General features: G+C 65.4%; 53 protein-coding genes, 1 pseudogene and 1 riboswitch (1 of these 55 cut by a window edge). Of the genes and pseudogenes, 35 read left to right on the top strand and 19 right to left on the bottom strand.

The annotated features are described in order from the left end of the window. Positions 1-202 precede the first annotated feature (202 nt). The 4 genes and pseudogenes from ABIB35_RS01790 to ABIB35_RS01805 form a co-directional block, all read right to left on the bottom strand. Positions 203-1,219, bottom strand: coding sequence for an alpha/beta hydrolase (locus ABIB35_RS01790; protein ID WP_354178393.1), 1,017 nt, complete (start codon positions 1,217-1,219; stop codon positions 203-205). A 58-nt stretch (positions 1,220-1,277) separates the two neighbouring features. Next, positions 1,278-3,010 (bottom strand): annotated as a pseudogene (locus ABIB35_RS01795) (L-lactate permease). Positions 3,011-3,213: 203 nt separating this feature from the next. Continuing rightward, the gene (locus ABIB35_RS01800; RefSeq protein ID WP_354178394.1) at positions 3,214-3,768 is read right to left on the bottom strand and encodes a GNAT family N-acetyltransferase; all 555 of its coding nucleotides are present in this window, start codon (positions 3,766-3,768) and stop codon (positions 3,214-3,216) included. 42 nt (positions 3,769-3,810) lie between these two features. Continuing rightward, positions 3,811-4,527 carry a YoaK family protein gene (locus ABIB35_RS01805; RefSeq protein ID WP_354178395.1) on the bottom strand — a complete coding sequence of 239 codons (717 nt, stop codon included), beginning with the start codon at positions 4,525-4,527 and terminating at the stop codon, positions 3,811-3,813. 122 nt (positions 4,528-4,649) lie between these two features. Here ABIB35_RS01805 and ABIB35_RS01810 point away from each other — a divergent pair, with 122 nt between their 5' ends. From ABIB35_RS01810 to ABIB35_RS01835, 6 genes are all read left to right on the top strand, one after another. After that, positions 4,650-6,317, top strand: a complete 1,668-nt coding sequence (locus ABIB35_RS01810; protein ID WP_354178396.1) for an ABC transporter substrate-binding protein — start codon at positions 4,650-4,652, stop codon at positions 6,315-6,317. Positions 6,318-6,319: 2 nt separating this feature from the next. Next, positions 6,320-7,273, top strand: coding sequence for an ABC transporter permease (locus tag ABIB35_RS01815; protein ID WP_354178397.1), 954 nt, complete (start codon positions 6,320-6,322; stop codon positions 7,271-7,273). Next, entirely contained in the window at positions 7,273-8,175 is a 903-nt protein-coding gene (locus ABIB35_RS01820; protein ID WP_354178399.1) for an ABC transporter permease, read from the top strand. Before ABIB35_RS01815 ends, ABIB35_RS01820 begins: the two co-directional genes overlap by 1 nt. Before the next feature lie 63 nt (positions 8,176-8,238). After that, positions 8,239-9,987: a gamma-glutamyltransferase family protein gene (locus ABIB35_RS01825; RefSeq protein ID WP_502915712.1), complete on the top strand. Its 1,749-nt coding sequence runs from the start codon at positions 8,239-8,241 to the stop codon at positions 9,985-9,987. After that, positions 9,971-11,626, top strand: a complete 1,656-nt coding sequence (locus ABIB35_RS01830) for a dipeptide ABC transporter ATP-binding protein (protein WP_354178403.1) — start codon at positions 9,971-9,973, stop codon at positions 11,624-11,626. Before ABIB35_RS01825 ends, ABIB35_RS01830 begins: the two co-directional genes overlap by 17 nt. Next, positions 11,616-12,371 carry a GntR family transcriptional regulator gene (locus ABIB35_RS01835; RefSeq protein WP_354178405.1) on the top strand — a complete coding sequence of 252 codons (756 nt, stop codon included), beginning with the start codon at positions 11,616-11,618 and terminating at the stop codon, positions 12,369-12,371. Before ABIB35_RS01830 ends, ABIB35_RS01835 begins: the two co-directional genes overlap by 11 nt. Positions 12,372-12,444: 73 nt before the next feature. Here the strand turns inward: ABIB35_RS01835 and ABIB35_RS01840 are convergent, their stop codons facing one another. Then, positions 12,445-13,164: a hypothetical protein gene (locus ABIB35_RS01840; RefSeq protein WP_354178406.1), complete on the bottom strand. Its 720-nt coding sequence runs from the start codon at positions 13,162-13,164 to the stop codon at positions 12,445-12,447. Continuing rightward, complete coding sequence (locus ABIB35_RS01845; protein WP_354178408.1) at positions 13,161-13,598, bottom strand: hypothetical protein; 438 nt, start codon at positions 13,596-13,598, stop codon at positions 13,161-13,163. The genes ABIB35_RS01840 and ABIB35_RS01845 overlap by 4 nt, the downstream gene beginning before the upstream one ends. A 218-nt stretch (positions 13,599-13,816) precedes the next feature. Between ABIB35_RS01845 and ABIB35_RS01850 the strand changes: the two genes are divergently transcribed. After that, a complete protein-coding gene (locus tag ABIB35_RS01850) occupies positions 13,817-14,779 on the top strand; it encodes an L-lactate dehydrogenase (protein WP_354178409.1) in 963 nt (320 codons plus the stop codon). Positions 14,780-14,827: 48 nt separating this feature from the next. On the opposite strand, the gene putP is transcribed toward ABIB35_RS01850, so the two are convergent. The 5 genes from putP to ABIB35_RS01875 all read right to left on the bottom strand — a co-directional run bounded on the left by putP (position 14,828) and on the right by ABIB35_RS01875 (position 21,391). Further along, positions 14,828-16,339, bottom strand: coding sequence for a sodium/proline symporter PutP (putP, locus tag ABIB35_RS01855; protein ID WP_354178411.1), 1,512 nt, complete (start codon positions 16,337-16,339; stop codon positions 14,828-14,830). A 120-nt stretch (positions 16,340-16,459) separates the two neighbouring features. Continuing rightward, the gene (locus tag ABIB35_RS01860) at positions 16,460-17,953 is read right to left on the bottom strand and encodes a gamma-aminobutyraldehyde dehydrogenase (protein ID WP_354178412.1); all 1,494 of its coding nucleotides are present in this window, start codon (positions 17,951-17,953) and stop codon (positions 16,460-16,462) included. A 44-nt stretch (positions 17,954-17,997) separates the two neighbouring features. Further along, a complete protein-coding gene (locus ABIB35_RS01865; RefSeq protein ID WP_354178414.1) occupies positions 17,998-18,381 on the bottom strand; it encodes a cupin domain-containing protein in 384 nt (127 codons plus the stop codon). Positions 18,382-18,506: 125 nt separating this feature from the next. Next, on the bottom strand, positions 18,507-19,880 hold the full coding sequence (locus ABIB35_RS01870) for an aspartate aminotransferase family protein (RefSeq protein ID WP_354178416.1): 1,374 nt from the start codon (positions 19,878-19,880) through the stop codon (positions 18,507-18,509). Between the two features lie 20 nt (positions 19,881-19,900). Beyond that, entirely contained in the window at positions 19,901-21,391 is a 1,491-nt protein-coding gene (locus ABIB35_RS01875; protein ID WP_354178418.1) for a CoA-acylating methylmalonate-semialdehyde dehydrogenase, read from the bottom strand. A 141-nt stretch (positions 21,392-21,532) separates the two neighbouring features. Here ABIB35_RS01875 and ABIB35_RS01880 point away from each other — a divergent pair, with 141 nt between their 5' ends. The 4 genes from ABIB35_RS01880 to ABIB35_RS01895 all read left to right on the top strand — a co-directional run bounded on the left by ABIB35_RS01880 (position 21,533) and on the right by ABIB35_RS01895 (position 26,204). Next, positions 21,533-23,158, top strand: a complete 1,626-nt coding sequence (locus ABIB35_RS01880) for a PucR family transcriptional regulator (RefSeq protein ID WP_354178420.1) — start codon at positions 21,533-21,535, stop codon at positions 23,156-23,158. A 192-nt stretch (positions 23,159-23,350) separates the two neighbouring features. Beyond that, a complete protein-coding gene (locus tag ABIB35_RS01885; RefSeq protein ID WP_354178422.1) occupies positions 23,351-24,259 on the top strand; it encodes an ABC transporter ATP-binding protein in 909 nt (302 codons plus the stop codon). Next, entirely contained in the window at positions 24,256-25,848 is a 1,593-nt protein-coding gene (locus tag ABIB35_RS01890) for an ABC transporter permease (RefSeq protein WP_354178423.1), read from the top strand. Before ABIB35_RS01885 ends, ABIB35_RS01890 begins: the two co-directional genes overlap by 4 nt. 47 nt (positions 25,849-25,895) lie before the next feature. Beyond that, positions 25,896-26,204 carry a cupin domain-containing protein gene (locus tag ABIB35_RS01895; RefSeq protein ID WP_354178424.1) on the top strand — a complete coding sequence of 103 codons (309 nt, stop codon included), beginning with the start codon at positions 25,896-25,898 and terminating at the stop codon, positions 26,202-26,204. On the opposite strand, the gene ABIB35_RS01900 is transcribed toward ABIB35_RS01895, so the two are convergent. The 5 genes from ABIB35_RS01900 to ABIB35_RS01920 form a co-directional block, all read right to left on the bottom strand. Further along, the gene (locus ABIB35_RS01900; RefSeq protein ID WP_354178426.1) at positions 26,201-26,434 is read right to left on the bottom strand and encodes a helix-turn-helix domain-containing protein; all 234 of its coding nucleotides are present in this window, start codon (positions 26,432-26,434) and stop codon (positions 26,201-26,203) included. The genes ABIB35_RS01895 and ABIB35_RS01900 overlap by 4 nt on opposite strands. Continuing rightward, positions 26,434-26,763, bottom strand: coding sequence for a hypothetical protein (locus ABIB35_RS01905; RefSeq protein WP_354178428.1), 330 nt, complete (start codon positions 26,761-26,763; stop codon positions 26,434-26,436). The genes ABIB35_RS01900 and ABIB35_RS01905 overlap by 1 nt, the downstream gene beginning before the upstream one ends. A 182-nt stretch (positions 26,764-26,945) precedes the next feature. Further along, positions 26,946-28,349 (bottom strand): NAD(P)/FAD-dependent oxidoreductase, encoded by a 1,404-nt coding sequence (locus ABIB35_RS01910; protein ID WP_354178430.1) that lies wholly within the window; start codon positions 28,347-28,349, stop codon positions 26,946-26,948. A gap of 1 nt (position 28,350) precedes the next feature. Further along, a complete protein-coding gene (locus tag ABIB35_RS01915; protein WP_354178432.1) occupies positions 28,351-29,754 on the bottom strand; it encodes an aspartate aminotransferase family protein in 1,404 nt (467 codons plus the stop codon). Further along, the gene (locus ABIB35_RS01920; RefSeq protein ID WP_354178434.1) at positions 29,751-30,218 is read right to left on the bottom strand and encodes an Lrp/AsnC family transcriptional regulator; all 468 of its coding nucleotides are present in this window, start codon (positions 30,216-30,218) and stop codon (positions 29,751-29,753) included. The genes ABIB35_RS01915 and ABIB35_RS01920 overlap by 4 nt, the downstream gene beginning before the upstream one ends. A gap of 239 nt (positions 30,219-30,457) precedes the next feature. Here ABIB35_RS01920 and ABIB35_RS01925 point away from each other — a divergent pair, with 239 nt between their 5' ends. The 4 genes from ABIB35_RS01925 to ABIB35_RS01940 are packed head-to-tail and all read left to right on the top strand — an operon-like array spanning position 30,458 to position 34,633. Beyond that, positions 30,458-31,672, top strand: a complete 1,215-nt coding sequence (locus ABIB35_RS01925; RefSeq protein ID WP_354178436.1) for an ABC transporter substrate-binding protein — start codon at positions 30,458-30,460, stop codon at positions 31,670-31,672. Continuing rightward, the gene (locus tag ABIB35_RS01930) at positions 31,672-32,880 is read left to right on the top strand and encodes an ABC transporter ATP-binding protein (RefSeq protein ID WP_354178437.1); all 1,209 of its coding nucleotides are present in this window, start codon (positions 31,672-31,674) and stop codon (positions 32,878-32,880) included. The genes ABIB35_RS01925 and ABIB35_RS01930 overlap by 1 nt, the downstream gene beginning before the upstream one ends. Then, a complete protein-coding gene (locus tag ABIB35_RS01935; protein ID WP_354178438.1) occupies positions 32,880-33,827 on the top strand; it encodes an ABC transporter permease in 948 nt (315 codons plus the stop codon). Before ABIB35_RS01930 ends, ABIB35_RS01935 begins: the two co-directional genes overlap by 1 nt. Before the next feature lie 8 nt (positions 33,828-33,835). Continuing rightward, a complete protein-coding gene (locus tag ABIB35_RS01940) occupies positions 33,836-34,633 on the top strand; it encodes an ABC transporter permease (protein ID WP_354178440.1) in 798 nt (265 codons plus the stop codon). A gap of 40 nt (positions 34,634-34,673) precedes the next feature. Here the strand turns inward: ABIB35_RS01940 and ABIB35_RS01945 are convergent, their stop codons facing one another. Then, positions 34,674-34,970, bottom strand: a complete 297-nt coding sequence (locus ABIB35_RS01945) for a DUF3253 domain-containing protein (protein ID WP_354178441.1) — start codon at positions 34,968-34,970, stop codon at positions 34,674-34,676. A 169-nt stretch (positions 34,971-35,139) separates the two neighbouring features. Here ABIB35_RS01945 and ABIB35_RS01950 point away from each other — a divergent pair, with 169 nt between their 5' ends. The 5 genes from ABIB35_RS01950 (at position 35,140) to ABIB35_RS01970 (ending at position 38,899) form a co-directional block, all read left to right on the top strand. After that, positions 35,140-35,628, top strand: a complete 489-nt coding sequence (locus ABIB35_RS01950) for an SRPBCC family protein (RefSeq protein ID WP_354178443.1) — start codon at positions 35,140-35,142, stop codon at positions 35,626-35,628. A gap of 117 nt (positions 35,629-35,745) precedes the next feature. Continuing rightward, positions 35,746-36,735, top strand: coding sequence for an LLM class flavin-dependent oxidoreductase (locus tag ABIB35_RS01955; RefSeq protein WP_354178445.1), 990 nt, complete (start codon positions 35,746-35,748; stop codon positions 36,733-36,735). 70 nt (positions 36,736-36,805) lie between these two features. Continuing rightward, positions 36,806-37,276 carry an acyl-CoA thioesterase gene (locus tag ABIB35_RS01960; RefSeq protein WP_354178447.1) on the top strand — a complete coding sequence of 157 codons (471 nt, stop codon included), beginning with the start codon at positions 36,806-36,808 and terminating at the stop codon, positions 37,274-37,276. 659 nt (positions 37,277-37,935) lie between these two features. Beyond that, positions 37,936-38,484 carry a DUF421 domain-containing protein gene (locus tag ABIB35_RS01965; protein WP_354178449.1) on the top strand — a complete coding sequence of 183 codons (549 nt, stop codon included), beginning with the start codon at positions 37,936-37,938 and terminating at the stop codon, positions 38,482-38,484. Between the two features lie 211 nt (positions 38,485-38,695). Beyond that, positions 38,696-38,899 carry a cold-shock protein gene (locus tag ABIB35_RS01970; protein WP_104055090.1) on the top strand — a complete coding sequence of 68 codons (204 nt, stop codon included), beginning with the start codon at positions 38,696-38,698 and terminating at the stop codon, positions 38,897-38,899. A 183-nt stretch (positions 38,900-39,082) separates the two neighbouring features. Here the strand turns inward: ABIB35_RS01970 and glsA are convergent, their stop codons facing one another. Continuing rightward, positions 39,083-40,957, bottom strand: a complete 1,875-nt coding sequence (gene glsA / locus ABIB35_RS01975) for a glutaminase A (RefSeq protein WP_354178451.1) — start codon at positions 40,955-40,957, stop codon at positions 39,083-39,085. Positions 40,958-41,169: 212 nt separating this feature from the next. On the opposite strand from glsA, the gene ABIB35_RS01980 reads away from it, so the two are divergent. The 7 genes from ABIB35_RS01980 (at position 41,170) to ABIB35_RS02010 (ending at position 47,732) form a co-directional block, all read left to right on the top strand. Next, a complete protein-coding gene (locus ABIB35_RS01980; RefSeq protein ID WP_104055094.1) occupies positions 41,170-41,373 on the top strand; it encodes a cold-shock protein in 204 nt (67 codons plus the stop codon). A 408-nt stretch (positions 41,374-41,781) separates the two neighbouring features. Continuing rightward, positions 41,782-43,320, top strand: coding sequence for an ABC transporter substrate-binding protein (locus ABIB35_RS01985; protein WP_354178452.1), 1,539 nt, complete (start codon positions 41,782-41,784; stop codon positions 43,318-43,320). A 6-nt stretch (positions 43,321-43,326) separates the two neighbouring features. After that, positions 43,327-44,274, top strand: coding sequence for an ABC transporter permease (locus ABIB35_RS01990; protein ID WP_354178454.1), 948 nt, complete (start codon positions 43,327-43,329; stop codon positions 44,272-44,274). After that, complete coding sequence (locus ABIB35_RS01995; protein ID WP_354178456.1) at positions 44,271-45,098, top strand: ABC transporter permease; 828 nt, start codon at positions 44,271-44,273, stop codon at positions 45,096-45,098. The genes ABIB35_RS01990 and ABIB35_RS01995 overlap by 4 nt, the downstream gene beginning before the upstream one ends. Beyond that, positions 45,098-46,918 (top strand): dipeptide ABC transporter ATP-binding protein, encoded by a 1,821-nt coding sequence (locus ABIB35_RS02000; RefSeq protein WP_354178458.1) that lies wholly within the window; start codon positions 45,098-45,100, stop codon positions 46,916-46,918. Before ABIB35_RS01995 ends, ABIB35_RS02000 begins: the two co-directional genes overlap by 1 nt. A 106-nt stretch (positions 46,919-47,024) precedes the next feature. Continuing rightward, a riboswitch (SAM riboswitch) is annotated at positions 47,025-47,148 on the top strand. Between the two features lie 30 nt (positions 47,149-47,178). Then, positions 47,179-47,319, top strand: a complete 141-nt coding sequence (locus ABIB35_RS02005) for a hypothetical protein (RefSeq protein ID WP_354178460.1) — start codon at positions 47,179-47,181, stop codon at positions 47,317-47,319. Next, complete coding sequence (locus tag ABIB35_RS02010; RefSeq protein WP_354178461.1) at positions 47,316-47,732, top strand: PIN domain-containing protein; 417 nt, start codon at positions 47,316-47,318, stop codon at positions 47,730-47,732. Before ABIB35_RS02005 ends, ABIB35_RS02010 begins: the two co-directional genes overlap by 4 nt. On the opposite strand, the gene ABIB35_RS02015 is transcribed toward ABIB35_RS02010, so the two are convergent. Beyond that, positions 47,729-48,484: a FadR/GntR family transcriptional regulator gene (locus ABIB35_RS02015; protein WP_354178463.1), complete on the bottom strand. Its 756-nt coding sequence runs from the start codon at positions 48,482-48,484 to the stop codon at positions 47,729-47,731. The genes ABIB35_RS02010 and ABIB35_RS02015 overlap by 4 nt on opposite strands. 181 nt (positions 48,485-48,665) lie before the next feature. On the opposite strand from ABIB35_RS02015, the gene ABIB35_RS02020 reads away from it, so the two are divergent. The 8 genes from ABIB35_RS02020 to ABIB35_RS02055 form a co-directional block, all read left to right on the top strand. Next, positions 48,666-49,595 carry a proline iminopeptidase-family hydrolase gene (locus tag ABIB35_RS02020; protein WP_354178465.1) on the top strand — a complete coding sequence of 310 codons (930 nt, stop codon included), beginning with the start codon at positions 48,666-48,668 and terminating at the stop codon, positions 49,593-49,595. After that, entirely contained in the window at positions 49,592-51,031 is a 1,440-nt protein-coding gene (locus ABIB35_RS02025) for an APC family permease (RefSeq protein WP_354178466.1), read from the top strand. Before ABIB35_RS02020 ends, ABIB35_RS02025 begins: the two co-directional genes overlap by 4 nt. 4 nt (positions 51,032-51,035) lie before the next feature. Next, positions 51,036-51,986: an acetamidase/formamidase family protein gene (locus tag ABIB35_RS02030; RefSeq protein ID WP_354178467.1), complete on the top strand. Its 951-nt coding sequence runs from the start codon at positions 51,036-51,038 to the stop codon at positions 51,984-51,986. A 129-nt stretch (positions 51,987-52,115) separates the two neighbouring features. Continuing rightward, positions 52,116-53,417, top strand: a complete 1,302-nt coding sequence (locus ABIB35_RS02035; RefSeq protein WP_354178469.1) for an Nramp family divalent metal transporter — start codon at positions 52,116-52,118, stop codon at positions 53,415-53,417. A gap of 183 nt (positions 53,418-53,600) precedes the next feature. Beyond that, the gene (locus ABIB35_RS02040) at positions 53,601-54,914 is read left to right on the top strand and encodes a serine/threonine-protein kinase (RefSeq protein ID WP_354178471.1); all 1,314 of its coding nucleotides are present in this window, start codon (positions 53,601-53,603) and stop codon (positions 54,912-54,914) included. Beyond that, entirely contained in the window at positions 54,911-55,219 is a 309-nt protein-coding gene (locus ABIB35_RS02045; RefSeq protein ID WP_354178473.1) for a hypothetical protein, read from the top strand. Before ABIB35_RS02040 ends, ABIB35_RS02045 begins: the two co-directional genes overlap by 4 nt. Before the next feature lie 84 nt (positions 55,220-55,303). Continuing rightward, on the top strand, positions 55,304-55,735 hold the full coding sequence (locus ABIB35_RS02050; protein ID WP_354178475.1) for a YchJ family protein: 432 nt from the start codon (positions 55,304-55,306) through the stop codon (positions 55,733-55,735). A 144-nt stretch (positions 55,736-55,879) separates the two neighbouring features. Beyond that, positions 55,880-56,275 carry the beginning of a zinc-dependent alcohol dehydrogenase family protein gene (locus ABIB35_RS02055; protein ID WP_354178476.1) on the top strand. 660 nt of this gene lie beyond the right edge of the window, so the window shows 396 of its 1,056 coding nt (coding positions 1-396); its start codon is at positions 55,880-55,882; the stop codon falls past the right edge of the window.

Consider the following 56,275-nt stretch of genomic DNA (forward strand, 5'->3'; position numbering starts at 1 on the left):
TACTGGTCCTTGAAGTCCTGGGTAAAGGGGTAGCCGCTGGGCATCGCATCGCTCCTGTAGTTTCAGAGCGTTGCACTGACCATATGACTCTGCCGCGCGCTTTCCGGCGTGAAGGCGACACTCGGCGGAGCTTTCCGGCGTGAAGGCGACACTCGGCGGGGGAAGCGGGAGAAGCGGAGGAAGCGGAGGAAGCGGATTTGGCTCAGGTGGTTTTCGGTGCTGCGTCAAGGGGACACACTGCCTGCAGGAAGGCCAGAGTTTCCGTCAGGGTCTGCCGCGCTTCTGAACGGTTCAAATGGAACTGATATTCATGCGGCAGGGGCGGGTAGTGGTTCTGCGGCCAGAACCGCGTGCGGACGTCCGTGTGCAGCTGTGTGAGCCGCACCGCCAGCGGAATGGACTGGGTGGCGGTCAGATTGTCTCCGTTGCCGCCGCTAATGAATGCCGGCGGAAAGTCGCCCGTGACGTCGCTGAGCACCGAGATGTCCCGGCCGGCCGCTGTACGGGACCACTTCCGTTTCCCGGAGTAGGCCCACAGCGCGGTTTTGAAACCCCAGCCAAGGATTCCCTGCAGCGAGGCCAGAGCCGCGACGTCGTAGATCCCGCAGTGCAGGATGACGCCGCGGAGATCGTGACGGCTCAGCGGAGACGGCAGGCCGGTCCGCCGGGCATACTCCGGGCTGGTGCTGAGCACCGCCAGCTGGGCCGCCAGCTGGGCGCCGGCGGAATCCCCGGCCAGGATGATCCGGCGGGGATCGGCGCCAAAGTCCGCGGACTCCTTCTGCAGGAAAGCCAGCGCGGCTGCCACATCCTGAAGGGCCTGCGGATAGACGGCCCGCGGGGAACGGGTGTAGCTCACGCCGGCGGCCGCATACCCGGAGGCGGCCAGGATGCGCAGGTAGGGTTCGACGTCGTACCGGCTGCCCGAAAGCCAGGCCCCTCCGTGGATCCACACCACCAGAGGTGCCGGAGCGGGCGCCTCCGTGGGCACAAAGAGATCCAGGCTTCCGGCCGGAAACTGCAGACCCCGGTGCTGGGCCACTCCGCCGGCAGGCACATGCAGCGCCATGACGGTGGCCAGCTGCCGGGCGCCGCGGTGGAACACGGCGCGGATCAGCAGCGCTGAAGGCCAGGGACTGAGGCGAGAACAGGCGGCAACGACGACGACGGCGGCAGCTGCGGCGGCTGCGGCTGCCGCGACGCGGGGGAGACGGTGCATGCACCCACCTAGATGCGGAGCTGTTGCTGATGGAGGGGCGGGACGGCGGAGGGAGGGGCTAGGGCAGCATCCACTCCAGCACCGGTGTGGACTGCAGGAACACGATGCAGCACAGGGCCAGCAGCAGTCCCACACTCCAGCCCAGCACCTTTCGGAAGAGCACTGACTCCTGCCCGCTCATGTTGACGGCGGCGGCTCCGATCGCCAGGTTCTGCGGGCTGATCAGCTTGCCCATCACACCGCCGCCGGTGTTCGCGGCGACCATCAGCTGCGGATCGATGCCGGCCTGAATGCCGGCGGTCTGCTGCAGTTTGGCGAAGAGGGCGTTGGCGGAAGTGTCGGAACCGGTCACGGCGGTGCCGATCCAGCCCAGCACGGGGGAGAGGAAGGCAAAGAACGCGCCGGTGCCGGCCAGCCAGGTGCCAATCGAGATGGTCTGACCGGAGAAATTCATGACATAGGCCAGGGCCAGCACTGCAAGGATGGTCAGTGCCGCAGACCGAAGCCGGACCGCCGTGCGGCCAATTTCCTTCACAGCGTTGCTGATGCTCAGCGGATACCGGCCGCCGTCGTTGAACCTGGAATAGACCACCGCCTCAATTAATCCGCTGATAAGCAGCAGAGTGCCCGGGCTGATCAGCCACTCGAAACTGTAAACCGTGGAAGACTGGTGCTGCCCGTTGGCGTCCAGCAGTCTCTCATGCAGCACCGGCCAGGGAATCTCGATGACGGTCTTCTCCAGCGCCTCGGGAATGTTAATGCCCCAGGTCCACAGGTTTACGATGCCGAAGATCACGATCACCAGCACGTACGGAAAGAGTGCCATCCAGGCCCGGCCCGGAGTGAGCCGGTCCGCTGAGGTGTCGCTGGCGGCCGTGCCCACGTCCGCGGAATCTCCGGAGGGGGTCCAGCCTGAGGCACGGGCCGCGGCCAGCTCGCTGGCCATCCGCGCGTCGGCCTCTTCTCCGTTGCGCGGATGCCAGATCCGCAGGAACCCCACGGCGGCCACCATAGCCATCAGGGAGGCGACGATGTCCGTGAGTTCATAGGAAAAGTAGTTGGAGCACAGGAACTGCACTATGGAGAAGACGACGCCGGTTACCAGCGCCACCGGCCAGCAGTCCCGCAGCCCTTTGCGCCCGTCCAGGATGAACAGCAGCACCAGCGGAATGAAGAACGCCAGCAGCGGGGTCTGACGTCCCACCACGGCAGCAATCTCTTCGCCCGGATAGTTGGTGAGGTTCGCCGCCGTCGTAATGGGAATGGCCAGCGCACCAAAAGCCACGGGGGCGGTGTTGGCCACCAGAACGGCGGCAGCGGCGCGGATGGGCGCTATGCCCAAAGCCAGCAGCATGGTGACGGTAATCGCCACAGGGGCGCCAAAACCAGCCAGCGCCTCCAGGAGCCCGCCGAAGCAGAAGGCCACGAGGATGGCCTGGACACGCAGATCGCCGCCGCCCACGGCGTCGAACACGCGGCGCAGGTCCTCGAACCGGCCGCTCAGGACGGTGACCTGATACAGCCAGACAGCCATGATGATGATCCAGACCACCGGAAACAAGCCGAACGCCGCGCCCTGGGTGCCGGAGAGCAGAGCGAGGCCGAGTGGCATTTTGAAGCCCAGGACGGCAATCACCAGTGCCGCCAGCAGGGCCCAGGCGCCGGCAACGTAGGCCTTGGTTTTGGCGAAGGCCAGCAGGAGGAAAAAACGAGTAGGGGAACCAGTGCCAGCAGTGCGGACCAGGTGAGGCTGTTGGCTACTGCGTCGGTGGCGGGGGTATAGCTGTCCATGGAAACCTCCGGGTCGCGCCGGACGGCGGCGCCAACGGAAAAACACGGCCAGGGCGGCGCCTCCGGTACGCAGGCTGAGCGAAAGACACAGTGAAGGCCCCATCCCAAGGCTAAGACTGCCCGGGTGCTTTGGCGCGGACTGCGGGGGAATCCCCCGCGGGGCGGCCCCCTGTCTTGGGTCGAGGCGAGACCGGGCGTCGAGGTTACTTGGGGTCGGTGTACCAGCCTCGGGCCAGATAGACGTCGAGGTACGCGCCGCGGTCCACATCAAGGTCCTCGCGGCGGGTCAGCCCTGCGGCGAGGGCAGTGTGCTGCGAACCGAGGTTGTCCAGGGTGGTATAGGCAACCACCGGCAAACCGGGAAGCAGCTTGTCTGCCAGCCGGACGGCCTCGCGGGCGCCCTCCTTGGCATAGCCGCGGCCCCAGGCCTCGGGCACATAGCGGTAGTAGAGGTTCAGGGCCGGCCGGGCATGCACCAGCCGGTGGGACAGCCCGGTGAACCCAATCAGGGTCTGGGGATCATCCTGGGTGGACACTGCCCATACGCCAAAGCCGTGGCGGTACCAGTGCAGCCCTATCTCATGAAAAATCCGCGCAGAGGAGGCACGGGTGACCGTACTCGGAGCGGGATGGTGCACATTGGTCCGGGGATCGGTGTGCAGATCCAGGGCGGCATTTTCATCGGCGCCAACGGGTCGCCGCAGTATCAGCCGGTCGGTATGGACCGGGCTCCAGTCGGCAGCATCCTGAGTGGGCATGGACCTACTTTAGGACATGGTTCCGGACCGGGACCACCGGCCCTACGACGCCGCAGGTTCCGTATCGGCGTCGGTACGGCGCTCGCGGTGGTGGCGCACATAGCCCAGCGCGGCCACGGCGATGGAAATGACGGCCGACAGCGCCAGGCCCAGCCACAGGTCGACCTTCAGGGCCGCCGCACCCGCAAGCGCGCCGAGCAGGATCAGCGCCACGGCCAATGCCCGCCGCTGCCAGTATTGGCTGCTGCCGCCGGCCAACTTTGAATCGGATGCCAGCCCGGTGATGGTGGAGGTGACCACCACTGTGGTGATTTCGGCAACCTTCAGCCGCTTCGCCGTTGCCGCCTGCACGCCCATGACCGCAGCCATGGTGGACGTTGTGAAGCTGCCCAGGTGTTCATTGCCCTGGACATCCGCCACCGCAACAAAAACTGCAAGTGCGCTGAGCCCGGCGGCAACGAGGGTCAGGGCAGTGGAGGTCCGCCAGGACCAGCCTTCCGGACCCTTGCGCAGCATTCGTCCCGCCAGGGCTGCGCCGAGCATGAAAAACACCAAAGCCAGCGCGGGCCGCAGGATCGGCAGGTCCGCACCGCCGGCAAAGGCCATGCCCAGAAGTACGACGTTTCCCGTCATGTTGCCGGTGAACACCCGGTCCAAACCCAGATAGCCGACGGCGTCCACCACCCCGGTGGAGAAGGTCAGCGCCAGCATCAGCCAGAGATGGACCCGCTCGGTGGGCACCGCATTCAAACGCTTCACGCTGGGCAACTCCTTGGAAAAATTTCTGCTTAATAAAGTGTGATCAAGGCAACTGTATACGAACTTATAGGTGTAGCTTCGATTGTATTCAAAAGCCGGACCCAAGAGATTCAAGGATCCCCATGGCATCTTTTCGTACCGTACATCGACCGCCGGGCCGGGGTCTGCCGGCAATGACGGCAGCTGCCGCCGGCTGTGCCGCACTGCTGCTGCTGACCTCCTGCGCCCCGATCCAGGCCCTCGAACCCGCTCCGGAGCGCCAGGATGTTCCTGCCGCGGAGCTGGACGGGAAAACGGTCATTGAAGGCGGGGACCTGGTCATGGCCCTCTCCGCTGAGCCCGACCGCCTGGACCCCACCACCTCGTCCTCGCTTTACACGCGCTATGTCATGCAGACCATGTGCCAGAAGCTCTATGACATTGACGCGGAAGGCCAGCTGGCGCCGCAGTTGGCAACCGAGCTTCCGGAAATCTCCGCCGACGGACTGACCGTGCGCATCCCGCTGCGCACGGATGCTGTCTTTGCAGACGGAAGCCCCTTCAACGCCGAGGCCGCGAAGACAACTTTGGAACGGCACCTCAGCCTGGAGGGCTCCACCCGAAAGGGCGAGCTGGGTCCGATCAGCAGCATTGATGCCGCGGATGAGTTCCTGCTGGAAATCAGCTACGAAACTCCCTTCGCACCGCTGACGGCGGCCCTGGCAGACCGTGCCGGGATGATGCTCTCACCCACCGCCCTGGAACAGGCCGGGAACGCCTTTGGCGACCATCCGGTCTGTGTGGGCCCCTTCAAGTTCAAGGAGCGGGTTCCCCAGACATCCATTTCGGTGGAACGGGACCCGCTGTATTACGACGCCGGCGCCGTCCATCTGGACACCATCACCTACCGCATCATGACGGACGCCAACATCCGCGCGGCCAACCTGCGCTCCGGCGATGTGCAGGTAGCGGACACCATTTCGCCCCAGGACGTGGATGCGCTGATCCAGGAGCAAGGCCTGGGCATCCTGCAGATCGGTTCGCTGGGCTACCAGGCAATGACGGTCAATCTCGGTAACGTGGACGGCACCGGAGAGCCGCCCGGGGACGTCGGCACGCCGCTGGCCCAGCAGGCGGACATCCGCCGGGCGCTGTCCATGTCCGTAGACCGCGAAGCCCTGGTGAACACGGTGTTCAACAGCTGGTACGAACCGGCCTGCTCGCCGGTGTCTCCGAGCAGTCCGTACACCTCAGCGCTGAGTGAAGACTGCGTGGACTTTGACCCGGAGGCGGCGCGCGCCCTGCTGGAATCCACCGGGGCACCGGTGCCGTTTCCCATCACCATGCAGGTCACCAATTCCCCGGACACGCTGCGCTATGCACAGGCGCTGCAGGCTGCCGTCTCCGAGGGGGGCTTTGACCTGACCATCCGCCCGGTGGAGTATTCCACCCTGCTGGATGTACAGACCCGCGGTGATTTTGAAGCCCTTCAGCTGGGCTGGTCGGGCCGGATCGATCCGCACGGCAACATGTCCAACTTCCTGAAGACCGGCGGCGGAAACAACTACTCCGGGTATTCCAATCCCGAGGTGGACCGGCTGCTCACCGAAGCCTCGCAGTCCACCGATCCGGACACCCGGGCCGCGCTTTACGGAAAAGTGGTGGAGCAGGTTCACATAGACAACCCCATCCTTTATCTGTACCGGGTGCGCAGCCTGACCGGGTACAGCAAAGATATTGCCGGTGTGGCGACGTATCCCGACGGCGTGGTCCGGCTTGGCACTGCGGCGTTCGTGGAAAAGGAAGGCTGAACATGCTCCGCTATCTTGGCACCCGCCTGTGGCAGTCCGCGCTCACACTTCTCCTGGCCTCCCTGGTGATCTTCTTCGGCGTCCGCCAGCTTCCCGGCGATCCGGCGCTGGCGATGGCCGGGGAAGAAGCCACCCCCGAGCAGGTGGAAGCCGTCCGGGAGCAGCTGGGACTCAACGAATCCGTGATCACCCAGTACCTGAAGTTCATCGGCAACATGTTCCGGGGCGACTTCGGCACCTCCACCCGGACCGGGACAGCCGTCACGGACCTGATTGCCACCACGCTGCCGGTCACCCTGTGGCTGTCCGCCTACGCCATTGCCGTGGCCGTGATTGTGGGCATCCTCTTTGGCGTCATCGCTGAACGCTTCCGCGGCCGGTGGCCGGAATGGGCGGCCAACGGGTTTGCCCTGATTGGCCTGTCCGTTCCGAACTTCTGGCTGGGCATCCTGGCCATCCTCTACCTGTCCGTGACGCTGGGCTGGTTTCCGGCTTCGGGCTACGTGGACGTTACCGAGGATCCGCTGCGCGGGATCTACTACCTGACGCTGCCGGCACTGATCCTGGGCACCGGACTGGCCGCCGTCATCATGCGCCAGACCAGGGCCTCCATGATCGAGACCATGAACACCGACTACGTCCGCACCGCCCGCGCCAAGGGCCTGGGGCGGGGCCGGGTCCTGATGCGTTATGGACTGCGCAACTCCCTGATTGTGGTGGTCACGATTGTGGGCCTGCAGCTTGGCGGGCTGATCTCCGGCGCCGTGGTGACCGAACGGATCTTCGCCCTGCCCGGTTTCGGTAAGCTCACGCTGGACGCCGTCTTCACCCGCGACTATCCGGTCATCCAGGCCGTGGTCCTGATCATCACCGTCTCTTACATTGTGATCAACCTGGCCGTGGACATCCTGTACTCCCTGATCAATCCGCGCATCCGAGTCGGAGGAAGCAACTAATGGCTGTTACCGAGACCGTTCTTTCCCCCACCCCGCCCGGAACGGACCAGGGGCTGGGATCCGGCCGTGGCAGGATCCTGGGATCCCTGCTGCACAACCCGCTGGGACTGACCGGCGGGATCCTGCTGGCGCTCGTCGTCCTGGCCGGACTCCTGGCCCCGGTCCTGGCCCCCTACAGCCCCACCCAGGTGCACTTCGAGACACCGTTCCAGAAGCCCGGCACAGTAGGGTTCCTGCTGGGCACCGACGACCTGGGCCGTGACATCTTTTCCCGGCTGCTCTTCGGAATCCAGGCCTCGCTCAAGGTCGGTGCCCTGTCCGTGGCGCTGGCCGTGGTGATCGGCACCCCGCTGGGCCTGCTGGCCGGCTACTGGCGCTGGCTCGACGGCATCATCTCCCGGATCACCGATGTGACCCTGGCCTTTCCCTTCCTGATCATTGCCGTGGCACTGGCTGCCATCAGCGGTCCCAGCCTCACCAATGCCGCCGTCGCGCTGGGCATTGCCCAGGTGCCCACCATGATTCGTGTGGTCCGCGGGGAGACCCTGCGCATCAAGGAGAGCGATTTTGTGCTCGGCGCCAAGACCATGGACGCCTCCGGGCTACGGATCATCTTCAGTCACGTGCTGCCCAACGCCGCCTCGGCCGTGATTGTGCAGGCGACAGTGATTATGCCGGTGGCCGTGATCGGCGAGGCGCTGCTGTCCTTCCTGGGCCTGGGCATCCAGCCGCCCACCCCAAGCCTGGGCATCATGCTCTCGGATGCTCAGCAGTACATCTTCCGCTCACCGACCGCGGCAATCTTCCCGGGCCTGGCCATCGCGGCAATCTGCTTGTCCTTCAACCTCTTTGGGGACGCCCTGCGTGACGCCCTGGACCCCACCAACTCCAGCCGAAAGTGACCCGTGACCTACACAGCACCCGATTCCTTTACCACCCGCCCCACCCTCCAGGGCACGTTCGGCATGAGTGCGTCCACCCATTGGCTGGCCACCGCCTCCTCCCAGGCAGTGCTCGAGCGTGGCGGCAACGCCTTTGACGCGGCTGTGGCCGCCGCCTTTGTCCTGCACGTGGTGGAACCGCACCTCAATGGCCCCGGCGGGGACATGACCGCGGTTTTCGTGACCGCGGAGAACCCGTCCGAACCAGTGGTCCTCATGGGCCAGGGCGCCGCTCCGGCGGGCGCGACGCCGGAACACTACCTTTCCGAGGGCCTGGAACTGGTGCCCGGAGCCGGCGCCCTGGCCGCAGCCGTTCCGGCCGCCGTCGACGCCTGGCTGATGCTGCTGCGGGACCACGGCACGTGGGAACTCGGTGATGTGCTGGCGTTCGCCGTCAGCTACGCGCGCAACGGCCACCCGGTGGTGGGCCGGGTGGGCAGCACCATCGCCTCCGTGGCGGACCTCTTCGCCGAGCACTGGCCCACCTCGGCCGCGCTGTGGATGCCCGAAGGACAGATTCCGGCGGACGGGGATGTCATTCGGAACGAGGCCTACGCGGGGGTTCTGGACCGGCTCGCGGCAGCGGGGGAATCCGCGGGGAGCCGTGAAGAGCGGATCGACGCCGCCCGGCGCGAATGGCGCGAAGGCTTCGTGGCGCGTGCCGCGGTGGACTTCCTGTCCGCCCCGCACCGCCACTCCTCCGGCGCAGACCACGCCGGCGTCATGACCATGGCGGACTTTGCATCCGGCAGCGCCGCCTACGAGCCGGCCCTGACTTACGAATTCCGCGGCCACACCATCGCCAAGACCGGACCCTGGGGACAGGGACCGGCGCTGCTGCAGACACTGGCGATCCTGGCCGGCTACGCGGACGAGTATCTGGACCCCTCCACCGAGCTGGGCGCACACACCATCCTGGAGGCGCAAAAACTGGCTATCGCCGACCGTGAGGCCTATTACGGCGACGCCCATGTTCCGATGGACTACCTGCTCAGCGAGGAGTACGCCGCCTCCCGCCGCGCGCTGATCACCGAGAAGGCCTCGCACGAGTTCCGTCCCGGAACCGTGCCCGGCCACACGCCGTTTCTTCCGCCGCTTCGCACCGAGTACTTCGCGCCGGCGCTGGGCGGGCAGCAGGCCTTCGCCGGCGTGGGGGAGCCTACCGTCATGCCCACGGGGGAGACCCGCGGCGACACTTGCCATGTTGATGTGGTGGACCAGTGGGGGAACATGGTTTCCGCCACGCCGTCCGGCGGCTGGCTGCAGTCCTCGCCCACCATTCCGGAGCTGGGCTTCTGCCTGGGCTCGCGGCTGCAGATGACCTGGCTGGAAGCGGGCGCGCCGTCCACCCTGGCCGCGGGCAAGCGGCCCCGGACCACGCTGACGCCCACTCTGGTGCTCAAGGACGGGCAGCCGGTCACGGCCCTGGGCTCGCCCGGCGGCGACCAGCAGGACCAATGGCAGCTGCTGTATCTGCTGCGCACACTGGTGGGCGGATATTCGCCGCAGCAGGCCGTAGACGCCCCCGCCCTGCACACCACCTCCATTCCCGGGTCGTTCTATCCCCGGACCTGGACACCCGGCGGAGCCGTTGTGGAAGACCGGCTGGGCGACGCCGTTATTGAAGGCCTCGAAGCCCGCGGCCATGTTCTTACCCGGGCCGGGGACTGGGCCCTGGGCCGCCTATCCTGTGTGATCAGCGATCCGGCCACCGGGCTGCTCAAGGCAGCCGCCAACCCGAGAGGAGCTCAGGGATATGCAGCAGGACGCTAACACCACTGATCCGGACACGCTGCTCGCCGTCCGGGACCTGGAAGTCAGTTTCGGCGGCACAGCAGTGCTGCACGGCATCAGCCTTAATCTGCGCAGGGGCGAGCGCGTGGCGATCGTGGGCCAGTCCGGCTCCGGGAAGTCCACCACCGTTGCGGCGGTCCTGCGGCTGCTGCCCGGCAGCGGAAGAATCACCGGCGGGTCCATTGACCTCGACGGCGAGGACCTGGCTGCCGCCCCCGAGGCCCGAATGCGCGGCATCCGCGGCCGGCAGATCGGACTGGTACCCCAGGACCCCATGTCCAACCTCAATCCCGCCATGAAGGTGGGGGCGCAGATTGCCGACGCCCTGGTCAGCAACGGCAGGCCAGGTGTCACGGAGAATAACCGCGAGGGGGTCAAACGCCGCGCAGTGGAACTCATGGCCGAGGCCGGCATTCCCGACGCGGAACGCCGCTACGGCCAGTATCCGCACGAGTTTTCCGGCGGCATGCGCCAGCGCGTGCTCATTGCCATTGCCCTGGCCGGTGACCCGGAGCTGCTGATCGCCGATGAACCCACCTCCGCGCTGGACGTGACGGTGCAGCGGCAGATCCTGAACCACCTCCAGAAGCTGGTGGAAGCGCGCGGCACCACCCTGCTGTTCATTACGCACGACCTTGGGCTGGCGGCGGACCGTACCGACCGGATCATCGTGATGGCGGACGGCAGGATTGTGGAGGAAGGAACCCCGGGGCAGATCCTCCTGGATCCGCAGCAGGACTACACCAAAGCGCTGGTGGCGGCAGCACCGTCGGTCTCCGCGGCGCTCTCGCCCGAGGAATCGTCAGCCGCGGAGGCACCGGAAGGCCATGCTTCGGACCAGGTGGTGCAGGTTCGGCACCTGGTGAAGGAGTTCACGCTCCGGGGCCAGCGGGGGCAGGTGGTGCGGGCACTGAATGACGTCTCCTTCAGCGTCGCGAAGGGAACCACCACCGCCGTCGTCGGCGAATCCGGTTCCGGCAAAACCACTGTGGCCCGCATCCTGCTGGGACTGGAAACGCCCAGCAGCGGCGAGGCACTGGTGGGCGGGCAGGCCATCTCCGCCAGCCGCGGACCGGAACGGCGCCGCCTGCGCCGGATGGTGCAGCCGGTGTTCCAGGACCCCTACGGATCTCTGGATCCAACCTTCAGCATTGAGCGGCTGATCGACGAACCGCTGCGCATCTTCGGCATCGGTGACCGCGCCAGCCGACGCAACCGGGTGGCGGAGCTGCTGGACCAGGTGGCGCTGCCGCGCAGCGTCGCCCAGCGTCGGCCGAATGAACTGTCCGGCGGCCAGCGCCAGCGCGTGGCCATTGCACGTGCCCTGGCGCCCGAGCCGGAGCTGCTGATATGTGATGAAGCGGTCTCCGCGCTGGATGTGCTGGTGCAGGACCAGATTCTGTCACTGCTGGCCGATCTGCAGGACAGGTTGGGGCTGACCTATCTGTTCATCACCCATGACCTCGCGGTGGTCCGGCAGATTGCACATAATGTAGTAGTTATGAAGTCCGGAGAAGTCATTGAGAGCGGCACAGCGGACCAGGTTTTCCTGGCCCCGCAGCAGGAGTACACCTCGGAGCTGCTGAGCGCGATCCCGGGAGCGGCATTTGCCCGCTGAATCGGCGGACGCCGGGCTTTCCGGGCCAGCTGCCGTCCCCAAAGAGCGCATCGAAGACGAAATCCGGCGTGACATTATCTTCGGTGGGCTGGCTCCCGGTGCCCGCATTACCGAGGCCGCGCTGGCCCGGAAATATGGCATTTCGCGGGTGCCGGTCCGGGAGGCGCTGCGCACCTTGGAAGCGGAAGGGTTCGTGGAATCCCGTCCGTACGCCGGCTCCACAGTCTCCAACATTCCGGTGGACGAGGCGGATGATCTCTTCGCCGTGCGGACCGTGGTGGAGACGGCCGCTGCCCGCCGGGCCGCCGAACGCGCCGGACGGCAGCTCGCCGCAGGAACGCCCGACGACGCGTGGTGGGCAGCGCGCGGCAGGATCGCCGACATCCTGGCTGCCGGGGACACCGCTGTGGCGGAGGGCAGCCTGGAAAAGCTGCCGGAACTGAACGTACGGTTCCATTTGGCGGTGGCCGAGCTGGCGGACAGCCGCTCGCTCACGGCACTGCTGCGCCAGCTTGCAGGCAAGATCGAATGGCTCTACGCCGCGGACGTTGATAACCGCGGCAAGGATTCCTGGAGCGAACACCGGGTACTCATGACCGCCGTCGACTCCGGGGATCCGGAGCGCGCCCAGCAACTGATGTGCTCCCACGTGGAGCAGTCACGCGCCGGTTACCTGAGCCGGTTCACCCCTTCCCTCCCGCCGCCCCCTTCCCTCCCGCCGCCCCCTTCCCTCCCGCCGAACTAGCAGAAGGTGCTGCTCTGAGCGCTCAGAGCAGCACCTTCTGCCAGTTCGACGGGGGTGGGAAGGGGAGACTGGGTTAGACGGCCGGTGCCGCCTTGCTTCCTCCAGCCCCGCCCCCGCCGATCCGCCGGCGCTGCCACAGCGACCAGGCCAGCCACAGGCCCCACACCACCAGGAGCACCACGGCTCCGGCAATGAACGTGGACACGTTCAGCGGTCCGGTCCGTCCGGCGATGATCAGGAAGCCCCACCAGGACACCGCGGCCACCGCTAGCAGGTTCACGGCGGGCGCCATGGCCGCTGTTCCGCTGCGGGTCCGGACCGCCGTCACCACCACGTCAATGGCCATCACCAGGGTCAAAGCGGTCACGGTACCGGTGGCGAAGGCCACCACCTCGGGGGACACGGCGTGGTTGGCGAACCACAGGATCAGCATCATCACAGCGGCCGCCAGCGCCAGCGCCTGAAGGACGGCGGCCAGCAGGCTCAGTCCCTTCAGCTGCCGGTCCGTGTCACGGCGCTTGCCCGGAATGTTGGACCAGGCCTCGCGGCGGAACCAGGCAGAGGCAAGGTTGGCAAAGAGCAGGGTTGCGCCGGCCGAGATGAACGGGACCACAAAGTTGTTGGACAAGACCCAGGTCAGGGCGGCGACGGCCGCAAAAACCTGGGGTGAACCGATGATGCCCAGCACCCAGGACCACAGGAAGGGGCGGCGGGCGGATTCCAGATCCAGTGGATGGACCAGGAAATGAGTGGTGGCGTCAGGGAGCTGGACGCGCTCGTTGATCTGTTTCACGGAGACCTCCAGGGAACCGTGTCCAGGTGCGGGCCCCGCAGGCCGCCCCGGGCGATGTCATAGATTTTCTGCCGGGATACACCCAGCTCTTCGGCGACGGTGACTGCACTGAAGTCCTCGAGCAGGTCCGCCGCAGCAAGTGATCTGATACCCGAGGCCCGGCGGCCCAGCTGAGCCGCAAGGGCACCTACCTCACCGGCGAGCAGCGCCGCGGCGAGGGTGCCGCCAAACGGTTCTGCCCAACCGGGGGACCCGGCCACGGCGGCGGCGTACAGCCGGTCGCCGCCGTCGGCCAGAACGGTTCGAACCTGCTCCGCGGGTAAGCCTGCCGCTTCAAAACGCGCGGCAACTCCGGCCCGTTCTTCGGGCGGCCGGTGGGAGAGGACCCTGTCCCACCGGGTTTCGGGGATGTCATCCCCGGGATGACTGTTCATGCTCCGAGTGTGAGCGGCCCGGGGGATGTTGTCTACCCCCTGGTGACAAGTATTTTTGCGCAGCGCTCCACGACGGGCCCAGCCGCGGATGAAGCCGCGGATGAAGCGGTGGAGTTCCGGGCCGCAGGCGCCGGGACCGGCGCCGCCGTTCACAGCGTTACGCCCCGCGCCTACCATTGGCTGAAAGGGGATCCATCCTATGTGAGCGAGGCTCTGCCATGGCCAACATCATCACCAGACCCATCACGAAACTGGGGATCGTCGGCGCGGGAAGCGTGGGAACCTCCCTCGCCTACGCCGCGATTATCAGAGATGCAGCCCGGGAAATAGCCATCTATGACATTGACGCCACCAAGGCCGAAGCTGAGGGGCTGGATCTGGCCCACGGCACGCAGTTCACCGGCGCAAACACGGTGACCGGCGGCGGTCGCATAGAGGCGCTGGCGGGATCGGACGTCATTGTCATTACGGCCGGGGCACGGCAAAAGCCGGGACAGTCGCGGCTGGAGCTGGCCGGAGTGAATGTGAACATCATTCAAAACCTCATGATGCAGCTGATGGAGCAGGCACCCGACGCCGTGTACGTGATCGTCACCAATCCCTGCGACGTCCTGACCGTGGCCGCACAGAAAGCATCGGGCCTGCCGTGGAACCGGGTCTTCTCCTCAGGAACGGTGCTGGACACGTCCCGGCTGAGGCTGCTGCTGGCCCGTGAAGCGCACGTGCTGATGACCAGTGTGCATGCCACCATCATCGGAGAGCACGGCGATTCGGAGTTTCCGGTCTGGTCCAGCGCTTCCATTGGACCGGTGCCGATTCGGGACTGGAAGATCAGCGGCCGGCAGGTGTTCACCCAGGAATACCTGGATACCGTGACTCAGGAGGTGGTGACCGCCGCGTACAAGGTGATTGAAGGCAAAGGAGCCACCAACTATGCCATTGGCCTGGCCGGTATCCGCATCGTGGAGGCCATTCTTCAGGCGGAGAACGCGGTGCTGCCGGTCTCGGCCATGATGCACGGAGCATACGGCATCGAGGGTGTGGCACTGTCACTGCCCTCAATCGTGGGCACCAACGGTGTCTACGAAATGCTGGCGATGCCGCTGGATGATAAGGAAACCCGGCAGCTGCAGAACTCGGCGGACACCCTGCGGAACACCCTCACCACACTGGGGGTCTAGCTGGTGAGGGTGTCCGCATGGCGTGCAGGGAGGCGTGCTTCCGCGGTGTTAGGCCGGGACGGAAGCTACCTGTTCGGCGCCGCCCTTGGCGATACGCACGGCGTCGTCGAATTCGGCGTCGATCTCGGCTGAAGGCTTGAACGTCAGCCGGCTGACCAGGATCGTCAGCGCCAGGTTGATGAGGAAGCCCGGGATAATTTCATACACGTCGCCCAGGACCCCGGGCATTTCGAAGGTGCCCCACAGGAAGGCAGTGGCTGCGCCGGCGATCATGCCGGTCAGAGCTCCGGCGGTGGTGAGCTTACGCCAGAAGAGGGCCAGCAGGATGGTGGGACCAAAGGCCGCGCCGAAGCCCGCCCAGGCAAAGCCGACCAGATCCAGGATGCTTGCGTTGCGGTCCAGAGCGATCAGGATCGAGATCACGGAGACCGCCAGAACGGCCAGCCGTCCCAGCATCACCATGGAACGCGGGGATGCTTCGCGCTTGAGCACAATTTTGTAGAGGTCCTCCACCAGGGCCGAGGACGTCACAATCAGCTGTGAAGAAATGGTGCTCATGATCGCGGCCAGGACTGCGGCGAGGACAAAGCCGGCCACCAGCGGATGGAAGAAGATTTGCGAGAGCTCCAGGAACACGGCTTCGGGATCGCTGAGCCTGAGGTTGTTCTGCTGGAAGTAGGCAGCGCCAATCAGCGCGGTCATCAGGGCGCCGATCACCGTCAGCAGCATCCAGCCCACACCGATCCGGCGGCCGGCTACCGCGTCCTGAGGGGAGCGCAGCGCCATAAAGCGCACAATGATGTGCGGCTGGCCGAAGTAGCCCAGGCCCCAGGCCAGGGCGGAAATGATGCCGACGGCGGTGCCGCCGGCGATGGGGTCCAGCATGTCCGGGTTGATCTCGCGCAGCGAATCGGTCATGCCGCCGAAACCGCCCACTTGGGCCAGACCCACCAGCGGGACGACGATGAGGGCGGTGAGCATCATCAGGCCCTGGACCACGTCGGTGTAGCTGGCGGCCAGGAAGCCGCCGAAGAGCGTGTAGGCGATGGTCACGCCGGCAACGACCAACATGCCCGTCAGATAGGTGGAACCGAATGAACTTTCAAAGAAGACGCCGCCGGCAACCATGCCGGAAGAGACGTAGAAGGTGAAGAAGACCAGGATAATCACACCGGAAACCACCCGCAGCACCCGGGAACGGTCCTTGAGTCGGTTCTCCAGGAAGCTGGGCACGGTGATCGAGTTGTTGGAGACCTGTGTGTAGGAACGCAGCCGCGGAGCCACGAACTTCCAGTTCAGCCACGCACCAGCGGTGAGGCCGACGGCGATCCAGCCCTCCACCAGGCCGGACACGTAGATGGCGCCCGGCAGGCCCATCAGCAGCCAGCCGGACATGTCCGATGCTCCTGCGCTCAGGGCAGCCACCCCGGGCTTCAGATCACGGCCGGCGAGCATGTAGTCGTCGAGGTCGGTGGTGCGTCTGTAGGCCCACCAGCCAATCGCCAACATGGCGAGCATGTAGATCGCCATGGCGATCAGCTTGTACGTCTGGTCAGTCATTGTGTTGTTAGCCGTTCACTCTGGTTACGTATCGTGGTCCGGGCCCAAGGCCCGTCCCAGTATGCCAAGCGTCACAGTGAGCGGGAAATTGGTGGCGGGGGCGCCAGTGCACCCCCGCGCTTAGCGGGACCGGAACACGGTGTCCTGCCAGTCCTTGTGTGCGGTGGCGTCGCGGCTGAACATGACGTGCTTGATGTTGGTGTATTCCTCGAAGGAGTACATGGACATGTCCTTGCCGAATCCGGAGGCTTTAAAGCCGCCGTGCGGCATCTCGGACACGATCGGAATGTGGTCGTTGATCCAGACGCAGCCTGCGGCGATCTCCTCGCTGGCACGCAGGGACCGGGACAGGTCCCGCGTCCACGCGGAGGCAGCCAGGCCGTAGGGAGTGTCGTTGGCGAGGCGGAGGCCGTCGTCGTCGGAATCGAACGGCAGCGCGGTGAGCACCGGTCCGAAGATCTCGTCCTGGACAATTTCGGAATCCTGCGCCGCACCGGTGATCAGGGTGGGCCGGTAGAAGGCACCCGCGGCCAGGTTCCCGCCCGGGGCGCTTCCGCCGGCTCGAACAGTGGCGCCGGCCTCCCGGGCGCGCTCCACGAAACCGGCCACCTTGTCGCGGTGCGCATGGCTGATCAGCGAACCCAGATCGGTGCCGGGATCGGTGGGATCGCCCACCGCCACGGACTCCATCAGCTCCGCCACGCGTGCGGTGAAGGCGTCGTACAGGGGCCGCTGGACGTAGGCGCGGGTAGCCGCGGTGCAGTCCTGGCCCCCGTTAATGATGGAACCGGCAACGGCGCCGTGCGCTGCTGCCTCGAGGTCGGCGTCGTCGAACACCACAAACGGCGCCTTGCCGCCGAGCTCCAGGTGGATCCGCTTGGCGGTGCGGGCCGCCATGGCCATGATTCGGCGGCCGACGGCGGTGGATCCGGTGAAGGAGGTCATGGCCACGTCCGGATGGGTCACCAGGAGCTCCCCGGCGACCTGCCCGCTCCCGGTGACCACATTGATGACGCCGTCGGGAACGCCGGCGGCGGCGGCAGCCTCGGCGAAGAGCAGCGAGGTGCCAGGGGTCAGCTCGCTGGGCTTGAGCACTATGGTGTTGCCGGCGGCAATGGCCGGGAGGATCTTCCATCCGGCCATCTGCAGCGGGTAGTTCCAGGGGGCGATGGAGCCAATGACACCGATCGGCTCGCGCCGGACCATTGAGGTACCGCCGGCACCGTATTCTCCCGCGGCCAGGCCGTGCAGCTGCCGGGCGGCGCCGGCAAAGAAGGAGACGTTATCCACGGTGCCCGGGACATCGAATTCGGTGGACAGCCGGATCGATTTGCCGGTCTGGGCGGTTTCCAGTGCGGCGAGCACACCGGCGCGGGCGTCCAGCTCGGCGGCCAGGCGCAGCAGCGCCTCGGCACGCGCCGCCGGAGTACGCCGGGACCAGCCAGGGAACGCGTTTTTGGCCGCTGCCACCGCGTCCCGGACATCTCCGGCGTCCGCATATCGCAGGGTCTCCGCGATCTCCCCGGTGGCCGGGTTGATCCGCTTGGCTTCCTCTGCGCCGCCGCTGCGGTAGGCGCCGTTGATGAACTGGTGGCAGTCGGTGAACTGCTGCATGTAGTGCTCCGTGATGGGTGGGAAAGACTGCAAAGGAAAGTGCGTTAGGCGGGTGCGAGGTAGAGCTTGCGGAGGGTCCGGGAAACGGTCCAGCGCGTGCGGGAGCCCGCGGCCAGCCGCATCAGCGAGTGGGGTCCGAGGGTTGCTGTTGACGTGACCGAGCCGTCTGCGGCGAGGAACTGAACCGTGGCTTCCCCGGAGAGCACCAGAAAAACCTCGTCCGCCTCGGTGTCGTACATGCCGCCTTCGGACATTTCCCAGACCCCTAGGTCCACGCCGCCTAAACTGCCCAGTTCATGGATTCCGGTGGCCGGGCCTCCTGCGGCGACGGCGTCCGCCGGGACGGGCTCCATCCCGATCACCAGGGCGGCGGCGTCCAGCGCGACGCCGGCGGGCAGGAGGGTTTCGAGGGCGTCAATGCCGGTCATGGCGGAGATCCTTTGGCGTGGAGTGATGGGTGAGTCGGAGCCGGGGTAGGCCGCGGCGGCGCAGGAACGGGCGCTTAAGGAGCGGAACTCCGGAGACAATCCGGAGTCCCGCTCGTTCGGGGACGCTAGTCCGTGACGTAACCGTCCGCGATCGTCAGCACCTCATCAAGGATGCCCAGGCCGGTACGGGCCTCTTCATCACTGATGTTCAGCGGCGGCACCACGTGGAGGCGGTTGAAGTTGGCAAAAGGCAGCAGCCCCCGCTCCTTGCAGGCCGCAATCAAGGTGTTCATTTCCGGGCTGGAGCCGCCGTAAGCTGCCAGCGGTTCCCGCGTTTCCCGGTTCTTGACCAGTTCGACGGCCCAGAACGCACCGGTACCGCGGACCTCGCCCACGCTCTGGTGCTTCTCCGCCAGGTCAGCCAGGCCCGGACCGAAAACAGTCTCGCCCAGGCGGGCGGCGTTTTCGACCATGCCTTCCTCTCGCATTGCCCCGATGGTCGCCACTGCGGCGGCACAGGCGAGCGGGTGCCCGGAGTACGTCAGTCCGCCCGGGAAGGGGGTGTGGGCGAACGTTGCGGCGATCTCGTCGGAGATCGCCACGCCGCCCAGCGGCACATAACCCGAGTTGACGCCCTTGGCGAAGGTGATCAGGTCGGGTTCCACACCCGCGGCGTGCTCGATCGCGAACCACTTGCCCGAGCGCCCGAATCCGGCCATGACCTCATCAGCGATGAACATGATCCCGTATTTGCGGGTCAGTTCACGGACGCCGGCAAGGTACCCGGCCGGAGGAATCATGATCCCGGCGGTGCCGGGGATGGATTCCAGGACCAGGGCGGCGAATGCGCCGGGACCTTCGAGCAGGATCAGCTGCTCCAGGTTCTCCAGGGCCCGCTGGCATTCCTCTTCCTCGGTGGTGGAGTGGAACTGCGTGCGGTACAGGAAGGGCGCGTGGAAGTGCACGGTCCCGGCATTGCCGTAGTCGTTGGGGAGCCGGCGCGGGTCCCCGGTGACGTTGACCGCCAGCGCGGTGCCGCCGTGGTAGGAGCGGTAGGCGGAGAGCACCTTGTAGCGGCCGGTGTGCAGGCGGGCCATGCGGATGGCATGTTCAACCGCGTCGGCGCCGCCGTTGGTGAAGAACACCGTGTCCAGGTTTCCCGGGGTGAGCTCCGAGACCAGGCGGGCTGCTTCGGAACGGGCGTCATTGACGTGCTGCGGTGCGACGGTGCAGAGCTTGCCGGCCTGCTCCTGGATGGCCGCAACCACCTTGGGGTGCTGGTGGCCGATGTTCGTGTTGACCAGCTGCGAGGAGAAGTCCAGCAGCCGGTTGCCCTCACCGTCCCAGACGTAGGAGCCCTCGGCCTTGGTGACCGTCATTGGCTTGATCTGCTTCTGAGCGGACCAGGAATGGAAGACGTGCTTGCGGTCCAGCTCAAAGGCCCGGCGTCCGGCGGCCAGCTCCTCTTCCGTGACTGCAGATTCGGTTGTGGTGCTCATGTTCGGATACTCCTTCTGACCTACGCGTTCTGCGGGAATCCGAGGTTCAGGCCGCCGTGGCTCGGGTCGAGCCAGCGGGTGGTGACAACCTTGCCGCGGGTGAAGAAATGCACGCCTTCAGTGCCGTGGGCGTGGGAATCGCCGAAGAGCGAGTTCTTCCAGCCACCGAAGGAGTAGTACGCCATGGGAACGGGGATCGGTACGTTGATGCCGACCATACCAACCTGAACCTCGTTCTCGAAGCGCCGGGCGGCGCCGCCGTCGTTCGTGAAGATGGCGGTGCCGTTGCCGTACTGGTTGGCGTTGATCAGCGCCAGGGCCTCGTCGTAGGAATCGGTGCGGACCACGGAGAGAACCGGGCCAAAAATTTCATCGGTGTAGATGGACATCTCCGGGGTGACGTTGTCGAAGAGGGTGGGGCCCAGGAAGAAGCCTTCACCTTCGGCGTCGGCTTCCACGATGCGGCCGTCCAGGACCACTGTGGCGCCGTCGGCAACGCCGGCGTCGATGTAGCCTGCCACCTTATCGCGGTGGGCAGCGGTGACCAGGGGTCCCATGTCAGTGCCGCGCAGGCCGTCGCCAATGCGCAGGGTGCGCGTGCGTTCGGCGATCTTGGCTACCAGTTCGTCGGCAATGGGTCCGACGGCGACGAGGGCGGAGATGGCCATGCAGCGCTCGCCGGCGGAACCGAAGCCGGCGTTGACGGCGGCGTCGGCTGCCAGGTCCAGGTTGGCGTCGGGCAGAACAATCATGTGGTTCTTGGCGCCGCCCAGGGCCTGGACGCGCTTGCCGCCGGCAGTGCCTTCGCGGTAAACGTACTGCGCAATCGGGGTGGAGCCCACAAAGGAGACGGACTTGATGTCCGGGTGGTGCAGCAGGGTGTCCACGGCTTCCTTATCGCCGTGGACCACGTTGAAGACGCCGTCCGGCAGGCCGGCTTCCTTCCACAGCTCAGCCATCCAGTTGGCAGCCGTGGGGTCCTTTTCGCTGGGCTTGAGAATTACGGTGTTGCCGGCGGCAATGGCCACCGGGAAGAACCACATGGGCACCATGGCCGGGAAATTGAACGGGCTGATAATAGCGGCCGGGCCCACGGGCTGACGGATGGAATGCACGTCCACCTTGGTGGAGGCGTTCTCGGTGTAGCCGCCCTTGAGCAGGTGCGGGATGCCGCAGGCGAATTCCACGACCTCCTGGCCGCGGCTGATTTCGCCGAGCGCGTCGTCGAGCACCTTGCCGTGTTCGGAGGTGATGATGGCGGCCAGCTCGGGCTTACGGGCGTTGAGCAGTTCCCGGAAAGCGAAGAGGATCTGTGCGCGGCGGGCCAGCGAAGTGTCCCGCCAAGCCGGGAACGCGGCGGTGGCGGCGGCAACGGCGTCGTTCACGGTCTCCACGGAGGCCAAGGCCACCTGGGAAGTGACCTTGCCGGTGGCCGGGTTAGTAACGTCGGCAAGGCGGGTGTCGGCCGCCAGGGTGAAAGCGCCGTTGATCCAGTGCTGGGTAATCTGCACAAATGCTCCTGTGGTGGTTAGGTACGTGGCTCCATCCTGGTCCGGATGGCAGCACGTGAACCAGAGACAATCTGTCAAGAAATATGGAGATATCTTTACGATTCGTAAGGTTCGTGGTCCCGCTGCGCCTAGACTCAGCGCATGATGTTGACTGTGGCCGCCGTATTGGAGCTGGAGGTGGTGCGCGCCGGAGCACCCGAACTGCTAACGGGAAACAACAGGCTGGAAAGCCCGGTGCGCTGGGTGCATGTGGCGGAACTGCGGAGCCTCGCCGATCTGTTGGAGGGCGGGGAACTAGTGCTGACCACCGGACTGGCCTTCGGGGAATCCGCCGACGACGCGGCCCGGTACCTTGCCGGGCTCCAGGACGCCGGGGCCGCCGGGGTGATCGTTGAAATTCCCGGCGACCGGCCGGCCGACGCCGCAGCACTGGAGTACGCTGCCGCGGGAACTCAAATGCCGGTGATCCGGCTGCACCGGCGGATCCGGTTTGTGGAGGTCACCGAAGTGGTGCACCGGCGCATTGTGGCCGGGCAGTTTGAACAGGTTGCCAAAGCCCGTGAAGTCCATGAGGTTTTTACCATGCTGAGCCTGCAGAGCGCCGGGGTACAGGAGATCGTGAACCGGGCCGCGCAGCTGTTGGACTTCCCGGTGGTGCTCGAAGACAGCTCGCATCTGGTGGTGGCCTTTGCCGCCGGCCCGGTCCCGCCGCAGGAACTGCTGCAGGACTGGCAGCGCCGGTCCCGGGCCGTGCCCCGGGCCGGCGGCGGGCCCGGGGAGGGCGGGGAGTGGCTGCAGACACCGGTGGGACTGAACGGCCAGCAGTGGGGGCGGTTGGTGATTCCGGATTTCCCGCCGTCACCGGACGCCGCTGCCGAAGCTTCCATGGTGCTCGAACGTGCCGGTCAGGCACTGTCCATCAACTGGTTGGCGGAGCGGGACCAGGCCGGACTGGCACAGCAGGCTCAGGCCGGATTGATCCATGAACTGCGCTCGCCGCGGGTACCGGATGAAACCGCGGCCCTGACTCGGGCCGAGGCGCTGGGCCTGAAACCGTCGCCGGCCTACCTGCCGCTGGTCCTGCATCTGGGCGCGGCCGCCGGCGGGGATCCGATGTCCATGCAGCGCAAGGAACGGGCGCTGCTTGAACTGCTGGCCAGCGTCCTGTCCTCCACCCGGATTACGGCGCTTGCCGCGGCCGTGCAGACCGGGCAGGTGGCAGTGCTGCTTGCGCTCCCGGCCCGGATGCTCGAGGACAGCGTGCTGGAACGCCTTTGCGGGGTCCTGTCCGAGCGGTCCGCGGCCGCCGTCGAGCCGTTGGCCTGGACGGCAGGGGTGGGCCGGGCCCGCTCTTCGCTGGCGGATGCCGCCGCCGGGCTGGATGAGGCAACCCATGTGGCGCAGACGGCGGGAACGCTGTCCGGGAGTGCCCGGCGCTACTTCCGGTCCACCGATATCCGGCTCCGCGGGCTGCTGGCCCTGCTCCGCGAGGATCCGCGGGCGGTTTCGTTTGCCGACGCGGAACTGCACACCCTGCTTGAGGACGGGGCGGAGGAGGAACTGGCGCTGCTGCAGCGCTTCCTCGAGTGCGGGGGCAACAAGACCGAGCTGGCCCGCAGCGGCTATCTGAGCCGCCCCACCCTGTATGCCCGGCTGGAACGGCTGCAGGCGCGGCTCGGTGTGTCCCTCGACGACCCGGAGTCGCGCACCTCGCTGCATGTGGCGGTGCTGCTGCACCAGCTCCGCTCGCTCAACCCCGCCCCCTGACCCGCCCGCTCAACCCCGCCCCCTGACCCGCCTCTGGCACCATCCTGCGTGCACAGGTTCCCACCCTTTGTTGCCTGCCGTGACTGGTGGGACCTCAGGGGCAACACCAGCCACAGACAGTGGGAACGCGTGCCAGGCGGGCGTGTCCCCGGGGAACGGATCCACGTAGCATCCGTAGAAAAGGAGGCTTCCATGGCAGCTGCGAGCACCGTGATCGTCGTTGAAGGGTTGCAGAAGTCATTTGGCACCTTTCCTGCCCTCAAGGGACTGGACCTGGAAGTAGAGCAGGGGCGGGTCCACGGTTTCCTGGGGCCCAACGGTGCCGGAAAGTCCACCGCTATCCGGGTACTGCTGGGCCTGCTGAAGGCCGACGCCGGCACGGTTCGGCTGTTGGGCGGGGATCCCTGGACCGATGTGGTGGAACTGCACCGCCGGCTCGCCTACGTTCCCGGCGAGGTGTCGCTGTGGCCGGGGATGAGCGGGGGAGAGGCCATTGACCTCCTGGGCTCGCTCCGGGGCGGACTGGATCTGCGGCGTCGCGCCGAGCTGCTGGAGCGCTTCGAGCTGGACCCGGCCAAACGCGGTCGCCAGTATTCCAAGGGCAACCGGCAAAAAGTTGCGCTCGTGGCGGCGCTTGCGGCGGACGTTGAACTGCTGATCCTGGACGAGCCGTCCAGTGGTTTGGACCCGCTGATGGAGAAAGTGTTCCAGGAAGAACTGATCAAGGCCACACAGCGTGGAACCACGGTACTGCTCAGCAGCCACATCCTCGCGGAGGTGGAGAATCTGGCAGACCGGCTGAGCATCATCCGCGGCGGCGTCACGGTCAGTACCGGCACGCTAGCAGAACTGCGCGGCACGGCCCGCGCAACCGTGCATGCCACCCTGGAGCGCTTACCTGGGCCGGATGGACTCGGCGGCCTCCATGATGTGCAGGTGAATGGCCATCACCTCAGCGCCACGGTGGCCACGTCGGATCTGGACCGCGCCATGAGCGGCCTCAGCGCTTTGGGTCTGACCGCCCTCAGCGTAGAGCCGCCGTCACTGGAAACCCTGTTCCTGAGCCTTTACGAGGGTAAGAACGGCACCGAGGCGGCATGAGCGGGCCACTCACCGGCACCGGGACGCTGCTGTTGGCCTTGGCAAGGTTCGACGGCCGGAGGTTCGCCCCCTGGACGCTGATTGTGACGGTACTTTCGGCGTCGTCGGTCCTCGTCTACCCCGTGGTCTTTGCAACCGCGGAGGAGCGCGCCGGTCTGGCCGCCGCCGTCGGCTCCAATCCTGCGCTGAGCATTATCTTTGGCCGCGCCAATGATCTGCTGACAGTCGACGGATTCAACGCCTGGCGCAGCCTGGCACTCGGGGGTTTTCTGGCTGCACTGGGTGCCACGTTCGCCGTCACCCGCGCCACCCGCGGTCAGGAAGACTCCGGCCAGGCCGAACTTCTGGCCTCCGGCGTGATGGGCCGCGGCACCCGGCTGATGTCCGCCACCCTCCTGGCGCTGGCGGGGTCAGCGCTCCTGGGCCTGGTGGCAGGCATGGTCACCGGACTCTGCGGCGGCGCCTGGGAACCTTCGCTGCTCCTCGGAGCCACCTTCACAGCCACCGGTTGGCTGTTTACGGCAGTGGCGGCGGTGTCGGCGCAGCTGGCCTCCGACGTCCATGCTGCCAACAGCATCACCGTGTCCTTCCTGGGGGCGCTGTTCCTGCTCCGCGGAGTCCTCGAAGCGCTCCAGGCCCCGGAATGGACCGCATGGATCAACCCGCTGGGCTGGATCAGCGAGACGGGTCCGGCGGATACGGATCGCTGGTGGCCGCTGCTTCCGGTGGCTGCGTTGACCCTGCTGCTCCTCGGTGTTGCCTTCGCCCTCCAGTCGCGCCGCGATTTTGGGCAGGGCGCCCTCCCGCCCAGACCCGGAGCCGCCCGCGGCGCGCTGCACGGCCCTTGGTCCCTGACGCTGCGGCTAAACCGTACGACGTCGATTACCTGGGCGACAGCGTTCCTCGCCCTGGGAGTGGTCTTCGGTTATCTGTCGACCTCAATCCAGGACCTGCTGGGCTCCAACCCGGCGGCCCAGACCATCCTTGCGGCCGGCGCCACGTCCACCACGGAGCTGACCCGCTCCTTCATAAGGACCATCCTGAGCCTGGCGGGCATCATCGCCTCCGTGTCCGGGGTCCAGGTTCTGCTGCGGATGCGGTCGGAGGAAATGGCAGACCGGGTTGAGCCGCTGCTGGCTGCCCCGCTGAGCCGGGGGCGGTATTTTGCGGCCAACACCGTCCTGTCCCTGGCGCTGCCGACCGTCCTGTTACTGGTTTCGGGAACGATGATCGCGGGGATTGCTGCCGGAGCAGACACCGGGATCACCTTCAACGAGGCTTTCCTGCAGGCCATCTTTACAGTTCCCGCGGTATGGACGGCCACCGCCGTGGCCGTGTTCATCACGGGAGCCCGTCCCCGGATCAGCCTTGCTGCCTGGATCGGTGTTCTGCTCTCCTTTGCGCTGACCCTGCTGGGGCCAACCTTCCGGTTGCCGGAGTGGGCGCTGGGCATCAGCCCGTTCTGGCATGTTCCCACTGTGGCCTCGGAGGTCCCCAACGGTGGCGATCTGCTGTGGATTTTGCTGGCCACAGCGGTGCTGGTCTTCGGCGGATTCCTGGGCTTCCGCCGCCGGGACCTCGCCCGTTAGCGCGCCGCGACGACGGGAACGTTGCCACCATGGGATAGGTTTTCCCCATGACTTCGACCACCTCTGTCTACGGGCAGGCCGTAGCCACCGTACAGATCGATACTGACCGGATCCGCGTCACTGAATGGCGCTTTCCGCCGGGAACACAGACCGGCTGGCACCGCCACGAGCTGGATTACGTTGTGGTCCCCACCATCGGCGGGCACATGAGCTATGAAACCGCGGAAGATCAGATCACCAAGGATCTGGTGGTGGGTGCCTCGTACGCCCGGGAGGCCGGAGCCGAGCACAACGTCATCAACCAGACGGATACTGAATTCGCGTTCATTGAGATTGAGCTCAAGCAGCAGGATTAGCCGGCCGCAGGAGATTCCACCGTCAGCAGGTCTCCCACCTCGCAGTCCAGCGCCAGGCACACGGCGGACAGAGTGGAAAAACGAATGGCGCGCGCCCGGTCATTCTTCAGCACCGACAGGTTCACCACGCTGACTCCCACCTGCCTGCTCAGTTCCGTCAGGGTCATGCCGCGCTGTTCCAGCAGCTGATCGAGCCGGCAATGGATACCTGCGGTGTCCTCCGCCGGCATCAGATGAGGCCCTGGGTGTCATTCTGCAGGCGGCGGCCATACTGGAATGCCGCCGCCACCAAAATGAGCAGGAGGCCTGCCACTAACGGTGCGAAGCTGAAGGTGCCCACGAAGATGGCGTACCCGCTGCCCGTGCCCTGGTCCAGCCCAATCGCGTCCCCCAACCGGGTGCGGCCAATTGTGTCGATGACCTGGCCGGCGCTGCCTGCCAGCGCCAGGATTGTGCCGCACACGGCAATGACCCAGGCCGAGCCGGCGGTGAACAGAACTTTCCGCCGGAGCCGGAAGGCGAGCAGGAATATCAGTGCCAGCACCGCCAGCACAGCCACGAGGTTCAGGGCTTCGCCCCAGGCCAGCAGGGCGTTCTCAGGGCCCGGAAGCAGGGGAATGATCGCTTCCGCGGTGGTGTAGTGGGCCTGGGCGCCGAGGGCCAGACTGGGCGGACGGAGCTCTGTGGTGGCCAGCGGCAGGGTCAGCGTGACGGGACCGCTGAAGTATCCGGCGGTCCGCCTCAGCGCCCCGACACCAGATCCGCGGCGCGCGCCAACGGCGAGGTCGCCGGCCGGCCGTTCCGTTCCGCGCGGTCAGCGGCGTGGTACGCCCGGTACATGGCGTTGACACCCAGCCAGCGCAGCGGTTCCGGCTCCCAGCGCCGGACCCGCCGGTTGACCCACGGCATCCGCGTCAGCTCGCTGTCCGGCATCAGCACCAGGTCCCGGAGCGTGCGCCCGGCCAGGTTGGAGGCCGCGACGCCGGTTCCCACATAGCCGCCGGCCCAGCCGACGCCGGTGCCCGGATCCAGCCCCACCGTGGCTTTCCAGTCACGCGGCACCCCGAGCACCCCGGCCCAGGCATGGTCGATCCGAGCTCCGGCCGCGGCCGGAAACAACTCCCGCAGCAGGTCGGTGAGCCCGGTGATCGTCGCGGGCTGTGTGGCGCCGTCGGTATCGGTCCGGGAACCAAAGCGGTAGGGCACGCCGCGGCCTCCCAACGCAATCCGGCCGTCGGCAGTGCGCTGGGCATACATGTAGGCGTGCGCCATATCCGCCACCGTGTCCCGGCCCGCCCAGCCGATGTCCTCCCAGACCCGGTCCGCCAGCGGCTCGGTGACGATCATGGAGGAATTCATCGGCAGCCACTCGCGGTGGGCGCCGGGCAGATTGGCGGTGAATCCCTCGGTGGCGCGCAGCACAAACCTCGCCCGCACCGTTCCGCGGGGCGTCACTGCTGCAGCACGCTCCCCGGCACTGCCGGGCCTGATTTCTGTGATCGGAGTCTGCTCATAAATCGGCACGCCCAGCGCTTCGACCGCGGCGGCCAGCCCGCGCACCAGCCGGGCCGGCTGAATCCGGGCGCAGTGCGGCTGGTGCAGCCCGCCCAGCACGCCCGAAATCCGCACCCGGCCGGCGGTTTCCGCCGCATCGAGGAGTCGGGCTCCGGACTGCGGCCACGCCGACTCCTCCTTTGCCCAGGCCCGGAGCCGTCCCAGCTGCGCGGGGTTGCGCGCCACATTCAGCTCGCCGCCCTTGACGATCCCGGCGTCGATCCCCTCCGCGGCCGCCACAGCGATCACCTCGTCCACCGTGGCATTGAGCAGTTCCTGGAACCTGCCCACCGCGGCGCGGCCGTGTGATTTCACGTACTGGCTGCGCCCGCCGGTGATGGAATTGGTCAGCCAGCCGCCGTTGCGGCCGGAGGCGCCAAAGCCGGCAAACCGGGACTCCAGCACCACCACTGACAGGTCCGGGCGGGCCTTCTTGAGGTAAAAGGCGCTCCAAAGACCGGTGTAGCCGGCGCCGACGACGGCGACATCCACCTCCGCGCTCCCGTCCAGTCCGGGGCGCAGAGCCGGCAGGCCGGTTTCCGCATACCAAAAGGAAACCTGACCATTCACGGGAGCGGAGGAGGCGTCCATGTCAGAGGTGGTTCAGCCCTTCCGTGAGGACGGTGCGCAGGATCGATTCGATCTGGTCGAATTCCGGCTGGCCCATGGTCAGCGGGGGAGCGAGCTGGATCACTGGATCGCCGCGGTCATCAGCGCGGCAGTAGAGGCCGGCGTCGTACAGGGCGGTGGAAATGTAGCCGCGGAGCAGGCGCTCGGATTCCTCGTCGCTGAAGGTCTCCTTGGTGGCTTTGTCCTTCACCAGTTCGATGCCGTAGAAGTAGCCCTCGCCGCGCACATCGCCCACAATGGGCAGGTCCAGGAGCTTCTCCAGCGTGGCGCGGAACGCCGGTGCATTGGTTTTCACCCGGTCGTTGAGGCCCTCGCGCTCAAAGATGTCCAGGTTGGCCATGGCGACGGCGGCGGAGACCGGGTGCCCGCCAAAAGTGTAGCCGTGATAGAACGTCGTATCGCCGCGGCTGAACGGCTCAAACAGGCGGTCGGTGGCAATCATCGCGCCGATGGGGGCGTAACCGCTGGTCAGGCCCTTGGCGCAGGTGATGATGTCCGGCTGGTAGCCAAAATCAGTGCTCGCAAACATGGACCCGATCCGGCCGAACGCGCAGATCACCTCATCGGAGACCAGCAGAACGTCGTACTGGTCGCAGATTTCCCGGACCCGCTGGAAGTAGCCGGGAGGCGGCGGGAAGCAGCCGCCGGAGTTCTGCACCGGTTCCAGGAACACTGCGGCCACGGTGTCTGCGCCTTCAAATTCAATGGCCTCGCCAATCCGGTCCGCGGCCCAGCGGCCAAAAGCTTCCGGATCCTCCAGCCCGGCCGGAGCACGGTACTGGTTGGTGTTGGGCACCCGGAAGGCGCCGGGCACCAGGGGTTCGAACGGTGCCTTCATGTCCGGAATGCCAGTGATGGACAGGGCTCCCTGGGGCGTGCCATGGTAGGCGACGGCCCGGGAAATGACCTTGGTTTTGCCCGGTTTGCCGGTGAGCTTGAAGTACTGCTTGGCCAGCTTCCACGCCGATTCCACGGCCTCGCCGCCGCCGGTGGTGAAGAAGACCCGGTTGAGGTCTCCGGGTGCCCCGGCCGCCAGGCGTTCGGCCAGGTCAATGGCCGGCGGATGCGCATAGGACCACAGCGGCATGAAGGCCAGTTCGCGGGCCTGTTTGGCCGCGGCTTCGGCCAGTTCCTCGCGGCCGTGTCCCACCTGCACCGCGAAGAGTCCGGCCAGACCGTCAATCAGCTCATGGCCGCGGTCATCGTAGATCAGGTGCCCGCTTCCGCGGGTAATTACGGGGACATGCCCGCCGGCGGAGGGGCCGGAATGTCGGGCCATGTGCATCCACAAATGGTCCCGGGCTGCCTGCTGCCGGTCGGTGCCGCGCGGCGTGGTGGAGGAGGACTGGACTGCTGCTTCGGTCATCGGGTGCCCCAGTTGTAGGCCTGCTTCCGCAGGGACAGATACATGAATGTTTCGGTTCCGCTGATACCGGGAAGGCTTCTAACCCGGTTGACCAGGATCATCAGGTCCTGGTCGCTTTCGCACACTACTTCCGCGAAGATGTCGAACGATCCTGCGGTGATCACGCAGTAGTCCACCTGGCCGATGTCGGCGATCAGATCGGCGGCTTCGCCTACATCACCGCTGGTCTTGATGCCCAGCATCGCCTGCCGGGGGAATCCCAGCTGCAGCGGATCAGTCACCGCCACAATCTGCATGATGCCCGCATCGGTCAGTTTCTGGACCCGCTGGCGCACAGCCGCTTCGGAAAGCCCCACCGCCTTGCCGACGGCGGCATAGGAGCGCCGACCGTCTTCCTGCAGCTGTTCGATGATGGCCTTAGAGACCTCATCAACCCCGGGCGCAGCTGCAATTTCCCCAGTCATCGGTGCCTTTCTCTCATGGCCGGTGCTCAGGCCGGACCGGGCCTGGTTGATATTGAAGCGGGTAAACCGAGAATAAACAAGGTTACCGGCTGCGGATTACTGGGGTATTTCGGGCAATTTCTTTCGGAAACCGTTGTGAAACAAAATATTTACAACTAAAAACCTTGTTTGCCCCGGCGCTGCTCTGGCACTATCAACGCAACATCCCCGTCCGCAGATGTTCAGCAAGGAGCCCGCCCATGGCCAAACGCCCCATCACCGATCCGATGCTCCGGAGCATCGTCAATGCCCAGCTCTCCCGCCGGAAGATGCTTCTGGGCGCCGGCGGGCTGGGGCTTGCCTCCATGCTCGCTGCCTGCGGGACCGGCGGCGGCACCGCCGGCCAGTCCTCGGCGGCGGCAACAGCAGCCGCTGATTTATCCGACTCGGACAAAACGGTGAACTGGGCCAACTGGACCCTGTACCTGGACTATGACGATTCCACGGGGACCTATCCCTCGCTCGAAGCGTTCACCAAGGCCACCGGCTTAGACGTGAATTACTCCGAAGACGTGGACGGCAATGACACATACTTCGGCAAGGTCCAGGGTCAACTGTCTGCGGGACAGGACATAGGTGCGGACATCGTCACGGTCACCGATTGGATGACCAGCCGACTGATCCGCCTGGGCTACACCCAGGAATTGAACCGGGAGAACATTCCCAACGCCGCCAATCTGCGGGCCGGGCTGCAGGACGTGGACTTCGATCCGGGCCGCCGGCATTCGCTGACCTGGCAGACGGGGTTCGCCGGGATCGCCTGGAACAAGGAGGCCTTTCCGCAGGGGCTGAAGAGCGTCTCGGACCTGTGGCAGCCCGAGCTGAAGGGACGCGTGGAGGTGCTGGACGAGATGCGGGACACCATGGGCCTGCTCATGATGGAAAACGGCGTGGACGTGACCGGAAACTGGACCACCGATGATTTCGAGAACGCCCTGGATGTCCTCTCGAAACAGATTGCCGACGGCCAGATCCGCCAGGTGAAGGGAAACTCCTACAAGGAGGACCTCATCTCCGGAGACGCTTTGGCGGTGATCGGCTGGTCCGGCGACATTACCCAGCTGAACTTCGAGGAAGGTGGCAAGTGGGAATTCGCGCTGCCTGAAGCCGGCGGCACGCTCTGGTCCGACAACATGTCCGTCCCCATCGGATCCCCGCGCAAGGCCAACGCGGAGAAGCTGATGAACTATTACTACGACCCGGAAAACGCTGCCACCGTGGCGGCTTACGTCAATTACATCTGCCCGGTTGAAGGTGCCCGCGAGGCCATGGAAGCCATTGATCCGGAGCTTTCCGAGAACCCGCTGATCTTTCCCACTGACGAGTATCTGGCACAGGCCCATGTGGTGCGCACCCTTACCGCAGATGAGGAAACGGACCTGTCCGACCGTTTCCAGAGCGCGATCGGCAACTGATGGCAGCCGTTGAGCTGCTGCCCGAGCCGGACTCCCGGCAGGGCGCCTCCGGAGCGGACCTGGTCCTTTCCGGGCTGAGCAAGCGCTTCACGGATTTCACCGCCGTGGACCAGCTGGACCTTCTGATTCCGTCCGGGTCCTTTTTTGCACTGCTGGGCCCCTCGGGCTGCGGCAAAACCACCACGCTGCGGATGATCGCCGGCCTGGAACAGCCCACCGCCGGCAGCATCAGCATCGGCGGCCGGGACATTACCGCCACCACCGCCCACAGGCGCCCAGTGAACACGGTGTTTCAGAACTATGCGCTGTTTCCACACATGAGTGTGCTGGACAATGTGGGCTTTGGGCTCAAGCGCCGCAAGGTGCGCGACGCCGATGCCCAGGCCAAGGCGGCCCTGGAACTGGTGGAGCTGGCCCATCTGGGCAACCGCCGTCCGGCCCAGCTTTCCGGCGGCCAGCAGCAGCGCGTTGCCCTGGCCCGGGCCATCGTCAACCGGCCCGCGGTCCTGCTGCTGGATGAACCGCTGGGTGCCCTGGACATGAAGCTGCGCCGTCAGATGCAGATGGAACTGAAGAAAATCCAGACCGAAGTGGGCCTGACCTTTGTACACGTCACCCACGACCAGGAAGAAGCCATGACCATGGCGGACACCGTGGCCGTAATGAACAGCGGACGCGTGGAACAGATGGGTGCTCCGCAGGAGCTCTACGAGTTGCCGCGCACCGCCTTCGTGGCAAATTTCCTGGGAAAATCCAACCTCATGCCGGCGGACGTCACCGGCGAAAGCGGCGCCTACCTGCAGGTGAACGCCGGTGGCCAGCACCTGCAGGTCCGCCGGGACCGGGCCACCGACCACAGCGGGCGGGTGCTGGTGGGGATCCGACCGGAGAAACTGCGCATGCTGCCGGCCAGCTCCGAGCCCGGAACAGCGCCCGGAGCGGCGCCCGGGGCACCCCCAGCGGGAGCCACCGAAGGAACACAAACCGCGCTGCGCGCCGTCGTGCTGGATGCCTCCTTTTCCGGCGCGAGCACGGAGTATCTGGTGGAGGTGGAGGGGATCGGCGCCATGGGGGTGTTCAGCCAAAACCGCGGCGCGGCGCTGGCAGCTCCCGGTGACCGGGTGAGCCTGAGCTGGGACGCGGACCACGCGTTTGGGCTGCGCGGGGACGAGGACAGCCAAGCGGGCGCCGGCGGGGACGGACTCTGATGGCACTGCTCACCGCCGCCGGAAGCTCCACCGGAGCGGGCAGCACGGGGGCCGGCGGACGCAGCGGCGGCGAGGAAGCAGCGCAACGGCGCCGCGGCAGGGCCGGTTATCTGCTGATTCTGCCCGGATTCATCTTCATGCTGTTGTTCTTTGTCCTGCCGGTGTTTTCTCTGCTGGCCACCTCCCTCTATGTGAAGCCCGAGGGCGCGGACGTTGGCCAGTTTGTGCCCGCACTGGAGTTTGGCAATTACGCGGTGGTGCTGCAGAACTATTGGCCGGCGATCATTCGCTCCTTCGGATTTGCCCTCATTGCCACCCTCGCTGCCCTGCTGATCGGATATCCGATGGCGTACCTAGTGGCGGTGCGGCTGCGGGAGCACAAGCTCCTCAAGGGGATCCTGCTGGTGCTCATCATCGCGCCGTTCTTCACCAGCTTCATTTTGCGCACCCAGGCCTGGAAACAGATCCTCGCGGATGAGGGCCCCGTGGTGGGGATCCTGCGCGCGGTCTCGCTATTGCCCGACGACGGCCGACTCACGGCCACGGCCTTCGCCGTGATTTGCGGACTGACGTATAACTTCCTGCCGTTCATGGCGCTGCCCATCTATGCCTCCCTGGAACGGATGGACATGAGGCTGATCGAAGCCGGGGCAGACCTGTACGCCAGTCCGGCGGAAACCTTCCGCCGCATTACCCTGCCGCTCTCCCTCCCCGGCGTCATTGCCGGCACCCTGCTGACCTTCATCCCCGCCACCGGCGACTACGTGAACGCGGCACTGCTGGGTAACAACCAGAACACCACCATGATTGGGCAGGTCATCGATTCGCGGTTCTTCCGGGTGGTGGACTATCCCGGCGCCTCGGCTCTGTCCTTCCTGCTCATGTTGGCCATCCTGTTCCTGGTGATCCTGTACGTCCGCCGCTTCGGCACCAAAGAACTGATGTGAGGACTCCCATGCGACAGACCCTTGGACGCTGGCTGATTCCGGTCACCGCAGGCCTTGCCTTCCTGTTCCTGCTGGTGCCGATTGGCTACGTGTTCGCCTTTTCCTTCAACGACGCCGGACGCACCAACCTCACCTGGCGCAGCTTCACCCTGGCTAACTGGCAGAATCCCTGCGGCGCGCCGGCCGTCTGCGAATCACTGGGCAACAGTCTGCAGATCGGCGCCATCGCCACGGTGCTGGCCACAATCTTGGGTACGGCCATCGCCGTCGGGCTGGTGCGCTACCGTTTCCGGTTCAACGCCACCGCCAACATGCTGATCTTCCTGCCGCTGGCCACCCCCGAGGTGGTCCTGGGGGCGTCGCTGCTGGCCCAGTTCCTGAACGTCGGCGCCGAGCTGGGCAAGGGCACACTGATCATCGCGCACACCATGTTCTGTATCTCGTTTGTTGTGGTCACCGTGAAAGCGAGGGTGGCCAGCCTGGATCCCAAGCTGGAAGAAGCGGCGGCGGACTTGTATGCTTCGCCGCTGCAGGCTTTTTGGCGGGTGACTTTTCCGCTGTTGATTCCAGGAATTATGGCGGCCGCACTCCTCGCCTTTGCCATGAGTTTTGATGACTTCATCATCACTAATTTCAATTCGGGAAATGTGGACACGTTTCCAAAATTCATTTATGTGGCAGCCACCCGGGGAATTCCCGCACAGGCCAACGTCATTGGCTCGGCAATGTTCATTGTGTCGCTGCTGGTGGTGGTGGGCGGACAGATGATTTCCCACCGGCGGGCCAAGGCGCTGGCCGCCCGCTAAATCTGGCCGCCCGCTAAACCTGGCTGCCCGCTAAACGCCGTCAGCGCTTACGGCGGATACGGATCGGTCCCTTGGCTGCAGACAGGTCCACTATGTCGCCGCGCTGGGTGATTTCTACCTCACCGCGTTCCACCAGCCGTGCGGCCGCCGCCCGGGCACCGTCCATCAGCGGGCGCCAGCTCTCCGGAGCCACCGCCCGGGCGGCGTCGGAGGGGCAAATGGTGGCCGTGTCCGCCCGGCTTGCGAGCAAAGCCAGTATGGCCTCCTCAAGGGGAGGGCCGACGTCGTCCTGCCGTGCGTTCGCGCTCCCGGTGCCGCCTGTTCCGGTGTTGTCCATGCAAGCCATTGTGCCGCGGAAGGAGAACTCCCGGAAGCCGGATCGTCCGGAACCGCAGCTGACCGAATGCTGCTGCCGGTTCCTGTTTCCCGCAGCGGTGTGGCCCGCCGGGTCCGGGCGCGTCACACTTGAAAACAGATCCGAGCGGAGCCGAGCCGAGAGGACCGCCATGACTGATCCAGTGTCCCCGCAGGGGGTGGAGAATGAGCTGCTGATGGTGCGGAACTTTCCGGTGCCGCAGCAGGCCGTTTATGACGCGTGGTCCGATCTATCGCATGCCACGGATTGGTGGGGTCCCGAGGGGTTCATTGTGCCGGCGGACCGGGTGAGTATCGAGAACCGGGTGGGCGGGACCTACCGGGCCTGCATGGTCAACACCCTGACCGGCGATGAGCTGTGGTGGGGCGGAGTCCTGAAGGACCTGGAGCCGCCGGACCGGCTGGCCATGACGCAGGAGTGGCAGTCTCCGGACGGAACGCCGTCGGGCCCCCAAACCCTGATCACCGTGGACCTTGCACCGCATGACGGCGGAACACGCATGACCTTCCGGCAGGGACCCTTCTCCGGACGGCGTGATCTGGACGGGCACCAGAGCGGCTGGAACTCCTCCTTTGACCGGCTTTCGCGCTACCTGGTCCGCCACCGCGGAGGTACATGAATACGCGGCACGTGAAATAGGGCGCACGTGAAATAAGACAGTGCCGTTCGCGGTTGCACCTAGCGTGCCCGGGTAAACAGCCAGGGGTGCAAACGTGCAACGAAAGGCCGAAAACCCATGACTGTTCCGCTTTCGATCCTCGATCTGGCCATCATTGACGAGGGCGAAACCGCGCGTGACTCCTTTGCGTCCAGCCTTGCCCTGGCGCAGCACGCCGAGAAGCTGGGCTACCGGCGCATCTGGTACGCCGAGCACCACAACATGCCCACGATCGCGTCCTCGGCCACGAGCGTGCTGGTTGGCTACATCGCCGCGAACACCTCCAGCATCCGGCTCGGCGCCGGCGGAGTGATGCTGCCCAACCACGCGCCGCTGACCATTGCAGAGCAGTTCGGCACCCTGGAGACGCTCTTCCCGGGCCGGATCGACCTGGGCCTTGGCCGCGCTCCGGGCAGCGACCAGAAGACCATGCGCGCCCTGCGCCGCGATCCCATGTCCTCGGACAGTTTTCCGCAGGACGTGCAGGAGCTGCAGGGCTACCTGAGCGGCAACACCCTCATTTCCGGGATCGACGCCACCCCGGGCAAGGGCACCAACGTGCCGCTGTACATCCTGGGTTCCTCCCTGTTTGGCGCGAAGCTCGCTGCTGCCCTGGGACTGCCGTACTCCTTCGCCTCCCACTTTGCCCCGCAGGCGCTTCAGGACGCGGTGGCGATCTACCGCCGCGACTTCCGGCCCTCGGCCCAGCTGGCCGAGCCGTACGTCATTGCCGGCGTCAACGTCATTGCGGCGGACACCGCCGACGAAGCGCAGCAGATGTTCGTGGACGGCCAGCGCCGCCGCGTCACCCAGCTCTTTGGCCGGGACCGGACCTTCACCCCGGAAGAAGCGGACATGATCCTGGAATCCCCGGGCGGCCAGCAGGTCAAGCAGATGGGACGCTACTCCGCCGTCGGCACGCCTGCTGAGGTCCGTGACTATCTGGACTGGTTCAGCACCCACGCCGACGCCGATGAGCTGATTGTCGCCACCCAGACGCCCGCCCTCGAATCCCGGCTGCACTCCTTTGAGCTGCTGGCCGGTGTGACGGAGCTTGCCGGAGCCTGACTGTCCGGGTGGGTCCGGCCCCCGCGGACGGGATCAGGGGGCCGGGGCCCGCCTGTGCTAGAAACGAAGCATGAGTGAAACCCCGCAGGTCATCCAGTGTTCCGTCGGCATGCGCTGGGGGGACATGGATGCCTACGGGCATGTGAACAACGTGGAGATCCTGCGCATCCTGGAAGAAGCCCGGATCCATGCCTTCGGCCCGCCCGGCGGCACCGGCGGCCCGGGCCGGGAACCCGTCGTCGCGCTCTTCAACAACGTGCCGGAGGGAACGCAGGCGCTAGTTGCCGAACACCGGGTGAAATACCTCTCTCCGCTGACCTACCGCAACATTCCCGCTGACATTGCAGTCTGGATCAGCGCGCTCAAGGCCGCCAGCCTCACCATCGCCTATGTCATCCGGGACCCTGTCACGTCACAGACATGCGCAAAGGCGGAGACCACCCTGGCGTTTGTGGACGGCGGGACCGGGAGGCTGATGCGGATCGCCCCGGAGCAAAAGGAGCTCATGCGCCCTTATCTAGGGGCTTCCGTTTTCGCTTAGGAATTCAAAGCCTCCCAGACATACAGCCTCGCGGGCCTATCGGGCCCCTCAGACTTTCCAGGCCTCCCAGGTTTATCGGGCCGCTCGGACGTTCCACGACATGCGGCATCCCAGGCTTAGGGCAGCGGGCAATGTCAGCAGCCGCCGGAACACGGCTTCCCAGTCTGTGAGGGCTGCTGGTGCAGGTGGGGCCCCACGGGGTAACAGGTGCCCCAAAGGGTGGGAATGCGTGGCCGGACCGTGTATCGGACCGTGCTCCGTAGTGAGGATTCGGAACCCGCTGCCCGTCGAGTGTCGGGATCCTTCGGTTACTCCGCCCCCAGAGTAGGGAAGATGCCGCTTCCGCCGTCTCAGAGCGACGTGATGTCGACACTCGGCGGCCGGATGCGACGTGATGTCGACACTCGGCGGCCGGATGCGACGTGATGTCGACACTCGGCGGCCGGATGCGGCGCGATGTCGACTCTCGGCGCCTGGAAGCGGTCCCGCAGCGCGCAGCCTGTCGGAACAGGAATGCCCCGACTAGCATTTTGCTTATCGGCCAGGCGGCTACCGGCGCCACCTTCAGCTTTTGCGCCCCGCATTACCAGACTCTCCAAACACTGCTGATGGTCCGGACCGGAATTCGGTCCCGGCCATGCCCTGTAAGGAGAACGCCCGTGTGGTCGTATCATCTCGGAATTTCACCCCTCGAGGCCCTCTGGGTCGTCCTGTCTGCAATTGGTATTTACGTTGCCTTCTTTGTGCTGATCCGAATCGCCGGTCAGCGTGCACTGGCAAGCTGGTCCACCTTGGACAAGGCCATTGTGATTGCCTTTGGCTCCGTACTGGGCCGCGTGGTTCTGGGCTATACCCCCACGCTCGCTGCGGGGGTCGTCGGCCTGGCGACCATGTTTGCCCTCTTCCGTCTGGAAGCGGTCCTGCGCCGGACCAAGCACGGTGCCTATCTGTCCAGCAAGCCAATATTGCTCATGGCGGGGGAGGAAGTCCTGCAGTCGGGGCTGCAGGCCGCAAAAATCATCGAAGACGAGCTGTACTTCAAGCTGCGCCAGGCCGGCATCAGGAACTTTTCGGAAGTGGCGCTTGTTGTCCTGGAACCCACGGGCGATGTTTCCGTCCTGCGCCGCGGAGAGCTCATTGAGCCCCTGCTACTGCGCAGGATCACGGATAGGAACAGCATCCCCGCCTATCTTTTGATGCCGGACTGACGCGGATGCCGGCTGCGGGCGGAGGCCGAATAGACGGTTAGGTGAAAGTGGTGTAGAGTCTTACTCAGTTGTTGGTTGTTGCGCATTTTGTATTTCAAGTGGCGAAACCCCAAACGGGCTAGCCGCTTTTTCTGTAGAAGCGGTAAAAGGCACACCGCGACTGAAGCCCCCCGAAAGTCGGGATCTGCTTCACTCCAGAAGGAATATTAAAATGGCTACAGGTACCGTAAAATGGTTCAACTCCGAAAAGGGCTTCGGCTTCATCGAGCCCGATGACGGAAGCGCCGACGTGTTCGCTCACTACTCCGCTATCAACTCCAATGGTTACAAGTCCCTGGACGAGAACCAGAAGGTTAGCTTTGATACCGAGCAGGGCCCCAAGGGTCCCCAGGCTACGAACATCCAGGCGCTCTAATTTAGAGACTTCGGTTCAGTACTTGTACTGAATTGCCTTACAAAAGCAGGACGGGTTTCCCGTCCTGCTTTTGTGTTTAACCGGCACCGTAGAGCTGCTGCCGTCTCGTCGCGGGCGATCCAGCTGTACCGCTGACGGGTGCGGCAGACACGGTCCGACCCGCCGCACCCGGGGCTAGGAAAATCAGTCTCTGGCGCGCAGGGCGCTTTCACGCAGGTACTGCTCCACACGGGTATAGGCGTCCCGGGTGAGTGCCTTCCACAGTTCAACAGCCAGGCGGGGGTTTTCCTCTTCCAGCGATTCCATGACCTCGGCGGTCAGAACCTTGAGCCGGACCGGACCGCTTGCCTTTACGGTTGTTTCCTGGCGCTTGTCCGTGCCCAGCGCCATCTCGCCGAAGGTCATGCCCGGTCCCAGCGTCGTGAGCTTGATCCGTGAACCGTCCGGCGCCGGCATGGACGTGGCGATCTGGCCCGAAACGATGAAGAACACCCCGCCGAACCGCTGGCCCACGCGGCGGACCACGTCGCCGTCGTCGTACATGCGCTCCTCCATTCGGTCCTGAACCGACTTCGCATCCTCCGGATCCAGCTGGTTCAGGGCGGGGGAGTCCACCGGTTCCATGACATCAGGGAGGACCAGCTCGCTGCCGTAGGAGGCAATTAGCTGCGTCTCGCAGTACTCCACGGCGGCATTGCGGGTCACAAAGGACGGAACTTCCCGGCCACGCTCGGCCAGGTCATTGGTGACTGTCCCCTCACCGTCCACCAGCACCAGCGAACGGCCGTTCAGCGTCAGCATCTCGGCGGATTCGGCAAATAGGCGAAGGGCAACTTCGGACACCTCGTCCACGCTCCGCAGATCCAGGACCACCATTTCGACGTCGTCGTCCAGGTTGGACAGCGCGCGCACCACCGACTCCGCACCGGCGAAGAGGAGGTCGCCGTTCAGCTCCAGGACCTGGGCGCGGTGGCCGTGGCTGCGCAGCACTTCGACTGCTTCGTCGGTCCGCCGCATACCGGAGGGCGCCGTCGCAATGTCGTAGACGTTGCGGATGGCGGAACGCCCGGTGCGGGCAGCGCGGACAAAGTGCAGCTGCATGTCGTGGGAAATCCGCTGGCTGGTGGCCACGCCGCGGACGCTGGAACCGTGCGCGTCCAGGGGAGGTGAATAGACCGCCAGGCCCACCTGGCCGGGGAGGACGGCTATGGTGCCGCCGCCAACTCCGGATTTGGCCGGCATGCCGACGCTGGACAGCCAGGCGCCGGCGTCGTCGTACATCCCGCAGGTGGCCATGACGGAAAGAACCCGTTCCACCGATTCGATATCCAGGACCTGGTCGCCGGAGAGCGGGTTCCGGCCGCTGTTCGCCAGCGTGGCGGCCATCATGGCCAGATCAAGGGCGTTGACCATCACCGAGCACTGGCGGAAATAGTCCTTGATGACCGGCGCGGGATCGGATTCGATGATGTCAAAGGACCGCAGCAGGTAGGCCAGGGCGTGGTTGCGGTGGCCGGACTTCAGCTCCGAGCGGTAGATCCGCTCACTCACGGAAAGCTGGCGCCCGGCAAAAGCGGAGTAGGTGTTCAGGATCCGGTTGAAGCGGGTGACGCCGCCGGAGCCGCGGACCAGCGAAGTGGCGGTCAGGGCGCCGGCGTTGATCATGGCATTGGCCGGGCGCCCGGTGCCTTCGGCAAGGGAAATCTCGTTGAAGGAATCCCCTGAGGGTTCCACATCCACCTTCTCATCCACCGCATCCATGCCCCGGTCGGCCAGGGCCAGTCCGTAGGTGAAGGGCTTGGAGATGGACTGGATGCTGAATTCCTGCCGGGTATCTCCCACCTCGTAGACGTAGCCGTCGGCCGTGGCCAGGGCAATGCCGAAGTTGTCCGGGTCCACATTCGCCATGGCCGGAATGTTGCTGTAGGGCTTGCCGTCCTTCAACTCTGCGATCTCGGCGTGGATCCGTCGGAGATACGTCTCGATGGGAGAAGAAGCGGGATATGACCCGGAATCGGAGGGGGAAGAGGAGGACGGTACGGGGGCAGTGGAACGCATATCTCCAGCCTAACGAGTAGTGCGCAGAAGGGGATGACGCGCAGAAGTGCCCTGTGTATACTGGACGCAGTTGCAGTGTTGCGCATGTTGAAGTCCAAGCGGCGAAACCCACATCAAGGGCCAGCCGCTTTTTCTGTAATATGCCGAGTACGGCACAGCAACGTGAAACTCCCCGAAGGTCGGGGGTGGTTTCTTTAGAAGGATGATTAAAAATGGCAACAGGTACCGTGAAATGGTTCAACTCCGAAAAGGGCTTTGGCTTCATCGAGCCCGATGACGGAAGCGCCGACGTTTTCGCTCACTACTCCGCTATCAACTCGAGTGGCTACCGCTCTCTCGAAGAGAACCAGAAGGTTAGCTTCGACACCGAGCAGGGCCCCAAGGGTCCCCAGGCCGTCAACATTCAGGCCCTCTAAATCTAGACTTTGGGTTCCTTAGGGAATCGGCTTGAATAAGTTGCAGGACGGGAAGAAATTCCCGTCCTGCTTCTGCGTTAAGCAGAAAAAACGCCGGGAGCGGACGCTTCCCGCCGCCCCCGCTTATCTGAATACGGGTGCCCGCTTATCTGAACACGGGTGCCCAGCCTCTGCGGTTGGCGGGGCTCATGGGGTCACATCGGCCACACAGGACATCAGAGAGTGGGAACCCGTGCACATCGGGCCGGGAGGAATCGGTGTGGCTGCCCGCTCACCGGCCCCGGCCTGTCGCTCGCCGGGATTTCCGCTCTGTTCCCGCGCGCGTTCATACTATGTAGGACAACATTTGGCGCGGACGCATGTCCGAAGCCGTCCGGGCACTGCCCGCCCCACCGATGGAGACCTTAGATGCGCCGAATTCCCGTCCGCTCGTCGGCTGCCCTGCTGCTGGCAGCGCTGACGCTCAGTGCCTGCTCCGCAGGTTCCGGCGGGGCGCAGCCGGGGACCGGCTCCAGCACCGGTGCGGGTGCCGGGCAGGACGACGGCGGCGTCGTCGTCGCGCTGACGGGGGAGCCGGCCAACCTGGACTTCACCACCACCGCCGGAGCCGCGATTCCACAGGCACTGATGGCCAACGTCTATGAAGGCCTGGTGGAAATCGACCAGGACGGGCAGATCCAGCCACTGCTCGCCCAGTCCTGGGAGATTAGCGAGGACCGCACCGCCTACACCTTCACGCTGCAGCCCGGCGTGACGTTCTCCAACGGGCAAGCGTTCACAGCCGAGGACGTGAAATTCAGTCTGGAACGGGTGAAATCCGATGCCTGGCTCTCCAGCCTGAAAACCAAAATGGACGTGGTGGACAGCGTCACCGTCCTGGGGGACACCGAAGTCCGCGTGCAGCTTTCCCGGCCCTCCAATGCCTGGCTCTTTGACCTGGGCACTCCCGTGGGCGCCATGTTCGATGAAAGCGGTGTGGCGGATCTGGCCTCCACCGCCGTGGGCACCGGCCCCTTCACGGTTCAAGCCTGGAACCGCGGCGAGTCCATTGAGCTGGCAGCCCGCAGCGACTACTGGGGGAAAGCGCCTCAGGTGGAAACGGCAACGCTGCGCTACTTCGCCGACGCTGTGGCCACCACCAACGCCCTGCGCTCCGGCGACGTGGACGTGGTCTACAACATGCAGGCCCCCGAACTGCTGTCCACCTTCGCCGGAGATGATGCCTTCCAGGTTCTGGAGGGCACCTCCAACGGTGAGATCATGCTCTCCATGAACAATGCCAAGGCCCCGTTCAACGACGTCCGGGTCCGGCAGGCGGTGCTGCACGCGGTGGACCGGCAGGCCGTCCTGGACACGGCGTGGAGCGGTTACGGCACCCTGGTGGGTGCCCCGGTTCCGCCCACCGATCCGTACTATGAGGACCTCAACAACACCTACCCCTACGACCCGGAGAAGGCGCGTGCACTGCTGGCGGAGGCCGGTGCGGAGAACCTGGACATCACCTTCACTGTTCCCACCCGCCCCTACGCCACCGCGGTATCAGAGATTGTGGTCTCCCAGCTGGCGGACGTGGGAATCAACGCCACCATCGAATCCGCCGAGTTCCCCGCGGTGTGGCTGGACAAGGTCTTCACCCGCCATGACTATGACATGTCGGTGGTCCTGGCCGTGGAAAGCCGCGATCTGCTCACCATGTTCAACAACCCCGATTATTACCTCGGGTATGACAACACCAAGATCAAGGACGCGGCGGCAGCGGCTGACGCTGCCGATGAAGCCGGCTACATCGCCGGCATGCAGGACGTGGTCCGCACCATCAACGACGACGCCGCCGCTAATGTCCTGTTCCTGTTCCCCAATATTGTGGTGGCCAAATCCGGGGTCACCGGTCTTCCCGCCAATTCGGTCACTGAAGCGCTGGACCTGGGCTCAGTGGGCTGGCAGTAGCAGGCCGTGGGAATCCGCCTGCTGGTAAACGCTGCCCGGTTTGCCGTCACCTTCCTGGTGGCCACTGTGGCGGTGTTCCTGTTCATGCGCGCCATCCCCGGGGATCCGGCCCAAATAGCCCTGGGGGTCAATGCCACCCCGGAGCTGCTGGAGCAGACCCGCCGGGAATTCGGCACCGACCGTCCGTTGCCGGTGCAGTACTTCGACTGGGTATCGGGACTGCTGCGAGGCGACTTCGGCGTCTCCTATGTCACCCGTCAGGACATCAGTCCGCTGCTGCTGGACCGGCTGCAGGTCTCGCTGATATTGGTGGGACTGGCCATGGCTGCCGCCCTGCTGATTGCCGTCCCTTTTGGGACGGTTGCCGCGCTGCGCCACCGCAAGCCCAGCGGGGTGCTGCTCAGCGGCCTGAGCCAGCTGGGTGTGGCGGTTCCGGGCTTCCTGGCCGCGATCATGCTGGTGGTGGTCTTCGCCGTGGGGCTGGGCTGGTTCCCGGCGAACGGCTGGACCCCGCCGGGCGTGGACTTTGCCGATTTCCTGCACCGGGTGACGTTGCCGGTGCTGGCTCTGGCCTCGGTGCAGGGCGCCGTCCTAACCCGCTACGTCCGTTCGGCCGTCCTGGACGTGATGAGCGAAGACTTCCTGCGCACCGCCCGGGCCAAGGGACTGGGCAAACTGGAGGCACTGATCAAGCACGGGCTGCGCAATGCCGCGGTTCCGGTGCTGACGGTCGCCAGCGTGCAGCTGGCCGCGCTGATCATCGGTGCGGTGGTGATCGAGCGCGTCTTTGTGATTCCCGGCCTCGGGTCCATGCTCCTGGACGCAGTGGGCAACCGGGACCTGCTCACCGTGCAGTCAGTGGTGATGGTGCTGGTGGCCCTGACCCTGATCATCAACCTGGTGGTCGATGTCCTCTACACAATTGTTGACCCGCGGCTGAGGAAACGCGCATGAGGACCGTGCGCACGTTCTCTGCCACCCTGCTGACCGGAGCCGCGCTGGTTGCGGTGGTGGTGCTGGCAGCGCTGGTCTCCTTTTTCTGGACCCCCTACGATCCGCTGCAGGCCTTCCCGGCCGACCGGCTGCAGGGCTCCGGCCCGGATCATCTGATGGGCACCGACCGCTACGGGCGCGACGTGTTCTCCGGTATCCTCTACGGCGCCCGGATTACCCTGACCGTGGGACTGGTTGCCGTGGGCATCGCTGCGCTCATCGGTACACCCTTGGGCATCCTCGCCGGCATGCGCCGCGGAGCGGTCGAGGAAGTGACGATGCGCGGCGCGGACATCCTGCTCGCCTTCCCCGCACTGCTGCTGGCCATCATGTTTGGCGCGGTGTTCGGCGGCGGAACGACGACGGCGATGGTCGCCATCGGGATCGGCTCCATCCCCGGCTTTGCCCGGGTAGCCCGGTCCGGCACGCGGCAGGTTATGAGCACCGAATACGTCCTGGCAGCGCGGGCGGCCAGCCAGTCCGGGCTGCGGATTGCCCGCCGGCACGTACTGCCCAACATTGCCGGAATGGTGGTGGTGCAGTGCTCCGTCACCTTTGGCCTGGCAGTGCTGGCCGAAGCTGCACTGTCCTTCCTGGGCCTGGGCACACCGCCTCCGGTGCCTTCCTGGGGGCGGATGCTGCAGGAATCCCAGCAGTTCCTGGGCACCTATCCATCCCTGGCACTCTGGCCCGGGGCGGCCATTGCCGTGGCCGTGCTGGGCTTCAACCTGCTAGGCGACGGCCTGCGGGACCGGTTTGATCCTCGCCTGAACGGAGAACGCTGATGTCCGCGCCGCATGCTGTGCCTGCACCCGTGCCGGAGCCTGCGCCCGGTATTAATACCCTGTCCGTCCGGGCCGCTGTTCCAGGCCCCGCCCCGCTGCTGGAAGTTTCCGGCCTGCAGGTCACCGCCGGGAACCGCCCGCTGGTCCAGAACTTCTCCCTCTCCCTGGCCCGGGGCGAACGGGTGGGCCTGATCGGTGAATCCGGATCCGGCAAATCAGTGACCGCGGCCGCGCTGATGGGCCTGTTGCCCCAGGGCCTCCACACATATGGATCGGTCCGCCTGGACGGCATAGCGCATGATTTGGTGGGAGCCTCCGACCGGCAAATGAGCCGCATCCGCGGCAGGCGCACCGGCATGGTGTTCCAGGAGCCGCTGAGCGCGTTGAATCCTCTGATGCGCGTGGGCCGGCAGGTGGCCGAAGCGCTGACACAGCACGGAACCGTCCGCGGGCACGCCGCTGCCCTGCGCAGTGTTGAGCTGCTGGCTTCCGTCCGGCTTCCGGACCCGGCCGAGGCAGCCCGCGCCTATCCCCATCAGCTTTCCGGCGGCCAACGCCAGCGCGTCATGCTGGCCATGGCTCTGGCCAATGATCCGGACCTGCTGATCTGCGATGAACCCACCACTGCGCTGGATGTGAGCGTGCAGCGTCAGATGCTGGAGCTGATCTCTGATTCAGTGGCGCGCCGGGGGAGCGGGCTGCTGTTCATCACCCATGACCTGGCCGTGGCAGCCAGCATCTGCGACCGCATCCTGGTGATGCGCGGCGGTGTCCTGGTGGAGCAGGGCCCCACCGCAGCAGTGTTTGGCCACCCGCAGCACGCCTACACCCGCGGCCTGCTGGCAGCTTCGGATCTGGAAGCCACGGACAGTGCCGGGCGGCTGTTTACGGTTTCCTCAGCTGCCGGCTATGTCCCGGTGGGCCCGAGTGCCGAGACCACGCTGCCGCCCGCCGTCGTACCCGCCGTCGTATCCGCAGCACCGAAACCCGCACCAGCCCGGGCTGAAGCCGAGCCGCTGATCCGAGTGAGCGGGCTCAACCGCACGTACCGCCGCGGCCGCAGCTCGCTCTTCCGCACCCCGGCCGACGTCCCTGCCCTCCGCGATGTGTCCTTCGAGGTAACCGCCGGGCAGCGGTTCGGAATCGTGGGGGAGTCAGGGTCCGGAAAATCCACCCTGCTGCGGATCCTTGCCGGACTGGACCAGCCGACGTCGGGGTCGGTGAAGGTCGCCGGCAACGAGGTGGCCGGCTCCCGGGAAGGCCAGCTTCTGGAGCTGCGGCGGCAACTCCAGATTGTCTTCCAGGATCCGATGGGATCACTGAACCCGCGCATGCGGGTGCGGGACGTCGTGGCCGAGCCGCTGCTGCTGCCGGGGGAACCGGTGGGGGCCCGGCATCACGCCGCGCGGGTTGCCGAGATGCTCGACGCCGTTGGCCTGCCCCGGGACGCCGCCGACCGCTTTCCGCACCAGTTTTCCGGCGGCCAGCGGCAGCGGATCGCGATAGCCCGCGCGCTGATCTGCGAGCCGCGGATCCTAGTAGCCGATGAGCCGGTGAGCGCCCTGGACGTGTCGGTGCGCGCGCAGGTGCTGAACCTGCTCTCGGATCTGGTGGACAAGTACCGGCTCACGCTCGTGTTCGTCTCCCATGACCTGGGCGTGGTCAAACACCTCTGCGACACGGTAGCTGTGATGCACCAGGGCCGGATTGTGGAGTCAGGGCCCACCGGGCAGGTCTACGCCGCTCCGCACCACGACTACACAAAACAGCTTGTGGCGTCCTCGTTGTCCCTGCACGGCACCCCGGCCATCCGGAACTGACCCACGCCAAGCCCTGGCCGGAATCCCGGCCGCACTACACCGGGCCGCCGTGACACAGGAGGCAATACAACGGGGAACCGCCAAAGCTGGTTATACTTCCTTACAGCTTCAAGAACTGCGGCCGCCAAGCTCCGACTTGGCCGCATACCAACCCCACGCTCGTTGGGTGGTTCGGATGAAGAAGTGGCCTGCACTCGCCTTCGGGCACCCGGTGCGGGCAAGAGCACGCCGAAAGGACCGGCGCACGACGCCGTATTCTCATGGACAATGCCGTTTATACCGCTGATGACCGCCCGGCTGCCGAACCCCGGGGGATTTCACTTCAGGATTACCAGGCCATCACCGAGGCCCGTCAGGATTTCCTGGATTTCCTGCTGGCCCGCACTGAGCAGCCGGCATGAACGGGCAGTCCGGGCTATTGCTGGACACACCCGTGCTGGCCGAGGTCCGCAGTCCGGGCCCCAGCACTGTTCTCACGGATTTCCTGCGCTCCCGCAGCTCCCTGCGGATCTTTATCTCGGCGCTGACCCTCGGCGACCTGCCGCAGCCGGACGGTGCCTGGCTACAGGAGCTTGCGGGCCGCTTCGGCTGCCACATCCTGCCGGTGGACCAGGACGTCGCGCTTGCATCCGCGGGTCTGAAGCACGACGCCGGCACCCTCACCGTGGTGGTGGCCGCCACCGCCCTGCGCCACGATCTGACAGTAGTAACCGACCGGCCGGAGGATTTCCGTCGGCTGGGAGCCTCCGCGGTTGATCCGTGGAGTGCTGCACCGGAGCGGGCTGCTGCACCGGAGCCGGCGCACCTGCCCTAGACGGAGCGCTCCAGGGCATCCTCCAGCAGTTCCAGGTCGATTCGGGCATGTTCGCGGCCCAGATGTGCGGCCTCAGCGGCCTGCTGATCAACGATCGCCTGCACCAGCAGTTCGTGCTCCCGCAGCGCCCGTGCTTCCATGAGCGGCATCCCCTCGGCGCCTCCCCAGAGGTGTGAAGGCGCCGAGATACTGACCCGTGCTTCCAGATCCAGGAGGAGTGACTGGAGCGTTGAGTTGTGCGCGGCCGCACTGATGGCCAGATGAAGCCGTTCATCGGCTTTCTGGGATTCCAGCCCGGAGGAGGCTTTCCGGAACCGGTCCAGGCATTCACGCAGCAGCACCACGTCACTGGCGGAGCGGTTTTCGGCGGCAGCCCGGCAGATGGTTCCCTGCAGCAGGGCCACTGCCTCGCAGGTGTCCTTCAAGACCTCCCACCGGCCGGAAAGGATGCGGACCACGGATGAGCGCGCAGCGGAGGCCGCGGTGTCCGGCAAGCGCTCCTGAATAAAGGACCCGCCGCCCCTGCCGCGGCGGGTCTTGATCAGCCCCTGTTCCACCAGCCGGGCCAGGGCGGCCCGGACGGTCATCCGTCCTACCTGCAGCGATGCGGCCAGGTCCCGCTCGGAAGGCAGCCGGGAGCCCGGCAGATATTCGCCGATGGCGATGGCGGTAATGAGGCGGTCGGATATCTCATCCACGCGCGTGGAGGTTTCAATCGGCGTCTCCAGGCCGCCTGCGCTGCCGGTCGTCATTGAACTCCTTCTGGTTTCGCCGCCCGCCCATCTTCCGACAGGGCGGCCCCGGCACGTAACAATCATTCTAATGAGCTAATTGGTCTTGTTTGTAGACCATTACTCCGCCATGATGACTTTCGCCGGAAGCAACGGCCACGGGAGCTCCCGTGAAGCGCAAAGACAGGGGCGAGGAATCTGCATGGCCATTGTTGAAACACTCCGTGTGCCGTTTCGGGACTGGCACACCTGGACCCGGATTACCCGTCCGGACCACCCCATTCCCGGCGCCCTGCCGGTGGTTATCCTGCACGGCGGGCCGGGAATGGCGCACAACTACCTTCGAAATCTGGAAAAGTTGGCCGACAGCGGCCGCGTGGTCATCCACTATGACCAGCTTGGCTGCGGCAACAGCACCCACCTTCCCGAGGCGCCGGTGGAGTTTTGGACGCCGGAGCTGTTTGTCGAGGAGTTCACTAATCTGCTCTCCTACCTGCAGATCGGGAACTACCATCTCCTGGGCCAATCCTGGGGCGGCATGCTCGCGGCAGAGATTGCCGTCCGCCGGCCCGGTGGCCTGCGCAGCATCGCCATCTGCAACTCACCGGCGTCGATGGAATTGTGGTCAGAAGCAGCAGGACGGCTTCGCAGCGAGCTTCCTGCGCAGACTGCAGCCGCACTCACTTTGCACGAGGCAGCGGGCACACTGACGGATCCGGAATACCTGGCCGCAGCGGATGTCTTCTATGCCCGCCATGTCTGCCGGACGGAGCAGATACCCGGAGATTTTGCTGAAAGTGTTGCCCAGATGGAGGCGGATCCCACCGTCTATCACACGATGAACGGGCCCAACGAGTTCTACGTTGTGGGAACCCTGCGGGACTGGAGCATTGAAGACCGCCTGGAGCGGATCAATGTGCCCGCACTTGTGGTGGCCGGCGAATTCGACGAGGCGGCCCCCGAAACCTGGGCACCCTACGCTGAGCGGATCCCCGTTGCCCGGGTGCGGATCTTCCGCGGCGGCAGCCACTGCGTCCACCTGGAACAGCCCGACTCCTTCCGAGACGTCATCTCCGAATTCCTGGCCCGTCACGAGGCCACGTCCCAACCAGCCGAAAGCACAATGCCATGACCCGTTCAAGCGGCTCCACGGAGCGCGACCCCCAGCAGGAGCTGGAATCCCTGGGATACAAACAGGAGCTCCGCCGCTCAGTCTCTACCACTGACCTTTTGATCTACGGCCTCATCTTCATGGTTCCCATTGCGCCGTGGGCCATCTTCGGCACTGTCTACAATGCCTCCGAAGGCATGGTGCCCCTGGTGTACCTCATCGGGCTGATAGCAATGATCTTCACGGCGCTTGCCTACGCACAGATGGCCAAGTCGATTCCGCTGGCCGGATCCGTGTTCTCCTATGTGGGCCGGGGTATCCATCCCAATGTGGGTTTCTTCGCCGGCTGGGCCATCCTGCTGGATTATCTGCTGGTTCCCACCCTGCTTTACGTCTTTGCTGCGGAGTCCATGATCGGGATTTTCCCCGGAACTCCCCGCTGGCTCTGGGCCCTGGTTTTCGTCGCCATCAACACGGTGGTCAACCTGCTGGGCATCAGTTCCATCAAAATCATGAACCGGCTCTTCCTGGCCGTGGAGCTGGTGTTCATCGTGATCTTTGTGGTGATCGCCGTCAGCGCCCTTAACTCGGGCACCGTGCCGGGTGCGGAATTCACCCTGGACCCCCTGTGGAACGCGGATAGGGTATCCGGTCCGCTGATCGCCTCGGCGCTTTCCATCGCTGTCCTCAGTTTCCTCGGTTTTGACGGCATTTCCACCATGGCCGAGGAATCAACCGGCAGCCGCAACGCGGCCGGCAAGGCCATGGTCACGGCCCTGATCATCGTGGCGTTCTGCTTCATCCTGCAGACCTGGCTGGCAAGCGCGCTGGCCGGGGGCCGGGAGTCCTTCGGCGATGACGAGGTCGGCAACGCCTTCTTCATCATTGTGGAGGCAGCATCAACCAGCGGATGGGCCACCGCCTTCTTCGCGGTGAATGTCATGGCGGTGGGAATCGCCAACGCCATGGCGGCGCAGGCGGCGACCTCCCGCCTGCTGTACTCCATGAGCAGGGACCGCCAGCTGCCGGCCTTCCTGAAGCAGATCAACTCGCGCAGGGTGCCGCAAAACGCCATCCTGCTGGTGTCCGGGATTTCAGCCGTGCTCGTGCTGTTCTTTGTCGGCCAGATCGACCTTATTTCCTCCCTGGTGAACTTCGGTGCGCTGTTCGGGTTTATGCTCCTGCACCTGTCCGTGATCGTGCTCTACATCGTGCGGAAAAAATCGCGGAACTACTTCCTGCATCTGGCCGTCCCGGTGGTCGGGTTCCTGATCATCGGCTATGTCCTGCTCAACGCAAACATCGAAGCCAAGGTGGGCGGCCTGGTGTGGCTGGTCATCGGTGCCGGAGTGTTCCTGTACTACCGTGCAACGGGGCGCAAGACTGAGCTTTCCGCTGAAGACGGCTCCTCGCCGTTGAACAAGGCTGCCGAACCGCTGAAGAATCGAAAGGACTAAGTACATGGAGTATTTCCTGGACAAGAAGCACGGAAAGTTCGGCTTCTCCGCGGCTGAAAACCCGGCCCTGAAAATCCGGCCGGGCACGGGCGAACGGATCGGGTTTGAAACCAGCGACGAGGTCTACGCCCAACTGCATGAGTTCCGCGACATGGAGAAGCTGACGGTGGGCATCAACCCGGTCACGGGGCCGGTGTATGTGGAGGGTGCGCAGCCCGGCGACGCCCTGGCCGTCACGATCCATGAGATCCGGCTCAAGGACCGTGGATGGTCCGTCAGCCTGCCGGGGTCCGGGGCGCTCCGCCACGTCATGGGGGAGGACATGTTCACCCGCCGCGTTCCCATTGACAACGACGGCGTCCACGTCACCGACCGGCATGTCTTAGCGCCGCGTCCCATGATCGGGTGCATCGGCACGGCGCCCGCGGAAGGAGTCAACTCCACGATCATGCCCTCCACACCGCAGGGCGGGAACATGGACCTTGTTCAGTGTGCCCCGGGATCCACCGTCTACCTGCCGGTCATGGTGGAGGGCGCGTACCTGTCCATCGGTGACATTCACGCCATCATGGCTGAGGGGGAATCCTCGTTTGTGGCCATAGAGGCGGAGGGTATCGCCGTGGTCAGTATCGACGTCGTCAAAGGCCTGGCGCTTCGCGCCCCGCGCGTTGAAACCGCCGACGAATGGATCTTCGTGGGGCTGGGGGACCCGGTGCAGGAGAGCGTGACCCGGGGCTATGAGGACATGTTCCATTTCCTGGTGACTGACCGGGGCTGGGACCGCGGGGACGCGTATGCGGTGATGAGCGCCGTCGGGCATTCCCAGCTCGGCGGACCCACCGGTTCCACTGATCCGGATCCCCTGCACCCGTTCACAGCGGTGGGTGCCGTAACCATCCACCGGCTGCCGAAGTCTGTGCTGGCACCGGAGGAGGCGGCCGGCAGTGAGAGCTAACGGGCGGCCGTAACGGTAGATCATCTTCCGGTTCGAGTCAATGGATGTGAAAGGATGCATACGCACCGGTGACCGAGCGCACATTTATTTTCGGCTGCCCAAAAAGACCAACGTAAGGATTGCTGGCCCATGGCCGACGAAAGCACTGTTCCCCAGCCAAGGGTCGCGCACGCCGACCGGATAGACGACGACGGCGGCGCCCCCGCCAAGTGGAAGGTGGTTGGTCCCGGTCTGGTTGTGGCCGCCACCGGTGTTGGTGCGGCGGACATGGTTGCCACCCTGGTAGCCGGTTCCAAGTACGGCTATGGCCTGCTCTGGGCGGTCATCCTCGGCGTGATCCTCAAGATCATCCTGGTTGAGGGTGCCGGGCGCTACACACTGGCCACCGGCAAGACCATTTTCGAAGGATGGCGCTCGCTCGGCAAATGGACCACCTGGTACTTCGGTCCCTACATTATGATCTGGGGTTTCGTCTACGGAGCCACTGCCATGTCCTCGGCAGCGCTGCCGCTGGCAGCGCTGTTCCCCGCGGTGGATCTGTGGGTCTTTGCCATCCTCATGGGTCTGGCCGGCCTGGCCATGGTGTGGTTCGGGAGATACGCCACGTTCGAAAAAATTACCGCCGCACTGGTGGGCATCATGTTCGTCACTGTGGTGGGGCTGGCAGTCATCGCCGCGCCGAACATCCCGGAGATGATATCGGGGCTGGTGCCGATGATTCCCGAAGGCGGTGTGGTGTACACGCTGGCGCTCGCCGGCGGCGTGGGCGGAACCATCACCCTGGCGGCCTACGGGTACTGGCTGCGGGAAAAGGGCTGGTACACGCCCAAATGGATGAAGGTCATGCGCATCGACAACTCGATGGCCTACGTCATGACCGGTATCTTCGTGATTGCCATGCTGATTGTCGGTGCTGAAGTTGTCCGTTCGGCCGGGGTGTCCCTGAGCTCGGGCGATGAAGGCCTGCTGGACCTCTACGGCGTGCTGAAAGAGGAATACGGCAACGTGGTGGGTACCGGATTCCTGGTTGGCTTCTGGGCAGCGTCCTTCTCCTCCATCATCGGTGTCTGGAACGGTGTCTCCCTGATGTTCGCCGATTTCTGGGGCAACATGCGCGGCAAGGAATCCGGCCATCCGGATACCCGGGTGGGCGGCAAGTACTTCAAGTTCTACCTGCTCTGGCTGACTTTCCCCCCGATGCTGCTGTTCATGCTTGGCAAGCCCATTGGGCTGATTCTGGCCTACGGGGTCCTCGGCTCGCTGTTCATGCCGTTCCTGGCACTGACGCTGCTGGGGCTGCTCAACGGCCGCCGCGTGCCCAAGGCCTGGGCCAACAAGCTGCACACCAACCTTGCCCTGGGGATCACGGCCCTGCTGTTCATTGTGCTGGGCGTCCAGCAGCTCGTTGACGCGATTATCAAGGCTTTCTGACCCCAGCGGGAGGCTGAAAACTCCGCAGCTAAACTGCCCTGTCGCGATCCTTCGCGGCAGGGCAGTTTAGCGTACCGGGAACGCTTCCGCGAGGGCCCTCCGGAAGGGTAAAAAAACTGGTCACGGGCCATCCACGCCATGATTTCCCTCCGCTACGCTTGAAGGGCGAGAAGAGGTTGCACCATGGAAAGCTTCGCAGCAGATGGCCCCAACCGGCTCATTTCAGGGCGTTACCGACTCATTGAACCTATAGGCCACGGTGGCATGGCCACCGTCTATCGTGGACAGGACGAGGCTCTCGGCCGCGACATTGCGGTGAAGCTCTTCCGGGCCAGCGCCGTCGCTCCAGACGACGTTGGCCGCCAGGAAACCGAAATGCGGTTGCTGGCGTCCCTCTCCCACCCGGGCCTGGTGACACTTTTTGATGCTGGCAAGGACGACGCCGGCCGCGATGACGGTGAGGCCGGCGAACCCCGGGCCTTTCTGGTGATGGAACTTATCGATGGCCCGGACCTGCGTAAACGGCTCCGTGAAGCCGAGCCGCTGAGCCCCGCGGACGTCGCCTACGTTGGAGCGGAGCTGGCCGGCGCGCTGGCGTATATTCACGACCGCGGCGTGATCCACCGGGATGTGAAGCCTGCCAATATTCTGCTTCCCCCCGTCATCTCCGGCACGTTGCCCCGTGCCAAGCTCACTGACTTCGGCATAGCCCGGATGCTGGACGGAGCCCGGATTACGGCAGCCAACGCCACCCTGGGCACCGCGAACTACCTGAGCCCGGAACAGGCCAGTTCCCAGGAGGTTGGTTTTTCCAGCGACATCTATTCCCTGGGCCTGGTATTGCTCGAAGCCGTCACCGGACGCATCGAGTTTGGCGGCAGCGCGGTGGAAGCGGCGATTGCCAGGCTAAGCCGCAACCCCGACGTTCCGGACGCGCTGGGACACTATTGGTGCTCTCTGCTCAAATCCATGACGGCCCGGGATCCCGATCAACGGCCCACGGCGGCGGAAGTCTCGGCGGCGCTGCTGGAGTACCGCTGGTCTGTTTCCGAGGAGCCAGTGGCAGTGCCGGTGCCCCCGGTGAGGCAGGGGGAAGACACCGGGGAAGGCCAAGGGGAGAAGGCTGAGGGCGGGGAGCCAACGGCCGACGGCGGTGTCCGGACCGCTGAGGGTGCGATCCGTCGGGAGCCTGAATCGCAGACACCCGGTGTATCTGCAGTCCTCGCCCCGCCGCTGACAGCGCCGCGTGTTGGCCGCAGCCGGTCACGGTCAGCCGCTGCAGACCAGGTGGCGCTGGCGGTTGTTCCCGGACGACCGTCGAAGCTGGCTCTGGTGGGCAGATCGCTGCTGGGATTTGTTGCTATGGCGGTCTTGGCGCTGGCGGTTATTGTGGTTGCCGACAGGCTGGGCATCTTTCCCCAGGACCAGGGCTACCCGGCCGTGCCCGGGCAGCTGGGAGAGCATCTGCGTGAGCTGCAGGAAAGTGTCACACCGTGAGGCGGCGCAGGTCGTTGCTCCTGTCCGCGGTGGGGCTGCTGGCTGTCGCCGCGCTGACCGGGTGCGAGGTTCCGGGCATTGAGCCCGGCGCCGCCGAGGAGCTCCGAAGCGAGGTGGCCGTGGTGACCCAAGCAGCAGACGCCGGCGAGTATGAGCGTGCCCTCCGGGATCTGGATGATCTGACGGTTCGGCTTCAGACCGCCACCCGGCAGGGGGATGTGTCGTTGGGCCGGCAGGAACGGATTAGCGAGGCCATTAAAGCCGTGCGGTTGGACCTGGAGACGGAGATTGCACTGCAGAAGTGATGGAGCCCGCTCAGTAATCGAGCTGGCGCACGGTCCGGCACCATGGCGCGCGCAGCGGAGATAAGCAGCGGAGATAATGGGTTCATGACTTCAGCAGACCGCGCTCTGGATGGCGCCGCCGCCCGCTCCGACGCTCCCGCACCCGATGACCGCTGTCCCTGCCTCAGCGGCGAAACCTACGCCCGGTGCTGCGGCAAATACCACTCGGGTGCACAGACCGCGCCCACTGCAGTTGCCCTGATGCGGTCGCGGTACTCGGCGTTCGCGGCAGGGGACCGGGCGTATCTGCTGAAGACCTGGCACCCGTCCACCCGCCCCCGTGGCCTCGAACTGGACGCCGGGCTGCAGTGGCGGCGGCTGGACATTGTGGAGACCGCTGCCGGCGGTCCGCTCGATGAGCGGGGCGTGGTGCACTTCCGTGCCCATTACCGGGACGGAAACGAGTCCGGAATGCAGGAAGAAACCAGCCGCTTCCTCCGGGTTAAAGGAGTCTGGCTCTATGTGGACGGTGAATAGAGGGCCGCTCTTCCGCAGCGTCCCGCGCCCCTCCTAGGCTGGAAAGGACCGATCAGGCGGTGCCAGTGCGCCCCGTTTCCGGATCCGCCGGACCAGATTGCCGAGGCAGTCTGCCAAGGGTCGGTGCGAACTGACGAGGACATCATGAAAGCACTCGTATACGAAGGACCCGGACAGAAATCGTGGAAGGACGTTCCGGATCCGCAGATCCGGGACCCGCGTGACGCCATCATCAAGATGGACGCCACCACCATCTGCGGCACCGACCTGCACATCCTCAAGGGCGATGTTCCGGCCGTTACCCCGGGCCGCATCCTGGGCCATGAAGGCGTTGGCACCATCACCGAAATCGGTAGTGGAGTCACCAATTTCAAGGTGGGGGACAAAGTCATCCTCGCCTGCGTGTCCGCCGACGGATCCTGCTCCTTCTGCCGCGACGGCCTGTACTCACACTGTCTCGGTGAGGAAGGCAGTGTGGGGATTGGCTGGATCTTCGGGCACCTGATTGACGGCACGCAGGCTGAATATGTGCGTGCTCCG

It is taken from the genome of Arthrobacter sp. UYP6 (genome assembly GCF_040547315.1).
Lineage (GTDB): Bacteria > Actinomycetota > Actinomycetes > Actinomycetales > Micrococcaceae > Arthrobacter_B.

Excerpts from the sequence above, each read along its gene's own strand:
- ABIB35_RS01900 (WP_354178426.1), bottom strand. The coding sequence starts at position 26,434 with ATGCCGGCGGAGGACACCGCAGGTATCCATTGCCGGCTCGATCAGCTG.
- ABIB35_RS01895 (WP_354178424.1), top strand. The coding sequence starts at position 25,896 with ATGACTTCGACCACCTCTGTCTACGGGCAGGCCGTAGCCACCGTACAG.
- ABIB35_RS02040 (WP_354178471.1), top strand. The coding sequence starts at position 53,601 with ATGGAAAGCTTCGCAGCAGATGGCCCCAACCGGCTCATTTCAGGGCGT.
- ABIB35_RS01970 (WP_104055090.1), top strand. The coding sequence starts at position 38,696 with ATGGCTACAGGTACCGTAAAATGGTTCAACTCCGAAAAGGGCTTCGGC.
- ABIB35_RS02025 (WP_354178466.1), top strand. The coding sequence starts at position 49,592 with ATGACCCGTTCAAGCGGCTCCACGGAGCGCGACCCCCAGCAGGAGCTG.
- ABIB35_RS01790 (WP_354178393.1), bottom strand. The coding sequence starts at position 1,219 with ATGCACCGTCTCCCCCGCGTCGCGGCAGCCGCAGCCGCCGCAGCTGCC.
- ABIB35_RS02000 (WP_354178458.1), top strand. The coding sequence starts at position 45,098 with ATGTCCGCGCCGCATGCTGTGCCTGCACCCGTGCCGGAGCCTGCGCCC.
- ABIB35_RS01890 (WP_354178423.1), top strand. The coding sequence starts at position 24,256 with ATGAGCGGGCCACTCACCGGCACCGGGACGCTGCTGTTGGCCTTGGCA.
- ABIB35_RS01955 (WP_354178445.1), top strand. The coding sequence starts at position 35,746 with ATGACTGTTCCGCTTTCGATCCTCGATCTGGCCATCATTGACGAGGGC.
- ABIB35_RS01935 (WP_354178438.1), top strand. The coding sequence starts at position 32,880 with ATGGCACTGCTCACCGCCGCCGGAAGCTCCACCGGAGCGGGCAGCACG.
- ABIB35_RS01800 (WP_354178394.1), bottom strand. The coding sequence starts at position 3,768 with ATGCCCACTCAGGATGCTGCCGACTGGAGCCCGGTCCATACCGACCGG.
- ABIB35_RS01880 (WP_354178420.1), top strand. The coding sequence starts at position 21,533 with ATGATGTTGACTGTGGCCGCCGTATTGGAGCTGGAGGTGGTGCGCGCC.
- ABIB35_RS01850 (WP_354178409.1), top strand. The coding sequence starts at position 13,817 with ATGGCCAACATCATCACCAGACCCATCACGAAACTGGGGATCGTCGGC.
- ABIB35_RS02030 (WP_354178467.1), top strand. The coding sequence starts at position 51,036 with ATGGAGTATTTCCTGGACAAGAAGCACGGAAAGTTCGGCTTCTCCGCG.
- ABIB35_RS01885 (WP_354178422.1), top strand. The coding sequence starts at position 23,351 with ATGGCAGCTGCGAGCACCGTGATCGTCGTTGAAGGGTTGCAGAAGTCA.
- ABIB35_RS01810 (WP_354178396.1), top strand. The coding sequence starts at position 4,650 with ATGGCATCTTTTCGTACCGTACATCGACCGCCGGGCCGGGGTCTGCCG.
- ABIB35_RS02035 (WP_354178469.1), top strand. The coding sequence starts at position 52,116 with ATGGCCGACGAAAGCACTGTTCCCCAGCCAAGGGTCGCGCACGCCGAC.
- ABIB35_RS02015 (WP_354178463.1), bottom strand. The coding sequence starts at position 48,484 with ATGACGACCGGCAGCGCAGGCGGCCTGGAGACGCCGATTGAAACCTCC.
- ABIB35_RS01910 (WP_354178430.1), bottom strand. The coding sequence starts at position 28,349 with ATGGACGCCTCCTCCGCTCCCGTGAATGGTCAGGTTTCCTTTTGGTAT.
- ABIB35_RS01830 (WP_354178403.1), top strand. The coding sequence starts at position 9,971 with ATGCAGCAGGACGCTAACACCACTGATCCGGACACGCTGCTCGCCGTC.
- ABIB35_RS01865 (WP_354178414.1), bottom strand. The coding sequence starts at position 18,381 with ATGACCGGCATTGACGCCCTCGAAACCCTCCTGCCCGCCGGCGTCGCG.
- ABIB35_RS01815 (WP_354178397.1), top strand. The coding sequence starts at position 6,320 with ATGCTCCGCTATCTTGGCACCCGCCTGTGGCAGTCCGCGCTCACACTT.
- ABIB35_RS01845 (WP_354178408.1), bottom strand. The coding sequence starts at position 13,598 with ATGAACAGTCATCCCGGGGATGACATCCCCGAAACCCGGTGGGACAGG.
- ABIB35_RS01930 (WP_354178437.1), top strand. The coding sequence starts at position 31,672 with ATGGCAGCCGTTGAGCTGCTGCCCGAGCCGGACTCCCGGCAGGGCGCC.
- ABIB35_RS02020 (WP_354178465.1), top strand. The coding sequence starts at position 48,666 with ATGGCCATTGTTGAAACACTCCGTGTGCCGTTTCGGGACTGGCACACC.
- ABIB35_RS01925 (WP_354178436.1), top strand. The coding sequence starts at position 30,458 with ATGGCCAAACGCCCCATCACCGATCCGATGCTCCGGAGCATCGTCAAT.
- ABIB35_RS01985 (WP_354178452.1), top strand. The coding sequence starts at position 41,782 with ATGCGCCGAATTCCCGTCCGCTCGTCGGCTGCCCTGCTGCTGGCAGCG.
- ABIB35_RS01825 (WP_502915712.1), top strand. The coding sequence starts at position 8,239 with ATGAGTGCGTCCACCCATTGGCTGGCCACCGCCTCCTCCCAGGCAGTG.
- ABIB35_RS01980 (WP_104055094.1), top strand. The coding sequence starts at position 41,170 with ATGGCAACAGGTACCGTGAAATGGTTCAACTCCGAAAAGGGCTTTGGC.
- glsA (WP_354178451.1), bottom strand. The coding sequence starts at position 40,957 with ATGCGTTCCACTGCCCCCGTACCGTCCTCCTCTTCCCCCTCCGATTCC.
- ABIB35_RS02005 (WP_354178460.1), top strand. The coding sequence starts at position 47,179 with ATGGACAATGCCGTTTATACCGCTGATGACCGCCCGGCTGCCGAACCC.
- ABIB35_RS01920 (WP_354178434.1), bottom strand. The coding sequence starts at position 30,218 with ATGACTGGGGAAATTGCAGCTGCGCCCGGGGTTGATGAGGTCTCTAAG.
- ABIB35_RS01870 (WP_354178416.1), bottom strand. The coding sequence starts at position 19,880 with ATGAGCACCACAACCGAATCTGCAGTCACGGAAGAGGAGCTGGCCGCC.
- ABIB35_RS01915 (WP_354178432.1), bottom strand. The coding sequence starts at position 29,754 with ATGACCGAAGCAGCAGTCCAGTCCTCCTCCACCACGCCGCGCGGCACC.
- ABIB35_RS01995 (WP_354178456.1), top strand. The coding sequence starts at position 44,271 with ATGAGGACCGTGCGCACGTTCTCTGCCACCCTGCTGACCGGAGCCGCG.
- ABIB35_RS01960 (WP_354178447.1), top strand. The coding sequence starts at position 36,806 with ATGAGTGAAACCCCGCAGGTCATCCAGTGTTCCGTCGGCATGCGCTGG.
- ABIB35_RS02050 (WP_354178475.1), top strand. The coding sequence starts at position 55,304 with ATGACTTCAGCAGACCGCGCTCTGGATGGCGCCGCCGCCCGCTCCGAC.
- ABIB35_RS01945 (WP_354178441.1), bottom strand. The coding sequence starts at position 34,970 with ATGGACAACACCGGAACAGGCGGCACCGGGAGCGCGAACGCACGGCAG.
- ABIB35_RS02010 (WP_354178461.1), top strand. The coding sequence starts at position 47,316 with ATGAACGGGCAGTCCGGGCTATTGCTGGACACACCCGTGCTGGCCGAG.
- ABIB35_RS01940 (WP_354178440.1), top strand. The coding sequence starts at position 33,836 with ATGCGACAGACCCTTGGACGCTGGCTGATTCCGGTCACCGCAGGCCTT.
- putP (WP_354178411.1), bottom strand. The coding sequence starts at position 16,339 with ATGACTGACCAGACGTACAAGCTGATCGCCATGGCGATCTACATGCTC.
- ABIB35_RS01860 (WP_354178412.1), bottom strand. The coding sequence starts at position 17,953 with ATGCAGCAGTTCACCGACTGCCACCAGTTCATCAACGGCGCCTACCGC.
- ABIB35_RS01820 (WP_354178399.1), top strand. The coding sequence starts at position 7,273 with ATGGCTGTTACCGAGACCGTTCTTTCCCCCACCCCGCCCGGAACGGAC.
- ABIB35_RS01950 (WP_354178443.1), top strand. The coding sequence starts at position 35,140 with ATGACTGATCCAGTGTCCCCGCAGGGGGTGGAGAATGAGCTGCTGATG.